General features: G+C 38.0%; 46 protein-coding genes (2 of these 46 cut by a window edge). 41 read left to right on the top strand and 5 right to left on the bottom strand.

Annotated features, from left to right (window positions below):
- Together IIB39_02930 and IIB39_02925 are read right to left on the bottom strand one after the other, a co-directional pair.
- On the bottom strand, positions 1-430 hold the 5' end (the start) of the coding sequence (locus IIB39_02930) for a hypothetical protein (protein MCH8927653.1). Its footprint begins 437 nt before the window's first position; 430 of the gene's 867 nt are visible here — the first part of the coding sequence; its start codon is at positions 428-430; the stop codon falls past the left edge of the window.
- Between the two features lie 2 nt (positions 431-432).
- Entirely contained in the window at positions 433-1,830 is a 1,398-nt protein-coding gene (locus tag IIB39_02925) for a PEGA domain-containing protein (protein MCH8927652.1), read from the bottom strand.
- Between the two features lie 191 nt (positions 1,831-2,021).
- Here IIB39_02925 and thpR point away from each other — a divergent pair, with 191 nt between their 5' ends.
- The 7 genes from thpR (at position 2,022) to IIB39_02890 (ending at position 11,381) form a co-directional block, all read left to right on the top strand.
- Positions 2,022-2,585, top strand: coding sequence for an RNA 2',3'-cyclic phosphodiesterase (thpR, locus tag IIB39_02920; GenBank protein MCH8927651.1), 564 nt, complete (start codon positions 2,022-2,024; stop codon positions 2,583-2,585).
- Positions 2,586-2,594: 9 nt separating this feature from the next.
- On the top strand, positions 2,595-3,665 hold the full coding sequence (gene recA / locus IIB39_02915; GenBank protein ID MCH8927650.1) for a recombinase RecA: 1,071 nt from the start codon (positions 2,595-2,597) through the stop codon (positions 3,663-3,665).
- On the top strand, positions 3,666-4,199 hold the full coding sequence (locus IIB39_02910; GenBank protein MCH8927649.1) for a regulatory protein RecX: 534 nt from the start codon (positions 3,666-3,668) through the stop codon (positions 4,197-4,199).
- Entirely contained in the window at positions 4,200-6,815 is a 2,616-nt protein-coding gene (gene alaS, locus IIB39_02905) for an alanine--tRNA ligase (GenBank protein ID MCH8927648.1), read from the top strand. It begins immediately after the preceding gene.
- 13 nt (positions 6,816-6,828) lie between these two features.
- On the top strand, positions 6,829-8,277 hold the full coding sequence (gene gcvPB, locus IIB39_02900; protein MCH8927647.1) for an aminomethyl-transferring glycine dehydrogenase subunit GcvPB: 1,449 nt from the start codon (positions 6,829-6,831) through the stop codon (positions 8,275-8,277).
- Between the two features lie 3 nt (positions 8,278-8,280).
- On the top strand, positions 8,281-8,706 hold the full coding sequence (locus IIB39_02895) for a DNA-binding protein (protein ID MCH8927646.1): 426 nt from the start codon (positions 8,281-8,283) through the stop codon (positions 8,704-8,706).
- 80 nt (positions 8,707-8,786) lie between these two features.
- Entirely contained in the window at positions 8,787-11,381 is a 2,595-nt protein-coding gene (locus IIB39_02890; protein MCH8927645.1) for an HD domain-containing protein, read from the top strand.
- Here IIB39_02890 and IIB39_02885 read toward each other — a convergent pair whose 3' ends face one another.
- Entirely contained in the window at positions 11,382-14,330 is a 2,949-nt protein-coding gene (locus tag IIB39_02885; GenBank protein MCH8927644.1) for a hypothetical protein, read from the bottom strand. It lies immediately after the preceding gene.
- 278 nt (positions 14,331-14,608) lie between these two features.
- Here IIB39_02885 and IIB39_02880 point away from each other — a divergent pair, with 278 nt between their 5' ends.
- The 11 genes from IIB39_02880 to guaB all read left to right on the top strand — a co-directional run bounded on the left by IIB39_02880 (position 14,609) and on the right by guaB (position 27,708).
- The gene (locus tag IIB39_02880) at positions 14,609-14,989 is read left to right on the top strand and encodes a RidA family protein (protein MCH8927643.1); all 381 of its coding nucleotides are present in this window, start codon (positions 14,609-14,611) and stop codon (positions 14,987-14,989) included.
- 12 nt (positions 14,990-15,001) lie between these two features.
- A complete protein-coding gene (locus IIB39_02875) occupies positions 15,002-15,874 on the top strand; it encodes a diacylglycerol kinase family lipid kinase (GenBank protein MCH8927642.1) in 873 nt (290 codons plus the stop codon).
- 5 nt (positions 15,875-15,879) lie between these two features.
- Positions 15,880-16,410: a hypothetical protein gene (locus IIB39_02870; GenBank protein ID MCH8927641.1), complete on the top strand. Its 531-nt coding sequence runs from the start codon at positions 15,880-15,882 to the stop codon at positions 16,408-16,410.
- A gap of 15 nt (positions 16,411-16,425) precedes the next feature.
- A complete protein-coding gene (locus IIB39_02865; GenBank protein ID MCH8927640.1) occupies positions 16,426-17,805 on the top strand; it encodes a sodium-dependent transporter in 1,380 nt (459 codons plus the stop codon).
- A 14-nt stretch (positions 17,806-17,819) separates the two neighbouring features.
- A complete protein-coding gene (locus IIB39_02860) occupies positions 17,820-18,878 on the top strand; it encodes a PHP domain-containing protein (protein MCH8927639.1) in 1,059 nt (352 codons plus the stop codon).
- Positions 18,868-20,265: an amidophosphoribosyltransferase gene (locus IIB39_02855; protein MCH8927638.1), complete on the top strand. Its 1,398-nt coding sequence runs from the start codon at positions 18,868-18,870 to the stop codon at positions 20,263-20,265. The genes IIB39_02860 and IIB39_02855 overlap by 11 nt, the downstream gene beginning before the upstream one ends.
- Positions 20,266-20,389: 124 nt before the next feature.
- Positions 20,390-20,581, top strand: a complete 192-nt coding sequence (locus IIB39_02850; GenBank protein ID MCH8927637.1) for a 4Fe-4S binding protein — start codon at positions 20,390-20,392, stop codon at positions 20,579-20,581.
- The gene (locus tag IIB39_02845) at positions 20,578-21,756 is read left to right on the top strand and encodes an NAD(P)/FAD-dependent oxidoreductase (GenBank protein MCH8927636.1); all 1,179 of its coding nucleotides are present in this window, start codon (positions 20,578-20,580) and stop codon (positions 21,754-21,756) included. The genes IIB39_02850 and IIB39_02845 overlap by 4 nt, the downstream gene beginning before the upstream one ends.
- Before the next feature lie 85 nt (positions 21,757-21,841).
- Positions 21,842-24,754: a DEAD/DEAH box helicase gene (locus IIB39_02840; GenBank protein ID MCH8927635.1), complete on the top strand. Its 2,913-nt coding sequence runs from the start codon at positions 21,842-21,844 to the stop codon at positions 24,752-24,754.
- A gap of 18 nt (positions 24,755-24,772) precedes the next feature.
- The gene (locus IIB39_02835; GenBank protein ID MCH8927634.1) at positions 24,773-26,146 is read left to right on the top strand and encodes a sodium:alanine symporter family protein; all 1,374 of its coding nucleotides are present in this window, start codon (positions 24,773-24,775) and stop codon (positions 26,144-26,146) included.
- 89 nt (positions 26,147-26,235) lie between these two features.
- A complete protein-coding gene (gene guaB / locus IIB39_02830) occupies positions 26,236-27,708 on the top strand; it encodes an IMP dehydrogenase (protein ID MCH8927633.1) in 1,473 nt (490 codons plus the stop codon).
- A gap of 55 nt (positions 27,709-27,763) precedes the next feature.
- Here guaB and rpsT read toward each other — a convergent pair whose 3' ends face one another.
- A complete protein-coding gene (gene rpsT / locus IIB39_02825) occupies positions 27,764-28,018 on the bottom strand; it encodes a 30S ribosomal protein S20 (protein MCH8927632.1) in 255 nt (84 codons plus the stop codon).
- 253 nt (positions 28,019-28,271) lie between these two features.
- Between rpsT and IIB39_02820 the strand changes: the two genes are divergently transcribed.
- The 6 genes from IIB39_02820 to IIB39_02795 all read left to right on the top strand — a co-directional run bounded on the left by IIB39_02820 (position 28,272) and on the right by IIB39_02795 (position 34,067).
- Positions 28,272-28,958 carry a Crp/Fnr family transcriptional regulator gene (locus IIB39_02820; GenBank protein ID MCH8927631.1) on the top strand — a complete coding sequence of 229 codons (687 nt, stop codon included), beginning with the start codon at positions 28,272-28,274 and terminating at the stop codon, positions 28,956-28,958.
- Between the two features lie 245 nt (positions 28,959-29,203).
- Positions 29,204-30,898, top strand: a complete 1,695-nt coding sequence (locus IIB39_02815; protein ID MCH8927630.1) for an ABC transporter ATP-binding protein — start codon at positions 29,204-29,206, stop codon at positions 30,896-30,898.
- Positions 30,898-31,959, top strand: coding sequence for a glycosyltransferase family 9 protein (locus IIB39_02810; GenBank protein MCH8927629.1), 1,062 nt, complete (start codon positions 30,898-30,900; stop codon positions 31,957-31,959). The genes IIB39_02815 and IIB39_02810 overlap by 1 nt, the downstream gene beginning before the upstream one ends.
- Positions 31,959-33,089, top strand: coding sequence for a glycosyltransferase family 4 protein (locus tag IIB39_02805; GenBank protein MCH8927628.1), 1,131 nt, complete (start codon positions 31,959-31,961; stop codon positions 33,087-33,089). Before IIB39_02810 ends, IIB39_02805 begins: the two co-directional genes overlap by 1 nt.
- Positions 33,055-33,906 (top strand): glycosyltransferase, encoded by an 852-nt coding sequence (locus IIB39_02800; GenBank protein ID MCH8927627.1) that lies wholly within the window; start codon positions 33,055-33,057, stop codon positions 33,904-33,906. Before IIB39_02805 ends, IIB39_02800 begins: the two co-directional genes overlap by 35 nt.
- On the top strand, positions 33,900-34,067 hold the full coding sequence (locus IIB39_02795; GenBank protein ID MCH8927626.1) for a hypothetical protein: 168 nt from the start codon (positions 33,900-33,902) through the stop codon (positions 34,065-34,067). Before IIB39_02800 ends, IIB39_02795 begins: the two co-directional genes overlap by 7 nt.
- 1 nt (position 34,068) lies before the next feature.
- On the opposite strand, the gene IIB39_02790 is transcribed toward IIB39_02795, so the two are convergent.
- The gene (locus IIB39_02790; protein MCH8927625.1) at positions 34,069-34,953 is read right to left on the bottom strand and encodes a glycosyltransferase; all 885 of its coding nucleotides are present in this window, start codon (positions 34,951-34,953) and stop codon (positions 34,069-34,071) included.
- 54 nt (positions 34,954-35,007) lie between these two features.
- Between IIB39_02790 and IIB39_02785 the strand changes: the two genes are divergently transcribed.
- The 17 genes from IIB39_02785 to uvrB form a co-directional block, all read left to right on the top strand.
- Positions 35,008-36,129 carry a glycosyltransferase family 4 protein gene (locus tag IIB39_02785; GenBank protein ID MCH8927624.1) on the top strand — a complete coding sequence of 374 codons (1,122 nt, stop codon included), beginning with the start codon at positions 35,008-35,010 and terminating at the stop codon, positions 36,127-36,129.
- A 461-nt stretch (positions 36,130-36,590) separates the two neighbouring features.
- A complete protein-coding gene (locus IIB39_02780; GenBank protein ID MCH8927623.1) occupies positions 36,591-38,726 on the top strand; it encodes a thioredoxin domain-containing protein in 2,136 nt (711 codons plus the stop codon).
- A 105-nt stretch (positions 38,727-38,831) separates the two neighbouring features.
- Entirely contained in the window at positions 38,832-39,761 is a 930-nt protein-coding gene (gene meaB / locus IIB39_02775; protein MCH8927622.1) for a methylmalonyl Co-A mutase-associated GTPase MeaB, read from the top strand.
- 66 nt (positions 39,762-39,827) lie between these two features.
- Positions 39,828-42,677, top strand: a complete 2,850-nt coding sequence (locus IIB39_02770) for a PD40 domain-containing protein (GenBank protein ID MCH8927621.1) — start codon at positions 39,828-39,830, stop codon at positions 42,675-42,677.
- A gap of 1 nt (position 42,678) precedes the next feature.
- Positions 42,679-43,827, top strand: a complete 1,149-nt coding sequence (locus tag IIB39_02765) for a PQQ-binding-like beta-propeller repeat protein (protein MCH8927620.1) — start codon at positions 42,679-42,681, stop codon at positions 43,825-43,827.
- Positions 43,820-44,614, top strand: a complete 795-nt coding sequence (locus IIB39_02760) for a PEGA domain-containing protein (GenBank protein ID MCH8927619.1) — start codon at positions 43,820-43,822, stop codon at positions 44,612-44,614. Before IIB39_02765 ends, IIB39_02760 begins: the two co-directional genes overlap by 8 nt.
- A gap of 22 nt (positions 44,615-44,636) precedes the next feature.
- On the top strand, positions 44,637-45,419 hold the full coding sequence (gene tatC / locus IIB39_02755; GenBank protein ID MCH8927618.1) for a twin-arginine translocase subunit TatC: 783 nt from the start codon (positions 44,637-44,639) through the stop codon (positions 45,417-45,419).
- Between the two features lie 229 nt (positions 45,420-45,648).
- Entirely contained in the window at positions 45,649-46,506 is an 858-nt protein-coding gene (locus tag IIB39_02750; protein ID MCH8927617.1) for a polyprenyl synthetase family protein, read from the top strand.
- Between the two features lie 45 nt (positions 46,507-46,551).
- Positions 46,552-47,562 (top strand): glycosyltransferase family 9 protein, encoded by a 1,011-nt coding sequence (locus IIB39_02745; GenBank protein MCH8927616.1) that lies wholly within the window; start codon positions 46,552-46,554, stop codon positions 47,560-47,562.
- An 11-nt stretch (positions 47,563-47,573) separates the two neighbouring features.
- Entirely contained in the window at positions 47,574-48,851 is a 1,278-nt protein-coding gene (locus tag IIB39_02740) for a hypothetical protein (protein ID MCH8927615.1), read from the top strand.
- Complete coding sequence (locus IIB39_02735) at positions 48,848-49,624, top strand: ATP-binding cassette domain-containing protein (GenBank protein ID MCH8927614.1); 777 nt, start codon at positions 48,848-48,850, stop codon at positions 49,622-49,624. The genes IIB39_02740 and IIB39_02735 overlap by 4 nt, the downstream gene beginning before the upstream one ends.
- Entirely contained in the window at positions 49,621-50,457 is an 837-nt protein-coding gene (locus IIB39_02730) for an ATP-binding cassette domain-containing protein (protein MCH8927613.1), read from the top strand. Before IIB39_02735 ends, IIB39_02730 begins: the two co-directional genes overlap by 4 nt.
- Positions 50,458-50,459: 2 nt before the next feature.
- Entirely contained in the window at positions 50,460-50,975 is a 516-nt protein-coding gene (locus tag IIB39_02725; GenBank protein MCH8927612.1) for a CDP-alcohol phosphatidyltransferase family protein, read from the top strand.
- A 15-nt stretch (positions 50,976-50,990) separates the two neighbouring features.
- The gene (gene ftsY / locus IIB39_02720) at positions 50,991-51,923 is read left to right on the top strand and encodes a signal recognition particle-docking protein FtsY (GenBank protein MCH8927611.1); all 933 of its coding nucleotides are present in this window, start codon (positions 50,991-50,993) and stop codon (positions 51,921-51,923) included.
- On the top strand, positions 51,916-53,217 hold the full coding sequence (gene rimO, locus IIB39_02715) for a 30S ribosomal protein S12 methylthiotransferase RimO (protein ID MCH8927610.1): 1,302 nt from the start codon (positions 51,916-51,918) through the stop codon (positions 53,215-53,217). The genes ftsY and rimO overlap by 8 nt, the downstream gene beginning before the upstream one ends.
- A gap of 53 nt (positions 53,218-53,270) precedes the next feature.
- Positions 53,271-55,943, top strand: a complete 2,673-nt coding sequence (locus IIB39_02710) for a carboxypeptidase regulatory-like domain-containing protein (GenBank protein MCH8927609.1) — start codon at positions 53,271-53,273, stop codon at positions 55,941-55,943.
- Between the two features lie 115 nt (positions 55,944-56,058).
- A protein-coding gene (uvrB, locus tag IIB39_02705; GenBank protein ID MCH8927608.1) for an excinuclease ABC subunit UvrB crosses the window boundary here: on the top strand, positions 56,059-57,671 show its 5' portion. The gene runs 391 nt beyond the window's last position; 1,613 of the gene's 2,004 nt are visible here — the first part of the coding sequence; the start codon lies at positions 56,059-56,061; its stop codon lies off the right edge, out of view.

Here is a 57,671-nt window from a genome sequence, read left to right as displayed (position 1 = left end):
AACCATCAATTTCATCTACTCGAAATTCATAAATTGTAGAAGGATTCTCGACTTCACCATTTGGATAATGGGTTTTAATCTCAAAGATATTAAGCGTATCAGTGAGAAAGGTAAACGTTGTTTCCCGGGAAGTAGATACGGCGCTGAACTCTTGGTTGTTTAATTTAAACGACCAGGCGATATTAACATATTCAGAGGTATCAATGGCAGTACCTTTCGGCGAGCCGGAACGGGTGGAGCTCCAGCTGAAAGTTGTGGTATGCTCATTTATTATCAATGCCGGTTTTTGGATAAACAGTGTTTTTGGCGGTTTATAGAATTGTGAACTTGGGTCCCAAACGTTTGCATAATCGGTAGCGTCAGGCGCATCTTCTACTAACGAACAACTGATAAACAATGCCATTAAAATGAAAATAATAGACTTTTTCATAACTAAAACCGAGCATCCCAAGATAATAATAACGCTTCGCTCTGTGGAGAATAACTTAATGAAGGAAATTTTGCCTTCTCGGATTCCCAAGGGTCTCTAATAGCGGGTGGAAAAGTAAGGAATGCGTCAGCGACACTAATAAACCATAACGCGCTTGTTACTCCCATCGCAATAAAACCAATTCTTCTTTTGTTGTTCGCATCATCGAGTGCTGCATCCATGCGTGTCCTGTTAATGTCAATTTGACTATCAACATTCAGTGATTCAATATACTTGTCTCTTCTGAACTCATATTTTTTAAGAGCGCCGGCATATAGGCGGTCCATATAGACGCTTGCTACAATTGCGGAAGATGTGGCTATAGGGAAAAATGCCGCTCTTTTCCAATGTTCGGAATATGTCTGACCCATACCGGGTATTACAAATGAGTAAAAGGCTGCGAGATATTTTGATTTACGCTCAAGCACTATTTCGATATGCATTGGATCATAACTGGCAACATCTGTTATGACAGTTTTATCATAGTAGCCGATATGACCGGCGGTAACATTATATTCGCCCCAAAATACTCTGGTATCCTTATAGGGAATCTCTCCAAGAGAAATATCGTTGATAGTCAAATGAGCGCCGTATGGTAAGCCGGAAATGTAAAGCTTGCCCAATTTAAATCTAAAATTAACAACTACTATAGCTTCGGGTTCGTTCAAAGTAATGTAGATTTTCTCAACTCTCTCCTTAAATTCTTTTCTGTTTACCACTCTGATTGAATGTCTGCCAAAGCTGATATTTGACGTGGAAAATGGAGTCTTGCCGACTAAAATACCGTCCACATAGACGGCAGAGCTGTCCGCATCACTTTTCACTGTAAGCGAGGCGGACTGTTGGTTTTTTGCTTCATCAAGCAGGTCATCGATCAGAGGAGGAATTTCATTATTTATTAAATGAGTTAAATCTCCTCTAATCGTTTTAGAAATCGAATTCATTTGTTTGGATTGACTCGAACTTACAAGAATCAAGTAAATACTTAAACCATTTGGGACGATCTTGATTTCTCCACCAATAGCAAAATCCACTTCGACGTTTTTTCCAAAATTAGCAAGACATTCAATATTCACACAAGTTGATTTGGTGTTTAGACCCTGACTTTGCAGTATTATCTTGACCTGATCGGGTCCCAGGACATAATAATTACTCCTCTTTCTAAGTATAGTTTGAAATTTAGTTCTGATTCGAGAACGGTTTCTCCGGCTGATTTCATCCATACTCAACGGATATACCGCCAATCGTTGAGTGCTCGATATTATTGTTACCTCTTGAGGATTACTACTTTTTTGTTGTGCGGTTAAATTCCCGGCTACAAGTGAAATGAGAATGACCGACATTGTAACGATTCTTAACATTATTTTAATCTGCTATCCAATCAATAGTGGTTTAGCGAAAAAGTTATTTTTGTCAACATGCAAAGTCAAGTCATCAAACGTTTATTCTGATTCCGGTGTTTTATATCTTACTATATAAAATAATAACTTTCTATCACCGTTTTCTTTTGCTTAACAGAACGATTTTATATAGATTAAAGGTTTGTATTGATATGAATATTAGGACATTTATAGCCCTTGAAATTTCGGATGTCATAAGGAACCAAATCACTATTATTCAAAAACAGCTTACAAATAAAGGTGCTGAACTGAACTGGATAAAAAATGAAAATATTCATCTTACTCTACGGTTCTTAGGTGAGATTGATGATAATAATCATAATAAAATATTTGAAGCGATGAATAAAGTAGCCGAGAATGCGCGTTGTCTCAATTTATCCCTGACAGAATTGGGGATGTTTTCTGATAAATATAATCCAACTGTTATTTGGGTCGGAATTGGTGGTGAAGTTGAAGAATTAAGACAGGTGGCTGAGAGATGTGATTATTACCTCACGGCCAGCGGGTTTGAGATTGAGAAAAGATATTTCAAACCGCATATTACTATTGGCCGCATAAAGAAATTGACAGATAAAAAACTATTTATTTCAGAAGTAAATGGAATAAAAATAGACCAAACAGCATTTAAGATAAAAAAACTGAATGTAGTAAAAAGTGATTTAAAGCCCACAGGGGCTAACTATACGAATTTACACACTGTCCATTTTTATAATTAGGAGATTTTAATGGCAAAATCAGATGAGGCTAAAGCGAAAGCAGTCGAGCTGGCAATGGCTCACATAGATAAACAATTTGGTAAAGGTTCTATAATGTTACTTGGTGATGATGCCGCAATGTTTAAAGTAGATTCTATTCCAACCGGAGCACTTTCTCTTGATGCCGCTTTGGGAATCGGCGGCGTACCTCGGGGAAGAGTCGTGGAAATATATGGACCGGAAGCATCGGGTAAAACTACGTTAAGCCTTCATATATTAGCGGAGTCACAAAAGTTGGGCGGTAAAGTAGCGTTTATTGATGCCGAACATGCATTAGACGCTCGTTATGCCCGAAAATTGGGTGTTGTAACCGATGAACTTTTGCTTTCACAGCCTGATTCGGGTGAACAGGCTTTGGAAATTACAGAAACGCTTGTTAGAAGCAACGCGATTGATACCATCGTCATAGACTCTGTGGCAGCGCTGGTTCCACGTGCCGAACTTGAGGGGGAAATGGGAATGTCTCATATGGGACTTCAAGCCCGCCTTATGTCTCAGGCACTGAGAAAACTGGCTGCCGTCATAAAAAAATCTAACACTTGTGTTATCTTTATCAACCAAATACGAGAGAAAATCGGTGTTATGTTCGGAAACCCGGAGACGACTACAGGCGGTCGTGCGTTAAAATTTTATGCTTCGGTAAGGATGGATATAAGGCGAATAGGCGCCATAAAAGAAGGCTCGGTTTCTGTAGGTAATAGAGTTAGAGTGAAAATCGTGAAGAATAAAATGGCGCCTCCATTCAGGGAGGTAGAGCTTGATATTATGTACGGCTTAGGAATTTCATATGAAGCGGATATTCTTGATTTGGCTTTAGAAGCCGGATTTATTAACAAAATGGGCAGCTGGTATTCATATGGTGACGAAAGACTCGGTCAGGGTAGAGAGAACACCAAAATATACTTACATGACAATAAAGATGTGATGAAAGAGTTAGAACAAAAAGTTAAAGTTCATCTTGGAATTATTCCTGGTGCTGAGCCGGATAAAAAAGATAATTCCAAAGAAGTTGACACGAAAGAAGATGCCGAGAAAGAATAATTGCCAACTAAGACCGGTGAATCGTACCAAACTGTGAAATATACAAATCAATCAAATCTGAATTTTAATCCTCTTGCTAAGGCGAAGGATAGTGCTTTGGTATTTCTAAGCCATCGCGACCGTTCTGTTAAAGAGATGATAGATAAATTGCACAAAAAAGGGTATGAGCCTGAAATTATTAAAAAGGTAATTCATATCCTTTTGCAATCAGATCTCTTGGACGATGAAAAATTCGCAATGCTTTTTTCGAGAAGTAAGGTAGAAGCAAGATCGTGGGGACCTGATAAATTACGGTATGAGCTTACTTTAAAGGGTATAGATAAAGAAATACTTGAGATAACTATTGACAAGATATATGAAAAATACAGTCAATATGACTTAATAAGGACTTTGCTCTCAAAGAGAATAAAAAGCGATTCTGAAGTGAACGCAAAAGAAACGAAAAAGCATGTCGATTTTCTGAAAAGACGGGGATACAGATGGGACGTTATTCGGGAAGCTATCGCAGATATTGAAACATTATCAATTGATTAGATGAAAACGGCAAACGAAATAAGAGAGGAATTTCTACAATATTTCAAAGATAAGGAACATGAAATTGTTCCTTCGACTCCTGTAGTACCGGCTGACGATCCGACATTATTGTTCATCAACGCGGGAATGAACCAGTTTAAAAATATCTTTATTGGTACGGAAAAATCCAAATATATTCGGGTAGTTGACACCCAAAAATGCATCAGGGTAAGCGGAAAGCATAACGACCTTGAAGATGTAGGAGTTGATACATCACATCATACTTTTTTTGAAATGCTCGGGAATTGGTCATTTGGTGACTACTATAAGAAGGAAGCGATCGAATGGGCTTGGGAACTCCTCACGAAGATTTGGGGATTGGATGGGGAGCGGATATGGGCAACAGTTCATGACAGTGATGATGAGGCAAAAAAATTATGGACTGAGGTTACTCCAATCAAAGCCGAAAAGGTTTTAATGTTTGGCGACAAGGATAATTTTTGGGAGATGGGAGATACCGGTCCGTGCGGACCTTGTTCGGAGATACACTACTATATTGGCGAGGATATCAATAATCAATCTGCCGATAAGATTAACTCTGATGATCCTGATTACCTGGAAATATGGAATTTGGTTTTTATTCAGTATAATCGGAATTCAAAAGGAGAAAAGAAGGAACTGCCCTCAAAACATGTTGATACCGGAATGGGTTTAGAACGCGTTGTATCTCTCATTCAGGGGAAGAAATCAAATTATGATACTGATATCTTTACCCCGATTATTAAAAAGATTGAATCGCTCACAGGCAAAAAATATGAGGGGGACGATCAAGTATCCTTTAGAGTCATAGCCGACCACTTACGTTCCTTAAGTTTTTCCATTGCCGACGGGGTTCTCCCTTCAAACGAAGGAAGAGGATATGTCCTCAGACGATTACTACGGAGAGCAGCACGGTTCGGCAGAAATCTCGATATGCACTCGCCGTTTATTTATAAATTAGTGTCAACTCTATCCGATATGATGGGAAATACATTTCCCGAGCTTCCTGAAAATCTTAAACACATTGAAAAGGTGATTCATTCTGAAGAAGAGAGTTTTGGTGAAACAGTGGACAGAGGAATCGAAATTTTCAATCAGACGCTAAAAAAAGCCAAAAAAGAAAATAAATCACTGATTTCCGGTGAAGATGCCTTTAAGTTGTATGACACGTATGGATTTCCATTAGACCTTACTGAACTAATGGCAAGGGAGAAAGGATTTAGCGTTGACATAAACGCCTTCGAGAAAGAGATGGATGTTCAGAGAAAAAGAAGCCGATCCGGGAAAAAATTTAGCGTGGACAGTCTCATTCCTGAAGGTGTAGAAATTAAAGTCGAAGCAACACAGTTTTTAGGTTATGAAACACTTGAAGCTGATAGTGAGATAACTCAGATTATTACCAATAAAAACAAAAGCATAAGTCTTTTACTTAAAGCAACACCTTACTATGCGGAATCAGGCGGTCAGATAGGCGATACCGGACTGCTTACCAATGATACTCTGGAAATTAGTGTTACGGATACACAAAAAATCGGAGGATCCCACTATCTTCATATAGGTAAAGTTATAAAAGGTAAACCCAAAGTAGGTATGAATATTAAGGCTTCCGTCACGAGTGAGCGTAGGAAAAACATCCTTCCGAATCATACTGCTACTCATCTTATGCATGCCGCATTAAGAGAGGTATTAGGAGATCACGTGCGGCAAGCCGGTTCTCTTGTTGATGCTGACAGATTAAGGTTTGATTATACACATTTTGAAAAACCGACTATAAAACAATTGAAGGAAATAGAAAAGATTGTCAATGATAAAATCAGAGAGAATATCAAATTGAATACGACCATCACAACATTTAATGAAGCAAAAAAAGCCGGTGCCATGGCACTGTTCGGTGAAAAATACGGTGATGAAGTTCGAATGGTTGAGGTGGGCGATTTTAGCAAAGAACTATGCGGAGGTACGCATGTTAACAGAACCGGCGATATCGGTCTATTTGCTATAACGCAGGAATCAAGTGTGTCATCAGGAGTCCGAAGATTAGAGGCAGTTACAGGTGAAGGAGCGATAAAGTATTTTCAGAATAATCAATCAGTTTTATCCGAAATTGAAGAACTTCTGTCAGTCAAAGGAGATTCGATACCTGCGAGAGTTAAAGTACTTTCCGATGCGAACAAAAAATTAGAGAAAAAACTGAAGACTTCCGCGGTTTCTTCTAAATCTCTTGAATTGGATGCATGGCTTAAGTCTGCCATAGAGGTAGACGGTATCAAACTTGTGGCAAAAATAATTAAATCATCCTCTATAGAAGAGATGAAACAGATCGCCGATAAACTAAGAGATAAAATGGATAGCGGAGTTGGGGTTCTCGGGGCAGAGATAAAAGGTAAAGCGCAGCTTGTGGTCATTGCCTCAAAAGATGTAATTAAGAAATATGGTGTGAGCGCAAATTCCATTGTAAAAGAACTTAGCTCAATGATAGAAGGCGGCGGGGGTGGAAGCGACCATATGGCAACCGCCGGTGGGAAACGACCTGAATTACTTGATAAATCTATAAAACAGGCTAAATTCGTGTTGGCTAAATTAATAAAGAAGAAGTAAAGGGAAATTAGTATTGGAGAAACTGTTAAATGAAATAAGCGTTCCGGGAAGAATAGGTTATTCTCTTCCCGGGTTAGATATAGAAGAGAGACATTTGAATGATCTAATTCCGGACAAGTACTTATCAGACACAAAACCTTCTCTTCCTGAAGTTAGCGAACCTGAAGTAGCGCGGCATTTTATAAATATAAGTGTGACAAATCACCACATCGATAAAGGGTTTTATCCACTTGGATCATGCACGATGAAGTATAATCCGAAGATAAATGAAGCGGTGGCAAGGTTATCTGGTTTTGCAAATATTCATCCTCATCAGCCTTTGTCCACTGTTCAGAGCGCGCTTCAAATGCTTTACGAACTCGAACAGATGTTATGTGGTTTTACAGGATTGGACTCGTTTACTCTTCAGCCCGCAGCCGGATCACAAGGCGAACTGACCGGAATAATGATGATGAGAAAATATCATACGGATAATGGAAATCCGAGAACAAAGGTATTAATACCTGATTCTGCGCATGGCACAAATCCGGCAAGCGTTGTAATTAGCGGATATGAATCTATGCCAGTAAAATCGGACGATAGGGGGCTTGTTGATGTAAATGATTTGAAATCCAAGCTTGATGAGAATGTAGCGGGGATGATGATTACTAATCCAAATACGCTTGGTTTGTTTGAAGAACGGATTCTTGAAATTTCAAGGATGATTCACGATGTCGGCGCTCTGCTTTATATTGATGGGGCAAATTTTAATGCGCTAATTTCTCAGATGAAACCTGCTGAAATGGGATTTGATATTATCCATCTTAATTTGCATAAAACTTTCAGTACTCCCCACGGCGGCGGCGGACCTGGTTCAGGTCCGGTGGGAGTAGTTTCAAAACTTGATAAGTACCTACCTATACCAAAGGTGCAAAAGAATACTGAAAGTTATACATTAAGTTATGATTATCCTGATAGCATTGGACGTATTCACGGATTTTATGGGAATTTCGGTGTTTTAGTCCGGGCTTTTACCTATATAAAGTTAATGGGTGTGGATGGATTCAAATCAGCGTCAACTAACGCAATTATCAATGCAAATTACTTAAAGTCACTTGTTAAAGACAAATATGATATTCCGTTTGCTCAGCATTGTATGCACGAATTTGTTGCAAGCGCTGAAGCTCAAAAGAAACGTGGAGTGAAAGCGGGAGATATAGCTAAAAGATTACTCGATTTCGGGGTACATGCGCCAACCGTGTATTTCCCACTGATAGTTAAAGAAGCATTGATGATAGAACCCACTGAATCAGAATCAAAAGCAACGCTTGAAGATTTTGCTTCCATACTCAAACAGATTGATGAAGAGATAGACTCCGATCCCCAAAAAGTTTTAGATGCACCTTTCGATACACCTGTTAGAAAATTGGATGAGGCGACGGCAGTTCGTCATTTACGCTTAACCTGGGATGCTGTAGAATAAAATATGGAATATCTCAAAACAGCATATGGTTATCAGGTTCGCATGGAAACGGGAGAGGAAATTCAAAGGACTCTTTCAGAATTAATGGATAATCTGAATTTACAAGGCGGTGTTGTAATGGGAATTGGAGCATTGTCCTCCTATTCACTCGGCTATTATGACATTCATAAAAAAGAATATATACGCAAAGATTATAATGAAAACGTAGAACTGTTATCTTGCATTGGGAATATGGCACATAAGGGCGAAAAGAAAATTGCTCATCTTCATGCAATAATATCAAATGTTAATATGGAAACTCGAGGTGGACATCTGTTTGAGGGGATTATTTCCGCAACCGGTGAATTTTCACTAATAGATTCAAAAGTAAGGATGAACAGACTCGACAGTGATGCGGCATTACCTCTGCTAAATCTCACCGATAAATAAGTGCATATCTAAAGTAATACATCAACTTCGCTCTTTACCTTTACTGAATATTCATATTATCTTTTTCGATAGATAATCTCATGACTAAACTTTCTGAATACACCTCTGATTCTGTAGCAAAAGCATTTGCCGATATACGAAAATCTCACGATGAAGGGAATTCCGGTCGAGATACATCATTAAAACTAACACAACTTGCAAATTCGGCCGTCATCTCAATATCAAAATCTTTGGGAATAAAAGGAGTGGCTATCTGCGCTATGGGCGGATTCGGAAGATGTCAATTATCACCATACTCTGATATTGATTTACTTACGGTTTATATAGAAGAGTCTAAGACAGAAAAAGAATCGATCGCTAAATTGGTTCGTACTTTATGGGATTTAGGATGGACTGTATCGCACAACTTTGTAAATATGATTGAATTAAAAGATCAAGCGTTGTCGGACTTGCATTTCTTTTCTTCTTTACTGGATCTTAGAATTATTCAATCAGAAACTGAAGTACTGGCAGCTCTAATAAATGTTTTGCAGAGTGAAATATTCCCTTCGCGTTTTAAGACTTTTCCATTTCTTAAACTAAAGGAAATCCATTCTCGCCATAAAAAATTTGGCTTGACGAGTAGAATGTTAGAGCCGAATATAAAGGAGAGCGCAGGCGGTCTCAGGGACGTGCATTCGCTCATATGGCTATATCTTACTTCCGATTTGCTTCACCCTCTTGAGGATGTTTCTCTTTATCCGCGGCATGATGAAATTATAAATAAGTTATCAAAAAAACATGGATGGCATAATGCTCTGACCGAGCGACTTTTAGAGGCAACAGACTTGATGCTGCGAGTGAGGCACGAAATCCACTATTTAAAAAAGAGTAATAACAACTATCTGACGTTTGATATTCGCGACCAAGTCGCAAATAATTTGTCGATAGCAAATGAAGATGTACAAACTTTTTTAAGAAATTATTACAGAGCTTCGCGAAATATTTCAAGAGCGTTAAGGCTTTCGGAGGAATATACAAATGATTCTTCCGCACCCGCATTATCACATAAAGAAAAGCACAAAGAAATATTTTCAAATATATTCTCTGATGGGAACCGACTCTATTTAACAAATTACGATTCTATCTTACTTGAAAATAAAATTGAAAAAATAATGGACTTGTTTCGATATTCTAAGATAAGCGACCTAAGATTATCCTCAGGACTTCTCTATAAAATAGAACATCAGATAATTGGCCAAAAATATTCTTCGGAGGATAAACAGAAATCCGCTGATATATTCTTTTCGCTGTTCAGCGATGTCTCCAATCTTGCCTCAATATTAAGACAGCTTTTTGAGTCAGGGCTGTTACAATTACTTATTCCCGAACTTGATGATATATACTGCTATGCTCCGAAGAGTAAATATCATTACTACACTACGGATGAGCATACAATGAGAGCCTTAGAGGTATTAGAGGAATTGGCTGATTTGCAGGGTTTTGGAGAACTGAATGAGTTGATGAGAAATATTGGGAATATGGAAGAATTGCTATTGGCTGTCCTGTTTCACGATATGGCAAAGCCCTTTGAAAAAACAGAAGCGCAACACGTAGTCGAAGGAGCGAATAAAACTGAATTAATCCTTATAAAGATGAATTTCAAGGGCGATGTTGAATTGGTAAAAACCTTAATTAAGAACCACCTGCTGATGGAGCACGTTGCATTTAGACGTGATTTGATGCTTCATGAGACAATTGAAAAATTTGTTAGTTTAATAAATAAGAAATCAATATTGGATTGTTTGTATCTATTGACGTATGCAGACCTATACGCTGTTAATCCCAACGTGTGGTCAGAATGGAAAAAATCATTGCTCAGTCAGCTCCATAGAAATACAGTGGATTATTATAGCGGATTGCGCCTGACAGATGTGCAAGAATTTGATGAAGCATTAATAAAAGAGCTGAGTGAAGTGTACAAAGTTGATAAGATACGAAAAATTCTTAAAATGCTTCCGGCATCATATCAAAGAGATTTCGACAGCCGCCAAATAATAGAACATTTTAAGATGGCTGATAATGTTGGAAACAAATCAGTATGCTTGGAGAGTAAAAGTTATTACAATTTCAGCGGAGTTACGGTAGTTACAGGTGATAGGCCATTTCTGTTATCCGATATTTGCGGAGTATTTGCTGTAAATGATGTGAGCGTATTTGAAGCAAAAATATATACGAGGGAGGATGGAATCATTATCGATAATTTCCATGTAGTATCCTCTGAACATGGCGGTCCCTTGGAAAGTGAACTAATAGTAAAGCTTGAACAAGAGATGATAAAGGTACTGAATAATCAGATAAGTACAGATGACTTGTTTAAGAATCACATGAAACGTTGGAAATGGAAAAAAACTGAAAAAGTCAGAATTCCAATTCGCATAGAATTTGAAGAAACAAAGAAGTTTTCTATTATCGATATTACCGGTGGTGATAAACCAGGGTTACTTTATTCTTTTACAAGAGCTCTATCAAAAATGGGACTAATAATCTATTCCGCTAAAATCTCCACAAAGGTAGATGGTTTAATAGATTCCTTTTATTTACTTGATGAAAAGGGCAACAAAGTAGGGATAAATGTAAGCGAAGACGAAATCAGAGAAGCTATAATTAGTGAAATAGAGAAAGATGTTTTATGATCAATTTTCCAAAGCCTGATTTAACCTCTCTACTATCTCTTTAACTAAATCAGCATATTCTTTCAGCATTTCAGTTAAATTATTGCTCTGAGTTAAACCAATTACTTCAGAAAGATATTGTATATCAGCCGATTTATCAGGTAATATTCCATTGGATTTATTCAGCGACATATATAAATGTTGATCTACAAAGCGGTAAAATTTATATGCTGTAGAAAGTTCATTACTATCATTTGAATTTATAACTCCGGCAATCTCTAGCTGCTCCAGTAAACCGATTGTCGAATGGTATGATGTAAGAATATGATATTTAGAGCTATAGCGTAATTGATATAACCACACTATATTTTGAATATCATGCATACCTCCTTCATTCCATTTCAAATTGAATTCTCCTGAGATATGTTTTTCTTTTCGGGTTTTTTGTGTTAGATCTTGCAGCGATTTCTTATCGTTTTTAATTAAACCCCGTTGGTGAACGGCGGCCCTAATCAATCCACCGACATTATCATTGGCATTATGACTGTTCCAGATACTACGCGTATTCATGTACGCTAATATTTCCCATGGAGCAGCACGATCGTCCAGGTAATGTAATAGATCAGGTAAAGTAGCTATAAGCATAGCATTCCTACCTTCAGGGCGCATCCGATAATCTATTTTATAAAGCGTGGGAGAGCCATTACTTCCGGAAATCAGGTCACTAAATAGCTGCGCGAATTTAGTACCGGTTTCAATATCTCTTGTGTTTACCTTTTGATTATCCTGTGGAGCTAAAACGAATATCAAATCAACATCGCTTGCAAAGCCGATTTCTTTCCTTCCCAAATTACCTAAGGTGAGAAGGGATAACGGAATATTCAATCCATTAGTGGAGTATATTAGTTCAATTGATTCTTTAAGAATCAGATCTGCTATATTGGTCAAAGCATTTTCAATTGATTCTAATGAGCGATTCCCGAGTAAATACCAAAGATAGACTACTATTTGCTGCTTGATCATAAAGGAATAAGATGAATTAGCGAAATCTGAAAAGTTTTTCTTATTTCTTGTTTCAAATATAAAAGATTTTCGTAGGTTTGATTGATTTAATAAATCACCGGGTTGGAATATAGAATCAAAAATTTCAGGTTTTGAAGCTAACTGATCTACTAATTTTGATGAACTACCGGTTAAAAATATCAAAAGCTTAAGGAAATCGGGTCTTTCTATAAAAAGATCGTATAAAGCGCCCGGTGCAGCATAAGAGTGAACGATTTTTTCAAGGTTATTAAGAGCAATATCCATATTTGCGGATCTGTATAAATTATGATACAATAAATTCCAAACCTTCCTGAACTTCAGTTGAACAGATTCAGGGAAGATATTGGGAGGGTGACCCTTGGAAAGAAATCTAAGATTCCTCAATGAAGACTTTCTGTCGTTAAATCCCATAGTTGCCACTACATCAAGCGCCACTTCATCTGTGTCTTCGGAGTTAAAAATCAAATCGGTATTGATCTCTTCGGATTCTGTTTTGAAGATATCATTGAAGATTGCTCTAACGTTTTTTCGTGTCCTGCTGATTTCCTTTTCTAAGTCTTCCCATTTATTAAGTGACATTCTCTTTGCAAGGCTATGTTTGCTATTAGTATCCGACGGCAATGAATGTGTTTGACGGTTATGAGGATATTGTAACGAATGTTCAAGATTGCGAAAAAACACATATGAATCATATAATAATTGAGATTCGCTTGAAGATAGTTTACCTTTACTTTTCAAAAGTTTTATGGACTCGATAGTTCCATTCCCGCGTAGTGATTTGTCAATTCCACCGTATAAATGCTGCAATGTTTGGCAAATAGATTCTATATCTCTAATTCCGCCCGAAAAAAGTTTAATATTGTTTGATGCATTTGGGATCCTTTCTGATCTGACTTTTATTTTATATATATCTTTAATATAGTTGATTTCGGGAGACCGAGCGTATACCCATGGTTTAATCATCTGCAAAAAGTGTTCACCGGTATCGGCATTCCCGGCGCTGATCCTTGCCTTGATAAGCATTTGTCGTTCCCAAGTTTGTCCGCTCTGCTCATAATATCGAAGATAGCTTGAAATATCCCGGACTATTGGGCCGGCTTCTCCGTGGGGGCGAAGTCTTAAATCGACTCGATACATCTGTAAGTCATCAGTTTTATCTGTTAAATATAGTGAGAGAAGGGATGCTAACTCAGAACAGTAAGAGTAAACTTCTGTCTTATCGAACGAATCAGAATTTGAATAATCATCCTGGTATAGATATAACAAATCTATATCCGAGCTATAATTTAACTCTTGTCCACCTAATTTTCCGACGCTGATAATACAAAACGAATTATTATCAATTTCGTATTTCTTACTTAACGAAAATTCTGCAAGAATCAATGAATTTTGGATTACAAAGTCTGCGAGAAGTGAAAGATTTGCAATAGTCGTTTCAAGGTTAGTCAATTTGATAATGTTACGTACACCTATATGAAAATAGGCCTTTTCCTTATATAAACGTAATTGGTGCAAGGCATCAGTTAAAGTAACAGCTGAGGTAGGCAGAAAATATTCGCTTTTGGGAAGAATCAGAAATTCATCATGAATATTATTTTTTAATATAAAATCAGAAAACATATCCGAACGGCGAATTATCACATCTGCGTAATACTCGCTATAACCAAATAATTTAATTAAGAGACTTATATTTGTGATGGAGTCAATACTTTTACCGATATCCGAGTAACAGCCTGCATCAATAAAACGTAAAAGAATATTTAATGCTTGATCAGGATTGGGATTATCAATAAACATATTCCGCAGATTTTCAAAAGATGCGTTATTTTTTAAATGGCCTGCGAGTGCGGTCAGGTTCTTTACGGCAGATTTTCGGTCTCTGAAGGGTGATAAGAACTCTTCAGATGGTTCCTTTTTATACGACATAGTTAAAGTTACAAATAATTATTATTCTGAAGGAAAAAGAATTTGACATTTTATACAATCTGAATTAATATGAATGAACTAATTATATGATTCAGAAGCCGAAACAACAAAGAATATAAACTGAAAAATTCTATTCTATCAGGCAATATTTATTTGCTGAAAATATGCCTTTTATTAACTTCTCCAATAGCAATTTAATGTGTTTAAAAATCCCCTATTATATTTGTATGGAAAAATCTGAAATTAAATCTAACGATGTTATTAACTAAGGCCCAATAATGACTAAAATTGTTATAAGTACGCAAAATGCGCCCGCCCCTGTTGGGGCATATAATCAGGCTATAGTCACAGGTAATCTGATTTTTGTATCTGGTCAAATCCCTTTGGACCCTGATACCGGTGAATTGATCGACGGAGATTTTAAGGCGCGCTGTAATAGGGTATTAGAGAATCTGAAAGCGATCGTAGAATCTGCCGGATCAAGTATTGATAAAATTGTAAAGACTAATGTTTATCTAACTGATCTATCTAATTTTTCGGAGGTAAACGAAACGTATGCTGAATTTTTCAAATACGATCCTCCTGCTCGAGCGGCGGTAGAAGTATCAAAATTACCGTTAGGCGTTGATATAGAAATTGAATGTATTGCAGAACTATAAAATATTTATATTATGAGTATCAAGTTAATTGTTAACCCGGCTGCGGGAAAGGGTTCGGCGTTAAAGAAAAGTAAAAAGGTAATAGCGGAGCTAAATCGCCGAGATGTTAAATTTGACGTCGAATATACCAACTATCCGCGCCACGGTGTCAGCATCGCAAAAGAGGCATCAAAATCATTCGAAAAAGTGATAGCGCTTGGAGGTGACGGGACAGTGAACGAAGTAGGAGAGGGCGTCGTAGGAACTGAAGCTATTTTAGGTCTGATACCGTTAGGTTCGGGAAATGATTTTGCAAAAATGCTGAATATTTCTTCTAATATACACGAATCAATTGATACAATTATAAATGGCAAAGTTCGTAATATTGACGTTATACGAGTAAACGACCGAATTAGTTTAAATACAGCAGGGGTAGGTTTCAACGGGGTGGTAAGCGATGTGACCGGAAAGGTCAAATTCCTTAGAGGACTACCGTTATATATTTACAGTGTTGTAAAAACCGCCATTCGTTATAAAGCCATTCCCTTAAAAATAACTGTTGATGATAAGGTAGTTGAAGATATTATATTCATGGTGTCAGTATGCAATTCGAAAAGTGAAGGCGGCGGCTTTATTGTAGCGCCTGATGCGGAAATTGACGATGGAATATTGGATGTTACTATCATGCGCGACGCTTCTTTGTTTAAGTTGCTGCTGAACATTAGGAGTGCAATGAATGGTAATCTAAATAAATTGGATGAAGTTGATACTATTCGAGGTGAAAATATAACAATAGAAAGTGATTTTCCTATGCCATTGCATGTGGATGGCGAGGTTGTATCAAACTCCTCCGGTAAAATTTCTGCTTCAATACTTAAAGCAGCGCTTAAAGTCCTATCCAATTGAAATAAATGCGACTATATCATCCCCTCATATTTTTTGTTTTATTCTTCAGTATACCTGAAATCAATAACGCTCAAATCACAACCAGGAATTTCGCAATTTCAGATGATGCTGATCTCAACGATAGCTATACTTCGAAATCGCCAAAAGGCGCTTTGATACGCTCTCTGATTTTACCGGGTTGGGGACAGGTATATAACAGGAAGTTTATTAAAGCACTCGTATTTCTTGGAGGAGAATTTTACTTTATGTCCCGCTATTTGAAATTAGACGATGAATTGAAAACTCTTGAAGATACTTATAATGCCGGCTTGGCGAGCAACACTATCACAGGTATAAGTGCTTTAGATATTGAGGACAAAGAACAGGGAAGAAATGGCTGGGGATGGTTATTTGGTGCCGGATATTTGCTTGCAATGGGTGATGCATTTGTAGATGCCCATTTAGACGGAATATCCATTGATGATGAATTCTCAGTTAAACTAATAAGTAACAACCGTAAGAGTGATCTATCAATGCAATTACAGTTTAATTTCTAAACTATAGGAACAAGAATGAATTCTAACACAGCAGAAAGGGAAAAATGGGGATCTAAAATCGGTTTTATTTTAGCGGCAGCAGGTTCTGCGATTGGATTAGGGAATATATGGAAATTTCCTTATATGACCTATACCAATGATGGCGGAGCATTTGTGCTGATGTATCTTATTTCTATCCTTTTGATTGGATTGCCGATAATGATAGCTGAAATTATTATTGGAAGAAGAACTCAGCTGAGTCCTGTGGGAGCGATGGCTGCATTAGGTGGGAAAAATTGGACTTGGCTTGGTTGGCTTGGCGTTGCAACGGGCTTCATAATTCTTTCTTACTATAGTGTGGTCGCAGGCTGGACCTTGGAATATGTTGTGAAATCTGTTTCCGGTGCGTTTAATAACCAAACAACAGACCAGGTTACTCAACAGTTTGTAGATTTTGTTTCTGACCCATACAGACAGATATTTTGGCATGCGTTATTCATGGGAATTACGGTATTTGTGGTAACAGGTGGAGTAAGTCGCGGAATCGAGCGATCTGCCCGAATACTTATGCCTATATTGTTTATTATAATTTTAATATTGGTAGGTCTTGCGCTGACCACCGAAGGCGCCGGAAGAGCGATTAGGTTTCTTTTTCGCCCTAACTTCTCAGAATTATCAGGCGCAGGATTTTTAGAAGCTTTAGGTCATGCATTTTTCTCTTTAAGCTTAGGAATGGGCGCAATGATTACATACGGCTCATATATGGATAAGAAAAGCTCTATTCCGAAAGCCGCTCTTATTGTAACCGGACTTGACACGATGATAGCTATACTTGCTTGTTTAATGATATTTCCTATCATAATGACTTTTGATCTGGTACCGACGAAAAGCGCCGGAATATTATTTACTACCCTACCAGTTGTCTTTATGAAGTTGCCGGGTGGTAATATATTTTCGATTTTATTTTTCACACTTGTTGCATTCGCTGCGCTCACATCCGCGATTTCACTATTAGAAGTAGTTGCATCGTATCTTATTGACCAGTTAAGATGGACACGGAAAAAGGCAACAATAATCACCGGCTCTGCAATCTTTACATTTGGTATATTTTCCGCCTTGTCAAACGGTGCGGTGGGGTGGCTTTCAAACTTCAATATAATCGGCAGAGAAAATACAGCTGGATTTTTCAACACGTTTGATTATCTCGCATCTAATTTCTTATTGCCGATAGGTGGATTTTTCATAGCAGTGTTTACCGGATGGATATTATCCAAGACTATTAAAAAAGAAGAATTCGGGCTCCAGTCGAGCAGGTTCTTCAGTTATCCGCTATGGGATAAAGCTATTAAATACTTAGCTCCGCTGGCAGTTGGTTCCATAATAATTGCAGTTTTACTTGGCAAAGAATTTCAATAAACAGCATGATTAACATGTACGAGAAAGTAGGCTGCATCCATATGCATTCGGTTTACTCCGACGGTTCCGGTACGTTTGAAGAGATTATCAAAGCAGGTCAATCCGCAAAATTAGACTATTTAATGTTTACGGATCATTTCACTCTACAACCGATTAAAGACGGTTACGAGGGATGGAATAATGATTTATTGACTGTAATCGGATATGAGCATAACGACGTAAATGATGAAAATCATTATATGTTATTTGGCATAGATGAAGTAATGCCGAATGATCTCTCGGCTAAAGAGTATGTGGAACTCGCCTCTCAAAAAGGGGCCCTCGGTATCATAGCGCATCCTGACGAGATTCGCCGTCATCTTGAATCCTACCCTCCTTATCCATGGACTCATTGGGAACTCGATGGATTTGATTCGATTGAAATTTGGAATCAAATGTCTCATTGGATTGAGGGTTTAACTAAATGGAATAAGATCTGGAGATGGCTGCATCCCCGCTCTTCGATGGTAACTCCCACGGACAGAATACTTGAAATGTGGGATTCTCTGAGTCTGAAAAGAAGGATAAGCGGAATTGGAGGAGTTGATGCCCATCAGCATATGCACCGACTTCCGATTGGAATAAAAGTAAAGATATTTCCTTATAAAGTTTTGTTTAATACCATTCGAACTCACTTGCTTTTTTATGAACCGATAAAATCAGGAGACCATGTAGTTGATACAAAGAATCGGTTTATAAATGCCATTAGAAGCGCAAGATGTTTCATCAGCAATTACAAACTTGGTGATGCGCGCGGATTCAGATTTTGGGCAGAGTATAATGGGAAAGATTATAATATGGGTCAGGAAATTGACCTGGTCGAAGGAGAAGTAATCCTGAATGTCGCTATTCCGGAAAAGGCGGCGATTCGATTTGTTCACAACGGTAAAAGGGCAGGTCGAATATTTAGCGAAGAGGCCACCAGAATAGTTGGTGAAGCAGGTGTATACAGAGTAGAAGTCTATCAGGGCGGAAAGGGATGGATTTACTCAAATCATATCAGAATTAGAAAGCTAGGAAATAATGCAGCGTAAAAAAAGTATAAATGAAAAATGCGGAGTATTCGGAATATACGGACACGACGAAGCGTCCACAATCACATACCACGGGCTATTTGCCTTGCAACATCGTGGTCAGGAATCGTCCGGAATCGTTTCAACTGACGGCAAGTTGTCGTATAAACATCTTGGAATGGGTCTTGTCGCGGATATTTTTTCGGAACCAAAAGTATTAGAAGAGCTTAAAGGACATATTGCGATCGGGCATAACAGATATTCCACTACAGGAGCATCCAAGATTGCGAATATCCAGCCATTGGTCTTCAACTTGTTTGATTACCAGATAGCCATATCACATAATGGTAATTTAGTGAACACGGCGTCTCTTCGAAAAAAACTTATGGAAGAAGGGACTATTTTTCAAACAACTACAGATACCGAACTGATTATTCACCTCATGGCAAAGAGCAAATCCAATAAAATTGAAGATAAAATTAGAGACGCTCTAAACATTGTTACGGGAGCATATTCAATGGTCCTTATGACAGAAAAATATCTAATTGCGGTTAGAGATCCGCACGGATTCAGACCGTTATGTGTAGGCAAGCTGGGTGATTGTTATGTATTTGCCTCTGAATCTTGTGCATTTGATCTGATTGAGGCGGAATACATCCGTGATGTGAAACCGGGCGAAATTATCATCATTGACGAAGATGGACTTCATTCATTCGAAGGTGAATGCACTCCAAAATACTGTATTTTTGAATATGTTTATTTCTCTCGCCCGGACAGTCGCGTATTTGGAGAATTTGTTGATAAGACACGGAGACAATTAGGTAGAAATCTTGCTGATGAAGCGGATGTGGAAGATGCGGACATAGTTATATCAGTGCCTGATAGCAGTAACACCACGGCATTAGGTTATGCATCAAGATCCGGCAAAAAGTTTGAAATCGGATTGATAAGAAACCATTATGTCGGAAGAACTTTTATTAATCCAAGACAGGACCAAAGAGACTTTGGAGTAAAAATAAAGTTTAACACTGTTGGAGGCGTGCTGAAAGATAAGAAAGTTATTGTTGTGGATGATTCAATCGTCAGGGGCACGACTTTAAAGAAATTAACGAAATTACTAAAGAATGCAGGCTGTAAAGAAATTCATGTGCGAATCTCCAGCCCTCCAATTAAGCATCCATGCTATTATGGTCTTGATTTCCCATCCACAGAAGAGTTAATTGCGGGAAAAATGAGTGTGGATGAAATAAAAGAATATTTAGGAGTAGATTCTCTTCATTATCTATCCACGGAAAATATGCTCGGCGCCACAAGTAAGGACCCTTCCGAATTTTGCAGCGCCTGTTTTACCGGCGAGTATCCAATAAAAGTAAATGAAAAACAGGATAAAGAGATATTTGAAAATTAGTTTTTCGTACATCCTTTGGATAAAGTAAATATTTCATCAGTGCAGATTGTTAAATCTAAACGTATTCATTATATTGCATCACACAAAGAGCAGTAATAATTATTTACCATGAAATGAGATAACATTGATCAGTGTTGAAGAAAATAAATGCGATTTTTGCGGGACGTGTGTTGCTGTTTGTCCTGTTGATGCTATTGAATTATTTGAAGCAAATATCGTCATTTTGCATGATAGATGCATAGATTGCGATCTGTGCGTTTGGATTTGTCCGATTGAAGTGCTCCATACGGATAAAACAGAAATGATCAGCGCATGAAAGATGAATTTGATGTAATAGTTGTTGGTGGCGGACCTGCCGGAAGCACAGCCGCCCGATTCGCTGCCGAAGGCGGAGCATCAGTTCTTATGCTCGAAAAAGATAGAGATATCGGGATGCCTGTCCGATGCGGTGAGGCTGTTGGCGCTGAAGGGCTTAAAAACTTTATAGAACCTAATCCGAAATGGATTGCCTCCACGATTGATGCATTCCGTCTTGTTGCGCCTTCCGGGAAGTATGTTGATATAGAAAATCTTGCAGAGGCGGGATATGTATTAGACAGAAGGATGTTTGATTATGAATTGGCGCTCTTAGCGGGTAACACGGGAGTCGCTATCCTTACAAAAGCGTACGTATATGATCTCGTGAAAAATGGCGACGAGATCATAGGAGTAAAAGCTACCCACCTTTCGGAAGAAATCGAGTTCAGAGCTAAAATAATCATTGCCGCGGATGGAGTTGAATCCCGGGTTGGCAGATGGGCTGGATTGAAAACAACTATAAAAATCAAAGATATTGAAGCAGCTGTTCAAATGTCGGTTTCCAATATTAGTTGCGTAAGTAACCGCCTGGACTTTTATTTAGGAGCGAATAAAGCTCCCGGCGGTTATCTTTGGGTTTTTCCAAAAGGTGATAAATTCGCTAATATCGGAATTGGGGTGGGGGGTATTCATAATAAGAAAAAATCTGCGAGAAAATATTTGGAAGAATTTATGGAAAGTTATTATCCTGATGCCGCTATTTTAACTACCGTGGTTGGAGGCGTTCCTTGCGCCCACACGCTCCCAAATATTGCCACAGACAACCTTATGATTTGCGGAGATGCAGCTCACATGGTAAATCCTGTAACTGGAGGCGGCATAATATCGGGAATGCAGGGAGGGAAATTAGCGGGTATAATAGCAGCGGAAGCGGTGATTGCCGGGAATTACTCCTACAGTTTTTTGAAGAAGTACGAAAAGGACTGGCATAAACTTTTAGGGAAAAATTATGAAAGGATGTATAAGATAAAATCAGCAGTGGTCAAATTAACAGATGATGACCTGAATAGAACCGCTGATATTATCGGCGGGCTTTCACCGTCCGAGAGGAGTCTTAAAAAGGTCTTTACAACTGCATTATTAAGGCATCCAAAGCTATTAATAAGTGTTGCCAGAGCATTTGCGGGAATTTAAAATTCAAATTAGAATATTTCTTTCAATATGTTATTTTTCAGCTATCCATTCTAATCTTAATATGAAATAGATATGGTGTTTCTGTATGCCAGATAAAGAAACACTCAATAAATTAAACCTGTCTGAGTTCATCGCTCTTGATTTGGAGACAACAGGTCTTAGCTCTTCTACGGAATTTATCATAGAGATAGGAGCTATGAAATTTATAGACGGTAAACCTGTTGAAAGTTATGAATCATTAGTTAAGCCTCCCATTAGCATACCAAAATTTATTACAGGTCTGACCGGTATATCTAACGACGACGTAAGCGATTCACCTGATATTGATAAAGTATTACCTGAGTTTATGGATTACTGTGGCGACTATCCCTTAGTCGCTCATAATTCTCCTTTTGATATGGGTTTTCTTCGGGCTTGGGCTGCTAAAATAGATGCCTCTTCATCGGAGTCGTCAAAAACCCCGGATTCATATTTCACCAACGATGTATATGATACTGCGCTGCTTTCAAGAATCTTTTTCTGGTGGATTACAAATCATAAATTGGTGACTCTTGCAGATTACTTTGACTTTGACCCGGCGAACGCACATCGCGCTTATGCTGATGCAGAACGTGCGGGTCAGGTATTTTTAAAGGTTATTGACCGATTGTTGGAATCTAAATACCAAACAATCAGCACTCTTTCGAATCTTTTTGAAGGAACTAAGAACTCATCAAAGAAATTATTCAGTCGTTTTTCAGAATTGATACAATCAGGTGAAATAGCTGAAGGGGAAGAATTGCTGCCACCAAATGTCAAAATCCCCCAAAATAACGTCATTGGCAGATCAGCATCCGTTCAGATAGAAGCAGCGCCTCTTCTGAATTTAATTGATCCGAAGGAAGTTAAAGCAAAATTTGAGACAGGGGGAGAATTATCCTTTAGATTAGAAGGATATGAGGAAAGACCTCAACAAGAAAATATGGCGTTCGCAGTGGCGGAAGCTCTAAATAAGGGAGAAATGTTAGCGGTAGAGGCCGGAACGGGTGTGGGAAAAACACTCGCGTATTTGGTTCCCAGTATATTATGGTCTTATAATAATCGGTCGGCAGCTCAAAGAGTTGTAATTTCCACAAGAACGAAAAATTTGCAGGATCAGCTGTTTTACAAAGATCTGCCATTCTTACACCAATCGCTGGAACTGCCGTTTAAAGCGGTCCTGTTAAAAGGAAGAAATAATTATATCTGTCTTACCAGGTATCATCAATCTTTGATTGAACCGAATAAATGGCTTACGGCAGAGGAAAGAATACAGCTAGCTCCGATTGTTCCTTGGATTATGCATACAAATACCGGCGATATAGAAGAAAATTATGGTTTTAACCGAAACCGCGCATATACACTCTGGGGGAAATTATCCGCTGAATCGGGAAAATGCAGTCGGATTCGATGTAAGCAGTATAATGGCTGTTATTTGGGTAAAGTGCGGGAAGCCGCCGGCAGTGCAGATTTGATAGTGGTAAATCATTCACTCTTACTGGCTGATGCGGCATCAAATAATCAAGTTTTGAACGACTATCAGAACCTCGTAATAGATGAAGCACATAATCTTGAAAAAGATGCCTGGCAATTTCTTGGCGAAGAACTTTCAATATGGAAAATCAGGAAAACTCTTTCTACACTTCACGAAAAGGATTCGCTTAACGGGGGCGCTCTTGAAAAATTTGCCTCTGTATTGCATCTCATAAAAAACAGTTCAGAGTCGGAGACTATATCAAGATTGTTGGAAACAGCGATTGGGAGAGCATCGGAAAGTGGGGTCTTAGCCACAGAATTATTTTCTGATCTAAATAACAGCTCCGAATGGGTACCTAAAGAGAGAAGTAATTATACCTCCAAAATTCGTTATAAAGACGGAGACGATTTTTTTAAGGATGTATCCGGAAGAACTGATAAATTTTTTCAATCTCTCTATTCACTTAAAAAAATTATGAGAGAGTTGTTAGAAATCGTTCGGGATATTCCATTCGGCGGTATGGTTAAAGCAGAAGAAGCGTTAGTTGATCTTTTAAATGGAGCAGAAGGCATAAACGATCTTATTTTAACAGCTGAGAATTTGTTCTCCGCTCCGGAAGAGGATAAGGTTTATTGGGTAGAACTACCCAAAAAATCCGATAGCCTCGATGTAAGGCTGTTTTCAGTTCCGATAAATATGGCAGAGACACTTAATGAATATCTTTATGCGAATTTAAGATGTGGTATTTTTACATCCGCAACATTGACGACCACTGGCACTTTTGATTACTTTCTCGAAAGGAGCGGCGTAGGGTTAAATGATTACGATAGGCTGGTAACCCTCGAAGTCGGCTCTCCGTTTGATTATGAAAATCAATCCAGGATAGGAATTGCCTCATTTCTACCTCTCCCGAATGACAACGATTTTAATGAAAAGGCTGTCAATTTGATTTCTGAGGTAAACAGAAAGTTCCGAATGGGAACTTTGATGCTATTTACGTCCTACAGTATGATGAACAAGTTTTATGATGATTTAGAACCAATATATAAAGATATGGGACTTTTGCTGCTTGGACAGGGAAAGGACGGTTCAAGATATGCTTTGCAGGAAAAGTTAAAAAACGACGGAAATGGGACGTTGCTTGGCACTGATTCATTTTGGGAGGGGATCGATGTTCAGGGCAGCGCCCTCGAATTTTTAGTTATAACCAAGCTTCCGTTTGTAGTACCAACAGAACCTATTGTGTTAGCCATTGAAGACAAACTGAAATCTGAAGGAAAAAACGCTTTTGTAAGTTATTCGCTGCCGGAATCAATTATAAAATTCAGGCAGGGTGTCGGTAGGCTTATTAGATCCAAGACGGACAAAGGAATAGTCTTGATCCTGGATAACCGTGTGGCTAAAAAACAATATGGTAATTTATTCGTAAAATCCCTTCCGACAAATGTCTCGGTCCTTAATTCAGTTGACGAGGTCATATCGTGGATGGAAGAATTTAAATAACAGTACTCCGGCAACCTTATGGTAGATTTTATAAAACTTATCGGCACAATTGTATGGGGTCCTCATATGTTGATATTTCTTCTGGGGATAGGAATATATTTTACAATAAGATTGAAATTTATTCAGCTGTTTGGATTCACAGACGCATTAAAGTTTCTCCTTAGCAAATATAGGTTAAGTAGTACCAGCGAAAAGGAGAAAGGGGATTTGACCTCCTATGAAGCTTTAATGACTTCATTGGGAGGAGTAGTAGGAAACGGAAATATTGCCGGTGTCGCTACAGCGATTGCAATTGGAGGACCCGGAGCAATATTCTGGATGTGGATATCCGCTCTGCTCGGAATGGCAAATTCTTTTGCCGAATCGTCCCTTGGAGTTTATTACAGGCGCGTTAGAAAAGATGGTAGTATTTTGGCCGGCCCAATGTATTACATTAAATATGGATTAGGGTGGAAATGGCTTGCTTTTATTTTTGCATTTTTTATGGGTCTCAGGACTCTTATTACCACTTCTACGATTCAAATAAACTCAATGACGTTGGTCATCAATAAATTGCTTGGCATTCCAATGCTGCTCAGCGGAATTGTTATCGCAATACTTATCTGGTTAGTTATAATAAAAGGAATCAAGGGTATCGCCGCAGTTGCGATAAAATTGACACCGTTTATGGTTATAGCATATTTAGGAGTGGGAATTTTCATAATCCTGCTCAACATAGCGGAAATTCCATCATTGTTATCTCTTATAGTCCATTCTGCATTTACTCCGCAAAGTGCGACGGGTGGTTTTGCTGGCGCTTCTGTAATGATGGCGATGCGATACGGTGTGGCGAGAGGAACGTTTTCAAGCGAAGCCGGAGCAGGCGTCGCTCCTGTAATACACGGGGTGGCAAAGGTGAGCTCACCTCGCTCGCAAGGTAGAGTGAGTATGATAGGCGTGTTTATTGATACTATAGTCATTAATACCATTACAGCTCTTGTGATTCTGTCAGCTGCGTTATGGACTACCGGTAATACAAGCACAGTGCTTGTTGCGAGTTCATTTGAAATTGGAATTGGAACAATTGGCGGTTGGGTTGTAGGAGCTGCTTCAGTTCTATTCGGATTTTCAACTCTGATCGCATGGCCCTATTATGGTGAACAAGGCTTCGCATATTTATTCGGTGATAAAATCAGAATACCATTCAGGTGGTTATTTTGCTTTGCCCTGCTTGCGGGCACGGTGAACGAAGTTGAAGCTATCTGGATATTAGCAGATGTAATGAACGGTATGATGGTAGTACCAAATTTAATTGCATTAGTTGCGCTTGGCGGGGTTGTAGTGAGATTAGCTACCGGTAATGATAAGCGTGAAGAGAAAGATTTCGTTTACGAAGACGAAGATGGAAAATAGAATTATCAATCTAATTTTGTATTCGGTATATTCTTAGTTGCACTCTAACTAACAACTTAGATAGACTAATTGAAATTTAAATTAACAATATGACAGATAAAATAGAATACGAAGCGCTGACATTCGACGACGTATTATTAATTCCCGCTCACTCAAAGGTTTTACCGAGAGATGTTAATCTGAATACTCAATTAACAAAAAAACTTGCACTCTCGGCGCCACTTGTATCCGCAGCAATGGATACTGTAACCGGTTCGAAAATGGCAATTGAGATGGCAATAATAGGCGGCATTGGTATTTTACACAGAAATCAAGCAATAAAAGAACAGTCTGAAGCGGTGGACAGAGTCAAAAGAGCGGAGAGCACAATTATTCAAGACCCTGTAACTATTTCATTAAATAGTAATGTGGGTGACGCACTAAAACTTTTAAAATTGAGATCTATTTCAGGATTTCCTGTGGTTGAGGACGGATTTATTCGGGGTATTGTTACGCATCGGGACATATGGAATGTAACCGATTTCTCTACTCCTATTTCAGAAGTTATGACTTCCGGAGACAAATTAATCACCGCGCCATATGACACATCATTCGAAGACGCTTTAAAAATCTTAGCTGATAACAGAATAGAAAAATTACCTTTAGTTAATGACGCTGAGAAGCTTACAGGACTATTAACCGTCAAGGATATTGAGAAATCACGCAAATTCCCGGACGCTTCAAAGGATTCGAAGGGTAGATTGAGAGTAGGTGCAGCAATCGGGGTTGCAAAAGATTCATTAGATAGAGCAGAGCAATTAATTAATTCTCAAGTTGATGTGTTGGTTATTGATTCTGCCCACGGACACTCCGAAGGGGTGTTAAAACTCGTGGAGAAAATAAAATCACTTTATCCCGAACAAGAAATTATTGCGGGTAATGTTGTAACGGAAGAAGGAACAGCGGCTCTTATTAAGAGTGGTGCTGATGCGGTGAAGGTTGGTATAGGACCCGGAGCTTCTTGCACGACGCGTGTGGTTACGGGTGTTGGAATGCCTCAGCTTACGGCTGTTATGAATTGTTATAAAGCGGCAAAAGATCATAATATCCCCATAATTGCGGATGGCGGAATCAGATATTCCGGAGATATAGCAAAAGCGCTTGCTTCAGGAGCATCATCTGTGATGATGGGCAGCGTTCTCGCAGGAATGGAAGAAAGTCCCGGAGAAATGATACTTCTTGACGGTAGGTGGTTTAAGACTTATAGAGGAATGGGGTCAATAGGAGCGATGCAAAAGGGAGGGAGCGACAGGTATTTTCAGGAAGACGAAGAGTCATCTAAGCTAGTACCGGAGGGAATTGAAGGAAGAGTTCCTTACCGCGGGCATGTGAGAGATTCTGTGCATCAATTTTTAGGAGGAGTGCGTGCCGCTATGGGCTACTGTGGCGCTCCGGATATTGAATCTTTTAGGAATAACGCAAAATTTTCAAGGGTTACCTCATCGGGTATTAGGGAAAGTCATCCTCACGACCTTATAATATCAAGAGAAGCGCCTAACTATCAGTCAAGCGGACAGGTATAACTTACTTAGAAGTTGAGAGAACTGAATCTCTGTTTGAAAAGGGTAGAGCTGTTATTTATCCGAGCGAATTGACATAAGTAGCGAGTCTTGATTTGTAAGAACTTGCTCTATTAGCATGAATTATTTTCTTAGCTGCTATCTTATCTATAATTTTCATGGTTTTTCTAAATAGAACTTCCGCTTGTTCTTTATCAGTAGTGCTCAGGACGTTTTTAATATGAGTTTTCATCATAGATTTATGACTATTATTTCTAAGGCGACGCTTTGCATCGGTCTTGATTCTTTTTATTGTCGATTTATGGTTTGCCATTGGTTTTTTTATATCTCCTCTTTCAAGCGACGTAATATATATTTCTTATCATAGGATGTCAAACCTTTTTTAATATTATGGGAAAAGGTAATACTGAATCTCTGTTTGCTGCGTCAGAACCATTCTTCCAGGTTTATACAGTCACATATTCCTTACAAAATACTTGCAATTAACAGTTAAACCCAAATAACTTAAAGCTTATGAAAAATACATCCTTTAGAGTTGATATCAATATTTTTGCGGAGCCTGTTAAATGAGTTATCAACTTCTTAGTAATCTGCCTTTATTTGGTGAATTAGAAGAGAATGAGATGAAAGCAATATGGGGGCATGTTCACACTCGCTCCTATAAAAAGGGTAATATCATACTTTTTGAGGAAGATCCCGGTGATTCACTGTTTATAATTAATGAAGGTAAGGTAAAAATCACGAGATTAAGTGAAGAAGGCAAAGAAGTAATATTATCAATATTGGCAGAAGGTGAATTTTTCGGGGAGATGTCACTTTTGGATGGAGAGGCTCGTTCCGCAAATGTAATTGCTCTCTCGGATTCAGAAGTGTTTATACTAAAAAGAGAAGATTTTCTAACGATATTGAAAGATAACCCGCAAATTGCTATTTCTTTGTTGGAGGAACTGGCTCGTAGAATCAGAAAGTCCGATCAACAAATTGAATTTCTTTCATTGTCAGATGCTGAAAATCGAGTCGCTCTGACATTACTCCGAATTGCAGAAGAGTCCGGTACGTTCAAAATGGGGCAAGTGACTATAGAAGAGCTTCCGATGCAGCAGGATATGGCAAATATGTCCGGTACTTCAAGAGAAACAATATCAAGGATGCTGAGTGATTTCAAAGACAGGAAATATATCGACAGACAAGGGAAAAAATTAATTATCCTTGATTATGACAAGTTTCGCTTAGAGTTTACCAAGAGAATTTAATTACATTCATTTTGCAGTAATGATCGCTCTCAATTGATTGCTTCTTACCTAAATACTATAATCGTACCGCATAGTTTGTCATAAAAACCGACATGCATCTATACATCAGATTACTATCTTACCTAAAGCCATATATTCGTAATTTAGGCGTCTCAGTAGCTGCTCTGATAGTTTTTGCATTATTCAGCAGCGCATCAATATGGATGATAGGCCCTTTATTTAACATAATATTTTATCCTGATAAAATGACTGAAGTAACTACTTCTTCGAAATTAGGGGAACTCGCTGATTTTTCCGAGATAGATATGACAAAAGGATTAAAAACTCAAGTAACCGATCTTGTAAACGGATTTATCATACAGGATACAAAACTTGAAACTCTTGCGACTATCTGTATAGCGATTATAGTGGTTTTTCTTATCAAGAATATCGCGTTTTACATAAATCTCTATATGGCTTCGCTCATCGAACTGGGTGTTATCAGAGACATAAGAAATATTCTTTATAGTCATATGGTAAATCTATCATTTGACTACTTTAATAAATCAAAAGTAGGAACGCTAATATCCCGTCTGACCAATGATGTTCAAGTAGTAAATACCGCCATTGTGGCTACATTCTTGAATATGATTCGAGACTTACTTCTATTAGTCTTATATCTGGCAATCGTATTAATGATTTCCTGGAAACTCACCGTTATTGCTTTGTCTGTTACATCAGTATCTGTAATACTGATGTATTTTATCGGAAAAATGTTAAGAAGTCAGGCTCTTCTATCTCAAAAGTTAATGGCAAATATAATTTCTATTATTCAGGAGACACTGTCAGGTATGCGGTTGGTTAAGGCATTTGGAATGGAGAAATTTGAGGTTGATAAGTTCTCCCGCAAGTCGAAGGAGTACCACGACGTAATGAGAAAAGTGTTTGTTTGGAGGAAAACTTCCTCTCCTGTTTCTGAAATTGTCGGTATCGCTGCAATTACAGTGGTGCTTTGGTTCGGAGGAAAACAAGTTATATTTGCCAAATCAATTGAAGCCAATGATTTTATAGTTTACCTATTCGCACTATTCAGTATGATGCAGCCGTTAAAAGCGATTGGAACTCATTATATTCGCATACAGGAAGGACTTTCTGCCGGAGAACGGTTATTTGAAATCATAGATATAGTACCAAAAATTGTGAATCCTCCAAATCCTATCGGGATTACAGGCATCGAACAATCCATAGATTTTAAAAGCGTAAATTTTAATTACGGGGATGGTGCTATATTAAAGGATATTAATATCAGCATTAAATCAGGAGAAATACTCGCGATAGTCGGTCCAAGCGGTGCCGGGAAATCGACTTTCGCCAATTTAATACCCCGGTTTTATGATACCACATCCGGCGAAATCACCATTGACGGCATAAATCTAAAAGACATTAACTTGGAAGACCTGAGAAAATTAACAGGCTATGTAACGCAGGAAGTAATACTTTTTAACGATACTGTGAGAAACAATATTGCGTATGGAAGAGAGGACAAGAGTAAAGAGGCGATAATCCAGGCAGCTAAAACTGCTAATGCTCACGACTTCATCACTAATCTTCCGGATGGCTATAGCACATTCTTGGGTGATAGAGGAACAAGATTATCGGGAGGGCAGCAGCAAAGAGTCGCAATTGCCAGAGCGATTTTAAATGATCCACCAATTTTAATATTTGATGAAGCAACTTCTTCACTCGACTTGGAATCGGAAATGAAAGTCCAGCAAGCAATCGAAAATTTAATGGCAAACCGAACCGTTATAATGATAGCGCATCGCCTTTCTACAGTGAAGAAAGCGGACAAGATCATCGTACTCGATAACGGGTCATTAGTTCAAGAGGGAACTCATAAAGAATTAATCGAAGAAGATGGTCTCTACGCCAAGCTGTACAATCTTCAATTCCAGGTATAGTGTTTTTTAAATTTCTCGAAAGGAAAATTAAAAGAGGTATTATTAAAATCCTCTCGGCTTTTTCAAGCCCAACCAAAATTAGCCTCCAGGATTTCAGAAAATTAAATATCAAAAAAATTGCAGTAGTTCGACAGGATAATCGAATTGGAAACCTAATTTTTATAATTCCACTGATAAAAGCTTTGAAAGAGGACTATCCTGATTGTGAGTTACATCTGATAACAGGTTATAAATATGGAGAAATACTATCACATATTAAAGAAGTAGATGAGATAATTCCATTTTACCAAAAGCGGGCTGCTAAAAATCCATTTTACTATTTTAAGTTCAGGAAACGGCTAAAAAAAGCAGAATATGATCTTGTAATTGATGCAGGTAGTATGACATCATTGTCTGTAAACAATATTCTTTTAGGCGCATCTGCCCGTTCCAAAGCGTTTGTAGGATATGACCGGAAAGAATCATCATCATTTCTAAATCTATCCGTACCGATAATGGATGAAAACTCGCACGAATCCCGGAAATTCTTATATCTTGCGGATTATCTATCAGAAAAAAAACGTGTTAATTACCCTTCACTCACTCCAACTACCGGGGAAATAGCAGAAGCGCAAGAAATGATTCAAAAACTCGGGATACATCAGGAAGATAAAATAATAGGCATAAATATCGGTGGACGATACGATAAAAGGTGGGACATTGAAAATTATTTGAAACTAATATCCCATCTACAGAATAAAGGAATGAAAATCTTTATATTCAGCGGCCCTGACGAGGTTGATTTGGTTGAAAAAATCTATAAAATCCGCACTAAAAATATATTCAACTTCGATTCACCGCCGATGGGACTGCTTATCGGTTTAATATCAAAATGCACACTTTTTATCACAGGGGATACAGGTCCTCTTCATCTAGCTGCGGCTATGAATATTCCGTGTGTACAGCTCTTTAAAGTTGATAATTATAACAGATACGGTTATACCAATTCTCCTCATAAGGTTGTGGAGCCGTTAAACCCGTCTTATGAAAACGTAATATCCGCGTTAAAAATGCTCATTTAATGCCAAGCAATCTAAAATTAAAGAACGTAATGTTCATCAGCTCAATCGCTAAGAATAAATGGGGTGGGGTTGAAAAATGGATGTTCGAGGTGGGGAATGGACTATCTGATAATGGTTATAAGGTGATTTACTGCGGAAGACCCGGTAGCAAATTCATTGAAATGAGTAATATTAAATCCTTTAAATATTATACTGTCAAATTCACTTCGGATTTTAACCCTTTTGTAAGTTATAAATTGAGAAATATCGCAACTAAGGAGAAGATAGATCTGATATGCGTAGGTAGAGAAAAGGATCTTCGACTCCTGTCATTAGCATATATTATTGGACAAAGACCTACTGTCATAATGAGAAAAGGACTGGCTCTTATTAAGAATAGATGGAGGTTTAAAATTGTTTATGAGCATTTCGTTGATCTGATTATTACTCCATCCTCCGCATTGAAAAATCATTTACTCGGTCTTTTGCCCTGGCTTAATGGTGATAGAATACATGTAATAAATAATGGCGTTGCCATTCCAGACAAAATTGAAAAGGGATTGTTCCGGAAAGAATTGTCTATTTCTGATAAAACGTTCCTGGCTGTTATTATAGGAAGGTTATCAGACCAAAAGGGGCAAAACTTTTTCCTCAAAGCTTTGTCTCTCGTTAAAGATGAGTTAAATAATACACAGGTTGTGATTATTGGTGATGGTGAAGAAGAAAATGAATTACGAAATGAAGTGAAAAATTTAGGTTTATCTGAAATAGTCAAGTTTATCAGTCATCGGTGGGACGTACCTAATATCCTAACTGACGCGGATTTATTGGTTCATCCATCATTGTATGAAGGAATGCCCAATTTGATTCTTGAAGCGCTGGCACAAGGAACCCCTGTACTTGCGACCGATATTCCGGGTGTCGATGAGATTGCAAAGGAAGGAGATGATGTCATTGAACTTGTGCCGCTGAACGATGTAAGCGCTTTAGCTAAGAAGTTTATAGAACTAAAATCTGATTTAAACAAAAGAGAATCTCTTTCTGTTCGGGGGAAAGAACACGCGGAAAATAACTTTTCTCTTGATAAAATGCTAAGAAGGACAGAGGAAGCATTTATTGAAACGTATAATCAAAGATCATCACTCAGATGAAGAGAGATGGCGCAAGCACTCGATATCGCGCATGCAATGGGTGAATTATTTAAATGACAACGGATGGAAAGCAGAATGGATTTATGCGAGACACATTCGATTTAAAAAATTCGTTTCTATATTGAAAAAAGTTCTTTCTGTAAAAATTGTGCATATACAAAAAAAATTATTCTCAAGACCGTTTCTATTTATGATTAAAAGTCTGAATAAAAACATTATTTACGATTTTAATGATGCGCTTTACGCCAGAGATTCGTTTTCAAAGAAATTATCTGCGATTGGCAATGGCTCTCCTAAAACCGTAAGGCGACTAAAATATGTACTTAGATCCGCGAAAACAGTGATAGCCGGTAATGAACATTTCGCAAAATTCGCAACAAAATTTAACAATAATGTCAGAGTGGTTCCAACAACAGTAAAATTTTCAGATTACGATTATCAAAGAAAAAACGATAAAGAAGTTATTACTATCGGCTGGATAGGTCAATCGAATAACCAGGTATATTTAGAGGAATTGCAAAAAGTATTCATTGAAATATCTACAAATAGCCCCGAAGTAATACTTAAAGTAATATCAGATAAACCTTATGAAACAAAGGGAATTAATATAGTCAATATAAAGTGGGATATTAATGACTATAAGAGTCATCTCTATCAGATGGATATAGGAATAATGCCGTTGAAAGATGACGAATGGAGCAAAGGGAAATGTGCTATTAAGATAATTCAATATATGGCAGCGGGATTACCTGTTATTGCTTCCGACGTGGGGCTAATGCTTCTGTTATTACAAACGCAGAGAATGGGTATTTGGTAAAGTCTGATAAAGAATGGATCGAAAAATTAAATACTTTAATCGGCTCTGCTAATCTCCGCAAAAAGATGGGTAATACTGCTCGAATAAAGATAAAAGAATATTATTCGGTAGAAAGTTGGGGAGATAGAGTTGAAAGGATTTATTTAGATAGATTAGGCTAAGTTACTTATTACTAAGCAAAATATAGTTCTTATATTCACCAATCCTATAATGCAATACCCTGTCCTCAAGAAAAGTCCGCGCTCTATCAAATATTTTTTCGTGAGGATGTCCGGCTTTATTGCCGCTGTTAAAATCCCAGTTATAAAGCGCAATTCGTTCTTCCATAATTTTCGGATGCGAGTCAGTAAAGCGTGTTAAATACCTGGGATCACCATAGTCAAATGATGTTGCGGTTCCTTCGTGTTTCTTTTTTACCCATTCTTTATCGTGGTGGACTGAATCAAGCGCTATTTGCTTATCTTTCATCACTTTTGGCGGTCTAACCCATCCGTAATGGTACACAGAGGCGTTTGAGTGTGCCACGCGGAGTTTTTCCCCGTTTAAACGAAAACTCTGAGCGCTTTTCCATGATTCAATGCCAATATTATTGCGGATCACTCTGACTTCCCGGCGATACCATCTACGGGATTTTTGGAAATAATCGAATGAACCCCAAAAATGAAGATAATCGAACAATAATCCCTGAACGTCATCGTTATCCAAAAGATTCTTCATCCGTTCCATTACTATGGGCAAATACTTTTCGTGAATAACTTCATCTGCCTGAACATAAAAGCACCAATCGCCTTCGCATTCATTAAGCGCAATATTCGATTGCACGGCATTGACCTTACCATGAACAAAATGTTTTTCATCCCAATCCGTTTCTATGATTTTAATCCGGGAATCTTGAATGGATTGCACCTGTTCCAACGTATCATCCTCAGATTTACCGATGGCGATTACGAATTCATCACAAATTGGTAGAATGGATGCTATCGCTTCTTTTATCGGGTATCCAAGTTTAATTCCATTTCTAACAAATGAAAAACCACTTACTTGCATAATTTGAGTCTCTACTGTATCATTTCACTTGCGGCATAATTTATAGGCTTTGAAATGATGATACAAGAAGATAAAATATCTGTTTTGAACATCGTGGACAATCGATGGTGGAGTGGTAGCGCCCATTTTGCTGTATATACTACAAAAGCATTGAAAGAGAGAGGCTACCGCACAGCAATCGTTGGCGATTTAGATAAACCGGCGATGAAGATTGCCTCAAAAGAGGGCTTGGATGCTGTAGGAGGATTTAGTCCGAAGCCTTCGAATCCTATAAAGTATCTGACTGAACTAAAATCCTTACTTGAGATAATTAAGAAAGGCGATTATAAATGTATAATACCCCATGGAGCGCAATCACATTATTGGGCAAGCAGAGTAAAAAAGAAATTGGGTGCATCGATTCGTATCATAAGAGCTCTGAGCGATGACAGAAAACCCAAAGTGAACTTTATTAGCAAAAAGATTTACTCAAAATGGACTGACGGTTTTATAGCATCGAGCACCGCTTTAATAAAGCTATACTCAGAAGCATTTAAACTGCCCGGTAATAAATTTGCGTTGGCAATCGGTCCTTTCGATCTGAACGCATTTAATCTTCATTTTGAAAATGAAGCTGAAAAGGGAAATGATAATGTTATTACTTTTGGGTTGATTGCCAGATTATCGCCGGTGAAGGGGCATACTATTTTTTTAAAAGCCGCTGCAATGGCTCTGAGTAAAAATAGCGACCTTAAATTTCTCATTTCCGGAGAGGATTCTCAGGTTAAGAGAACGGATCTAATTTCACTCGCCAATGAGTTAGGAATTTCTGACAATGTTATATTTAAAAGTATTTATTCGCATCCGTCAATCCCCATTACAATGATAGATGTGGGAGTTATAAGCTCAACTTCATCGGAAGTGATATGCAGAATCGCAATGGAGTATATGGCGGCAGGTAAACCTGTTATTTCAACCGATATAAATGTACTACCTGAGTTAGTCAGCAATAATGTTACCGGAATTATCGTTCCCGCCGGTGATGCTTATTCACTTTCCGTTGCGATGTTAGAATTAGCGGATAATGAAGGTTTACGCAAACAATATGGAGCCGAAGGTAAGAAAAAAGCTAATGATTCATTTACGTATGAGGCATTCGTAAAAAGCATAGAGAGAATGATAAGCGGAGATAAGTAATAATAGTTTAGATATAAACTATATGAATGAAAATGTTGATAACTATTATATTATTAAATTATGAAGATATTCAAAAAAACATTATTTTTAAAAACAGCTTATAGTCGTTGCGAAATATGCGCTGATGATATAGTCGTAAATTAACAATGTTAGTTTATATATAAACTAACATTTATTAAAATATCTCAATAACAGTTCCACTGAATTGACATTAACATATCTTCAATATAGATTATAGACTTAAATTAGCCGGTTAGGAAGGTGGAAATAAAACCCGCGTGAGAAAAAATCTCTTATCAGTTTATATTTTATTATCATTTCAACTAATTAGTTGTTCAGGCGAAACAGGAAACAATTTCAGTGAGAAAGGACAGGGTTTTATGTCGGTCAAAAACATTCCAGTAAATTTATCGGTGGATAAAGAGGATTATGAGGGAAACATAAAAACGTTCATTAAGCGAATGTTGGATGAAGGACATACACCTAACAGACTGATAAATGAAAAAAGTCCATATCTGCTTCAACATGCGTTCAATCCTGTTGATTGGTATCCTTGGGGTGACGAGGCATTTGAAAAAGCGCGAAAAGAAAACAAACCGATATTTCTGTCAATCGGATATTCTACCTGCTATTGGTGCCACGTTATGGAGAGAGAAGTTTTTGAAGTTGATGATATTGCTGCCATTATGAATGATATGTTTATTTCGATAAAAGTTGATCGTGAAGAGCGTCCTGATGTTGATAGAATATATATGCAGGCATTACAGATGATGACAGGGAGTGGAGGCTGGCCTATGTCAATATTTATGACGCCTGACCTCAAACCGTTTTGGGGCGGGACTTATTTACCGCCGGAATCGCAATATGGTCGTCCTGGTTTCATTGACATCATGACAAGAATCAATGACCTTTGGAATGAAGACAGGGGACAATTAACGCGAAGCGCAGATAAACTTTTTGAGATTTTGTCAAAAAGAGCTTCAACTGATAAATCTTCAACTCAGCCATACCACATTTTCCTTGACGCCGCATTCGATATTTTTAAGAACTCCTATGATGCTCAATACGGGGGATTCGGGCAAGCGCCAAAATTCCCACGGACATCGACATTTAGTTTTATGTTCAGATACGCTGAAAGAACAGGGAATGAATCTGCAAAAGATATGACGTTGCATACTCTTAGGAAAATATCGGAGGGTGGAATTCATGATCACCTGGGAGGAGGTTTTCATCGCTATTCTACTGATGAACGCTGGCACGTTCCGCATTTCGAAAAAATGCTATACGATCAAGGTCAGTTAATAATTTCTTATTTAGAAGCCTATCAGCTGACAGGAGACGATGTTTATTCATCTGTGGCAAAAGAGGCGATTAATTATGTTCTTAGAAGTATGACCGACACCAACGGAGGGTTTTATTCGGCGGAAGACGCTGAAAGCGCTCCTGATGCGGCTCATCCTGAAGAAAAAGTGGAAGGCGCATTTTATGCTTGGACTTCCGTTGATATAAATGAGGTTTTAGGCGAAGAGGATGCCGAATTATTTTCCTATCATTACAATGTAAAGGTGGATGGTAATGTCCTTCAAGACCCACATGGAGACTTTGAAAATAAGAACGTTTTATTCGTTTCCCATAATTTTATTGAAACTGCGGATAATTTCGGACTTTCCCTCAAAAGCACAATCAACAGGCTAACAGAATCCCGCCAAAAGCTCTTCCTCGCAAGAGAGGAGAGAGTAAACCCTCATCTGGACGATAAAATACTCGTCTCGTGGAATGGATATATGATTTCCGCTTTAGCCAAAGCATATCAGATATATGGGGAAGAAACGTATCTGACTGCTGCGGAAAATGCTGCTAATTTTATTATTGATAATATGTATGACCAAAAGACAAAAAACTTATTGAGACGTTATCGAGACGGTGAGGCGGGGATAGAGGGGAATTTGTCCGACTATGCGTTGTTGACTGCCGCCCTAATTGATTTATATGAAGCATCATTCAATATCAAGTGGTTAGAGTTAGCATCAGAACTGAATGACAGGACAATTGACCTTTTTTACGATTCAAAGGATGGAGCGTTTTTTGATACTCCTGAAGGAAGTCAAAATCTCATTGTGCGAATGAGAGATGATTATGACGGCGCGGAACCAACAGGAAATTCAATTGCGGTGATGAACCTACTTCGTCTCTCGCAGATGCTTGATAAAAAGGAACTACGCGAGAAAGCAGATAAAACCTTCGAATACTTTTCTTCAACGCTTGAGCGGGCTCCGCATGCATTGCCTCAAATGTTGTCTGCCATCGAATTCAGTTTGGTTAAACCAAAACAGATTATAATTGCCGGTGAAGCAGAAGGAGATGATACGAAAAAACTCTTAGGAAGACTTCACTCTATGTTTATCCCTAATAAAGTCGTGTTATTGGCTGATTCCAGGAACAGTGACAATTTCCTTAGCGATAATTTGGAAATCATAAAGTCTATGCGGCCAATCGGCGGCATTGCGACGGCTTATGTCTGCGAAAATTATGCCTGTAAATTACCCACCAACGATATTGAAATTTTTGTCTCATTACTGATGGATAACTCGAAATAGTAATCACAAAAATTATTTATCCTAATAATGGCGAACGTATATAGGAAATATTGTATTGAATTCGGCTTGCGTCGCATTCTCATACAGAGTATTTTTATACTTACTATGCTGCTTAAAGTAAAAGAGATATATAACGGAGATAACAGAGCAATTGCGAGGGCTATATCTATTGTTGAAAATGACAATGATGAAGCTGATTCGTTACTTGCAGAGCTGTATTCGCATACCGGAGGCGCTTATCGTTTGGGCATCACAGGTCCTCCGGGAGCGGGAAAGAGCACTCTTGTCGATAACTTAACAAGATTGTTCCGGGAAGATGGCAAAAGTGTAGGGGTGGTTGCAGTGGACCCCACAAGTCCATTTACCGGCGGTGCGCTTTTAGGCGATAGGCTGAGACTTCAGGAGTTAAGTCTAAATAAAGAAGTCTTTTTCAGAAGTGTGGCAAGCCGTGGAAGTACCGGAGGCATTTCAAAAACTACTAATGAAGTTGTTGATATTCTCGATTCATCAGGTAAAGAAGTAATTATGATTGAAACAGTGGGTGTAGGACAATCTGAACTGGATGTGGCTGAAGCTTCGGATACTACTTTAGTTGTCATAGTCCCGGATTCAGGAGATGAAATTCAGGCTATGAAAGCTGGATTGATGGAAATCGCGGATATTTTTGTTTTGAACAAGTCAGACCATTATGGGGCAGATATAGCATATTCAGGTCTTCAAGCGATGCTTCAACTTAGAGAAGAAAATGCATGGACACCGTTAATTATTAAGACAAGCGCTCTTAAGAATGAAGGAATAGATGATTTAATGAAAGCAATTCATGAGCATGAAGATTGGTTGAAATCGGAGAACAGACTTTCGGAAAGAAGAAAACATAGGCTCAATGAACGGGTAAAAGATATTATTGCAGATGATTTGGATAAGAAATTTTGGACCAAAGATAAATTAAAATTCCTTTATAATAAAATAAATGAATCAGAAAATGGAACTATTACCCCCTATACTTTAGTTGAAGAATTAAAGAATTTAAAATAATCCGAATGAATTAATTTGATATTTCACTTTAATAAGATAAATTTGGTCATCGTTCTTTGCGTTTTAATGCTGAGCAGTGCAACCGCTTTTGCTCAATACCATTCATTCGGCAGAAACAAAATACAATATACCGAATTTGATTGGCAGGTAATGTCAACAGATCATTTCGATATTTATTATAATGCGGAAATGGAGGATCTTGCTCTCATAGGAGCGCAGTATGCTGAAGAATCTTACGATGTCCTGAAGAATAGGTATAATCATTCTCTTAATTATAAAGTGCCGCTAATATTTTACAGCTCTCATCTATATTTCCAGCAAACTAATGTAATCCCGAACTTACTGCCTGAAGGAGTGGGAGGGTTTTTCGAATTTTTCAAGGGACGGGTTGTTATTCCGAGCGATGGCTCTATCAGTCAATTCAAAAGGGTAATTCGCCACGAGCTTAATCATGTATTTATGCATGGAAAGGTCAATCGCGTTAATAAAAATCATAAGATATTCAATCCACGTTTTCCTCCATTATGGTTTTCAGAGGGTTTAGCAGAATATTGGTCCGGTGACTCGGATACTCAGGCTGAAATGGTTATCAGGGATGCCGTGCTTAACAATTATATCGTTCCTGTTGAAAGGCTTTATACTATAGCCGGAAGTTATTTGATGTACAAAGAGGGTGAGAATTTACTTTCGTTTATCGCAGAAAGATACGGCGATGAGAAAATCTTACTTATATTGGAAAATATATGGGTATATCCCAGGTTTTCACAAGTAGCTGAATACGTATTGGGCGTGAGCTATACGGAACTGAGTAAGCAGTGGCTATATTCTCTTAAGAAAAAGTATTATCCCCTATTAGAGGATAAAGACAAACCCCAGATGGCATCTTCGATCGTCGATCAGAAAGGCTTTAATTCTAAACCCGCCGTATATACAGACAAAGACGGAAGAAAAAACATAATTTATGTAAGTAATAAGAAAGGTTATTCAGGGATTTATCAGAAACCGTTTGATAGTAAAGCAAAAATGGAATCTGAAGAGATACTCGTTGGAGAAAAAACCAGTGATTTCGAAACATTTCACCTTTTCAGATCTTCAATTGATGTCAATGATAATAGGATTCTCACATTTGTTACCAAAAGCGGCGAGACAGACGTTATTCATAGGCTGAACTTGGACAATAAAGAACTTCTGCCGACTATATCCTTCAAAGAATTGGTTACTATTTCCTCGCCTTCCTGGTCTCCGGACGGAGAGAGAATAGCATTTACCGGCCTTTCACGGATGGGATTTAATGATATATATGTATATGACACAACTACTGAAAATCTTCTGAAATTGACAAATGATGTTTATGATGATAGGGATCCCTCGTGGTCTCCTGATAGTAAATATATCGCATTTTCGTCTGACAGAACAATGACGGGTGACCACGGAAAGTATAATCTATTTAAGATTGAGATTCAAACTCTGAATGTACGATATCTGACATATGGTAATTTTAACGATCGCGCGCCCAAATATTCTAATGACGGCAAAATTGTTTTCTTTTCTGATCGTGGCGGAATGAATAATATCTGGCTACTAAAAGAAACGAAGAGTAATGATAATTATGACCTGACTAACGTTTCTCTGAAAAGTGTAGATAATACTTATGAATCAAAAAATAATTTAAAGGATTATCAGGCAGTTCGGGTAACAAACTTTACTACTTCCGCGATGGATCCGGTCTGGTCAGATGAAAATTCGTTAGTCTTTGCGGCATTTGAAGATTTCAGTTTCAAAATTATGAAAATTGCTAATTTCTCAACATTTCCCACATCGATTGATAAACAAAATATGAAATTCAGTCGAGTCAATTTGTGGAATCATCATAAAATTGAAAAAGATATAACAAAGATATCCAAAAAATATAAAAGCGGTTATTCTTTAGACATCGCTCAAAGTCAGGTATCGCAGGATCCAATATTTGGGACAAGCGGCGGAGCAGCTCTTGCGTTTTCGGATATCTTGGGAAATAACCAGTATTACATAGTTATATATAATAATGCTCGTACATCGAGTGATTTCCTAAACAGCTTCAATGTTGCCATTACAAAAATATCATTAGCAGGAAGAACAAATATTGCTTACGGAGGTTTCAACCTCAACAACAGGCTATTTAATTTACATGAAGGGTTTTTTGATGAAAAGCGTATAGGCGGCTTTCTATCAGTATCTTACCCGCTTTCATTCTTTCAAAGAATAGAGGCTTCCACAAGCTTAAGTTATTCCTTAAAAGACAGGTTCGACGGTGACAGCAGAGAGGCTTGGTTAGCGGTGAATTCTGTCAGATACGTTAAGGATAATTCGCTTTGGGGACCTTCCGGTCCATTGGACGGCCAGAGAATTAGCCTGTCAATTGCGTACACAAATGATGTAAGATTCAGTAACCTGAACTATTACTCTTTGGTGGCAGATTATAGGAAATATTATCGATTGTCAAATAGCACTTCTTTTGCTGTTCGATTCATGTATATGCACAGCGAAGGAAATCCTGACAGAGAAATACGACGATTTTATATTGGAGGTTCATGGACTCTCCGTCTTTATCCACGGTTCAGGATTTGGGGTACCCGTGCATATGTGATAAACAATGAATATCGCTTTCCGTTTATTGATCAGATGGCAGTAAAGTTTCCGTTCGGCACTATTGGATTTAGAGGAATTAGAGGAGCGCTGTTCTTTGATGTTGGGAATGTTTATAACGGTGAATTATTTAGAAAAGAATGGGAAGAAACAAAAGGAAGTTATGGAATCGGATTTAGAATGAGAATAGGCGGCTTTCTCGTTCTCCGCTACGATATAGGAAGAAGAACCAGTTTTAGAAAATGGCCTGATACTATCTATAAACAATTTTTCTTTGGTTGGGATTTCTAAATTGTATCGTAAATTTATAATCTTCTTACTACTGTCGTTGGTCATAATATTTAGCTGTTCCGGAAATATTAAGATTTTTGATGTTTCTTCAAAATTTAAGAAATCTGAATGGACTCAACTTGGAGGTAATGCTCAGCACAATCAAAACGCTATCAAGGAAGTGACACCTCCGTTAAAACAATTGTGGAAGACCGGTGTTGAGAGAACGCCTACCGGCTATATGACAGCCGCAATGGGGAATATATTCGTTACAACAATGGCAGGTAAAATCATTGTGCTTAACTATTCTACGGGAATTAAAATAAGTTCTATTAAATTAGACCATTCCATTGGATACGGAATGGCATTAGACGGCAATAACGGATATTTCGGCAGCATTTCAAACGATAATTCGATCTTTGGTTATCAATTGGATAAAGGGAGATATGCCTGGAAAAAAAATATCGGTCCTGTGGAATCTATGCCGTTGGTTTCAGGGGGCTTGCTTTATGTCACTTCTGTTAATGGAAATCTATATTGCCTTGATTTGGAAACAGGCACCGAGAAGTGGAGATTCAGAAGTAACAGGCCGTTTCGCGGCACGCCTGTAAGATGGGAGGGACTCATAATCGCCGCAAATGACTCCGGCAATGTGTATGGACTCTCAGCTTCCACAGGGGAACTCAAATGGAAATATGAAACAGGCAAAGCCATTATGTCAACACCGGTAGTTTATAATGGTAATGTTTATGTTGGTAATTTGCTCGGACAATTTTTCTCGATTAATGCAGAATCCGGTAAATTAAATTGGTCATTTTCCGGAAAAGGAAGTTTTTATGCTACTGCGTCGGTTGATGATGATGCGGTATATTCCGCAACAGCTAGCGGTATGCTTTATAAGATTTCAATTACTGATGGAGTCGGAATTTGGGAGCAAGATTTATTGGACCCTCTAAGTATAGGAATGCTTGTGTCAGGGCAATATATCTATATCGGGTCTCTGAATCGAAAATTTTACTCTATAAATAAAGATACCGGCGAAGTAATATGGTCCGTATTGCTTGACGGAAGAATCAGAACATCACCGTTAGAATATAATGGTAATATATTCATCGGAACGGAAGATAAATTCGTATATGCGTTTTCAGAAGCAGGTGCAATAAGTGAATAAATATTTCCTGCTACTATTTATTTTTGTTGTAAGCCAGAGCTATTTATATGCAAATCCCCCCGAAAGCGCAGCTATAGGGTTTTCAACTCTGATATTCAAATCTAAATCATCTGACATTTTATTTTATATTGATGATTCATTATACAGCCGGCAGCGCGTCGATACTCTATCTGTTACGGCAGGATATCACTCATTGAGAGCATCGAATTCTGAATCTGACTTATGGTCGGCGGTAGATTGGACTTGGAAAGGAGAGTTGGCAGCTGACTCTACCTACTATTTTGAGGTTACACCTACGCGATTCGTAATATTAAATAGTGTTCCGTATGGTGCGGATGTTATCATCAACGGTGAATTTATGGGGACTACACCCTACGTTCTTCAATCAACCGACAAAGCTGTGGAATTAATTAAGAGAAATTATATGCCGGTACGAATCGAACCTGAAGAGATGAATCAAAAAACATTGATAAGTGTTAATTTGGTTGTTGAATCTCCAGTAATAGAAACTGAAATTACTCCGAATTTCGCTAAAATGGGGTACGATAGAGATAAATTGATTAGCCGGTCAACTTATGCCCTTACCGCTATATCGGGAGTTGCGGCGGTTTATTTTAAATTCGAAGCCGACAAAGCTTTCAATAACCTATCAGATGCTGTTGATCCGGCAGATATACAATATCTTACTGATCGAATCGATAAATTCGATAACCTGGCAGGAATATCTTTTGCAACTTTTCAGGCGGGATTCTTATATTCCATTTATCGAGTTATACGTCACAGATAAAGAATCGGGAATATAAACACAAATGTCCGAAGCTGTTTCCAACAACGGAGATAAAGATGATAAGGATATCTCTTCAAGTGAAATGGGATTTCTTGATCATCTTGAGGAGTTAAGATGGAGAATCCTCAAATCGCTGGTAGCAGTCGTAATATTTTCGGTGTTCTCTTTTGCATTTTCTGATTATTTTGTAAATTTTCTGATTAAACCAACACTTTCTATAGATCCTCCTTTGACCCTACAGGTACTAAGGGTGCAAGGTATGCTTATTGTAAAAATGTGGATCGCTTTTGTCGGCGGATTAATTCTTGGATTGCCATTCATCGTTTATCATATATGGCACTTTATTGCCCCCGGTTTATATGTAAATGAAAAGAAAAATCTTCCGATTCTGATAGTAGTTACATTTTTTTCTTTTTTAGGTGGAGCCAGTTTTGCCTATTATATTATCATACCATTAATAATTCCAACTCTTCTCTCATTTGGCGTTCCGGGAGTCGAGAATAATATATCCATAAATTATTACTTCAGTTTCGTAATTCAGATGATACTTGCAAGTGGCATAGTTTTCGAAATGCCTATCTTAGCATATTTTTTGGGAAGAATCGGACTACTTACGCCGGCATTTATGAGGCATTACAGAAAACATGCCTTAGTTGGTATTATCATAACCTCTGCGATATTGACTCCGCCCGATCCACTCAGTCAATTATTGTTGTCGGTTCCATTATTTATTTTATATGAAATAAGTATTTTCATTTCCGGCATAGCCTCAAAAAAACGAACAATAGGCACAAATGATTCTTAAGATTTACTTTAATTCTTGACCTTCCTCCGCAATAATAGTATGTTAATCGCTTGAAAAATAGAGCTATGAAGTGCTGAAAACATTAAAATTATCCCTACCGTTTAGTTCATATAATGCCGATTTAAATCGTATTACCGCGCCAATTGATACAGAATTTAAAGATTTCAAAAAAGCTTATAAAAATTCTATGAGGACAAATGTGTTCTTGATTAACAGGATATCAGGTTATATGACATCCCGATATGGCAAGATGTTTCGTCCTAAGCTTGTCTTGCTTTCCGCAAAACTATTCGGGCCTATAAATGAGCAAACTATCGCATCCGCGGTTCTAATTGAACTGCTTCATATTGCAACTCTTATGCATGACGATGTAGTGGACAGAGCCGAACATAGAAGAGGGATTCCCTCTATTCACTCCATTTGGAAGAATAAAACTGCCGTGCTAATGGGTGATTTTTTATTCAGCAGGGCATTAATAAACCTTGTTGGCCTCAGAAATTTTGACTCGTTAGATGTGCTGTCAATGGCTGCCGAAAGAATGAGTAAAGGAGAATTACTGCAACTTGAAAAAAACAGGTCGAATGGATTAGATGAGGAAACTTATTTTCGTATGATAAGCGATAAAACAGCAAGTCTTTTTTCCGCTGCGAGTGAAATGGGTGCGTTGACCACTACAGACTCGGTTGATAAAAGGAAAGCACTTTCTCTTTATGGAGAGCATCTTGGAATCGCGTTTCAGCTGAAAGATGACCTTTTTGATTATGTCGGTAAAAAGGCTAATACAGGTAAACCTGTGGGAAGAGATGTTAAGGAGAATTTAATTACTCTGCCGGTAATCCATTCACTTGGAAAAGATTCAAAACGCTCAGCCAGAAAAATAATTAAAAATTTACGAAATAAGAATGGGAAATCAGACTTTCAGATGGCTGTTAATTATGTAAAAGAACACGGAGGCTTGGAATACACTGAGCAGAAACTCAACTTTCACAGCCAAAAAGCAATTGATTCTCTTTCAGAATTAGAGGATTCGGATTCTAAGGACGCCTTAATTAAATTTGTTCGGTTCAACATTGATCGAACAAGATAACTCCTGCTCTGAAAGAGCATTTGATCTTTTCTCTTAACATTTATAGTGCAAAAACGTTTTCTTATCATACGATTAAGTTCTATTGGAGATATACTTCTTACAACTCCCTTTGTTAGGGCGCTCCGAAAGAAGTATCCGGATTCTCTAATTAATTATCTTACGAAGAGTGAGTATGTGGAACTGATGCTGAATAATCCTAACATAAATAACGTATATGCGTTTGACACAAAAAACGGATTCGGTGAGATATTAAATTGGAGATACCAGATAAAATCAAATCGCTATAACGCTATATTTGACCTGCACCGTAATATTAGAACTTTGTTAATGACAAGGTTTATTGGCGGGATGAATTCCGGAAAATATAACAAAAGGTACTTTAAGCGATATATGTTGGTTAATTTCGGATTAAATCTCTATAAAAATGTGACTTCTATATCTGACCGCTACCTCGAAGTCGGTTCTAAATATAATTTAGCTGATGATGGGTTTGGATTAGATCTTTATACAAGTAGTGATAGCCCTTTAAAGGAAAGACTGAAAGTTGATTCTAAACTTAATCTTGTGATTGCGCCGGGGGCAGGATATCATACAAAACGATGGCCAAGCGATAATTATGCGAAGCTTGCTGACTTATTGGTTAAAGAGATTGATGCAAAGATCATATTGGTAGGGTCTAAAGATGATTTGCCTATTTCCGAAGCTGTAATATCTCAAATGAATGAACCTGCTACTGATGCTACCGGTGAATTTACTTTGCTGGAAACAGCGGCAATAATCAAGCAGTCAGATGCCGTGCTGACGAATGACAGTGGACTGATGCATATTGCAGTATCTCAGAAAAAACCGGTTCTCGCATTTTTCGGCTCAACTACGGAGGAATTAGGATTTTTCCCGTATAGCGATAATTTCAGAGTTTTGGAGGTATCTAATCTCAATTGCAGGCCATGTTCTCATGTAGGACGAGATAATTGTCCAAAGAAACACTTTAAATGTATGGTGGATATAACTCCGGAACTGGCATTTAAAGCAACGACGGACTTACTTGAATTATAAAGGATCAATTGTTGTCTAAAGTATTATTTATTATTTATTCTTACATTGCTATTCCATTGCTGATATTAATTCTGAAAGTTATATCCCCGTTTAACAAAAAAATAAATCAAGGGCTTAGAGGAAGAAAAGAAACTTGGTCCATTTTGGAAAAAGCAAATTTATCAGAAAGTAGAGTAATTCTGATTCATTGTGCTTCTCTTGGAGAATATGAACAGATAAAACCACTTATCAATAAGTTGAAAAATGAAAATAGTGAGCATCGGATAATTCTATCGTTTTTTTCTCCATCCGGTTATAACAGGGCAAAGGATAAGCTTGTGGATATTAAAATTTACCTTCCATTTGATTTACCACATAGTATGAAAAGGTTTTTCAAGAGTATTAATGCCGATGTTTTTATATTGGCGGGCTATGATGTTTGGCCAAATGCGATTAAATGGGCAAATAAGTTAAATGTCCCTTTGATAATAGTGTCCGCGCGACTTCGCGCAGGCTCTCATCGTCTTAAACCAATGTTTTCTCTAATGCACAGAGCAGTTTACTGTATGTTTGATAAGGTACTCACAGTTTCTGAAGGAGATTCAGATCGTTTTAAAAAATTGGGAGTTAAAGAGAGAGCGTTAGAGGTGCTTGGTAACTCACGGTATGATCAGGTGATTCAACGAAAAGGAGAAGCAGTTCCAAATGAAGATAATATATCCAGTATTCTTAGCGGAAAAATTGTTCTTGTGCTCGGTAGTGTGTGGCGTACGGATATTTCGCTGATACTGGACCTGATTATAAGTAGGATGAAGGGATCTGCAAATTTTTCAATTATTATCGCACCTCACGAGCCGGAAGATAAAATTCTTAACCTCATCGAATCCAAATTTACGGAAGCAAACGTCGGATTTGTAAGATCTTCCAACTTAACTTTAGATAAAGGTAACATAAACGCTATCGTTATTGATGAGATTGGATATTTAGCGGGACTGTATAAATTTGCTCATATAGCCTATATGGGCGGCGGATTTGGCCCTGGAGTTCATAATGTAATGGAACCGGCGGTATATGGTGTGCCTGTTATCCACGGACCAAATTTAAAAAGTTCCGAGACAGCAGAATTTCTTGATGAATCAGGAGGCGGTTATCTTATAGAGACCGAGGAACAATTCGATACAATTATACACAAACTTATTGAGGATGAAGAATTTCGTAAGAAATCGGGTTTGGCTGCAGAGAAAGTGGTTATCAAAAGAGCGGGAGCCACTGAAAAGACTGTGAAGGTTATCCAGAGCTATTTGAAATGATAGAACTAAAAAATATCTCGTATAAATATCAAAGCGTAAATAATGAAGGGTTATTAGCTCTGAATGATGTTTCACTCGCTCTTAAAAGTGGTGATTTCATTTCTTTAATAGGATCAAATGGCTCCGGCAAATCAACACTTGCTATGGTCATGTCTGGAATATTTAAACCGTTTAGCGGTACCGTCAAATGTGATGGATTAGAGTTAGACGATTTAAATTTAAAAGAATCGTCGAAGAAAAAAATCGCAGTATTGTTCCAAAACCCGTTAGAGCATCTCGTCTCAGGAAGCGTGGAGTCTGATATCGCATTTTCACTTGAGAATTATGGCATACCGGCTGAAATAATTAGGCAGCGGGTAGATGAGTCAATGAGACTATTTGATCTATACGATGTTAGGGAAAGCCATCCAAGAGAGCTATCCGGGGGTGAACAGCAGAAGGTGGCATTTGCCGGAGTTTGGGCGCTTAAGCCGGATTATATTATTTGTGATGAGTTGACTACTTTTTTGGATTATGAGTCGAGAAAATTACTGCTAAGTATGCTGAATAAATTTAGCGATGATGGTGGCGGTGTACTTTTGATAACGCAATATCCATCTGAAGCAATAAACTCGGACCAATTATATATAATGGAAAAGGGTAAATTAATCGAGAACGGCAAACCATCCGAAATATTAGGTAACCAGGAAATATTACTTAAAGCGGGGCATTATGCTCCACAAACAGCAGAACTTGAAAATCGATACAATGATATAATCAGTATGAAAATATGATTCTTCAAGAAATTAAAGAACTGATAGTTACACTTGATAATCCGCTTATATCAAAATCTTTCGAGCTACGGATACCGAGTTTGCAAATAAATTCAAACGAACTTATCGGTGTATTAGGCAGATCCGGAGCGGGAAAGACGACATTTGCGCGTCTGTTAGCTGGTTTATTGAAACCCTCATCAGGAACGATTATTAACTATCCCGATAATTTAGCGGTCGGGCTATCTTTTCAATTTCCGGAAAATCAATTTTTTATGAACACCATCCTTGAGGATATAATGCTTGGCGCAATAGAAAAAGGATTGTCGGACACTGAAGCTCATAAATCCGCATATGAAGCATTAGAATTAGTGAATTTAGATCCGGGTTTATATGGTGCTCGCAACCATATGGCATTGAGTAGTGGAGAAAGAAGAAGAGCTGCCCTCGCCACTATTATAGCGCTAAAACCTGATTTATATATATTTGATGAACCGACCGCGGCGCTTGACGGAATTGAAATAAAAAATCTGACGGATATAATAGAAAATATTTCGAAGCAGGGTAAAACTGTCCTTATAGTATCTCAGGACTCGGCGTTTATAGCGGAGAGTTGCAATAGACTTATAGTATTTGATAAAGGTTTACCTGTTTATGATGGCCCGCCTCCGGACTTCTTTTTAAATAGTGAATTAACAAATAAATATGGAATAGAGCAGCCGCCTGTGGCTGAATTCGTGAATGGCATTATCGCAAACGGAATGAAAATTATTCCTAAAAGTTTGAAAACTTCGGATTTATTCTCGTTATTAGATTCGCAGCTCAATTCAACGAATGCTGAAAGTCTGGTATAATAATGATGAATTTGCCGAATATGATTTCTCTATTCAGAGTAATTTTAATTATTCCATGTCTTTTTTACTTTAACGCCGGTCAGAATTATTTGGGATTAAGTATTTTGATTTTGATGATTATTACGGACTTCGCTGATGGCATAGTTGCACGAAAATATAAAAACGTGTCCGATTTCGGAAACGCAATTGATCCAATTTGCGATAAAATAGTAATTATCGCATTATTTATGTATTTGGTATTTAACAAAGATTTTCCTTTGTGGTTTTTTATTATATTGATTTCGAGAGATATTGTGTTATTGTATTTGGGAGTACTTATCAAGCGTCAAAGCGGTATTATGCCGCAAGCTAATGTGCCCGGAAAAATTATGATGAATACCATCGCTTTGTTGGTGATTGGATTATTTATGGACTTGGATATCCTTGCGCAGTTCGGATTATTGTCAAGCGTTGTATTTTTTGTTTATTCAACAGTTGTTTATCTTTCCGATTACAAAAAAATATTACTGAAGGCATGAATCGCTGAAAAAGATATGAAAACCATTTTCCAGAAATTTAGATCAGGTTTATCTAAAACCAGATCTCATTTGAAATCTGCATTAGAATCTGCTGTTAAAAGAAAATCTTCTTTTGATGATGAAATGTACGAAGAAATCGAAGCCGCGCTGATACAAACTGATATGGGTTTAGAAATGGCGGAAGAAATAATGGAAGCATTGAAATCAAAAATAAAAAATCCGATTTCTTCAGAAGAGATATATTCATTTTTGGCAAGTGAGGTTCAAAAGAGGTTATCCAAGTCTGACTGGGTAAACGATATTGATGTATCACTTTCAGCCAAGCCGTATGTCATTATGGTGGTGGGTGTAAACGGATCAGGTAAAACTACTACAATAGGTAAATTAGCCCATATACATAGAGGATTGGGCAGAAAGGTTCTTGTCGCAGCCGGGGATACTTACAGAGCTGCTGCGGTGGAACAATTAGAGGTTTGGTCTAAACGGGCTGATGCTGAGATTGTAAAAAGCGCTCCGGGAGCAGATCCCGCTTCTGTTGCACACGATGCGATGAAAGCCGCTATTTCACGGGATATAGATGTTTTAATTATTGATACTGCAGGAAGGCTTCATACGAGTATCAATCTAATGGAAGAGTTGAAAAAAATAAAAAGAGTAATTGCCAGTATCTGTGAAAGCGCGCCTCATGAGGTATTGCTTTCATTGGATGCAAATAACGGAAGAAATGCGCTGATTCAGGCAAAAGAATTTCAAGAAGCTGTGGGCGTCAACGGGATAGTCCTTAATAAATTAGACGGAACAGCTAAGGGAGGCATAGCTTTGTCTATTAACCATGAACTTAATATACCTGTTAAGTATATTGGTGTAGGAGAAGATTTGGAAGATTTGGAGCCATTTGAAGCGGAGGCATTTGCTTCATCATTATTTTTCGGGGAAGGTAGTGAGTAAAAATATAAAAATCGTAACTCTTGGGTGTCCGAAGAACGAAGTGGACTCGGAGGTAATGAGTAAAGGAATTGAGCGAGCCGGTTTTAACTTAGTCAACGACGAAAGCGACGCTGATGTCATAATAGTGAACACCTGTGGTTTTATTGAAAGCGCTCGAGAAAATTCCATAGAAACGATTCTTGATGCGACAAGGTTGAAAGAATCTGGTAAGACAACAGAAGTTCTTGTAGCAGGATGCCTTTCACAACGATACGAATTTGAATTAAGGAGAGATCTTCCCGAAGTTGACGCCTTTTTCGGTGTAGAAGATTTCCGAAAAATACTTACCCATCTCGGTGGAAGCGAAGCCGCTCATTATGCCCGTCCCGGAAGGAGATTACTCAACGATAAGAAATTTTACGCCTATTTGAAAATTGCCGAGGGTTGTGACAATGAATGCAGTTTTTGTGCCATTCCGATGATGAGAGGATTGCAAAAAAGTAGAAGCCTTGAATCTCTGTTAGAAGAGACTGAAAAATTAGTGGAAAACGGTATAAAAGAAATAATTTTAATTTCACAAGACCTAACGACCTATGGCTGGGATAATCAAAATAACGGCAGTGAAGGAGTTAAAATTCATGACCTTGTTCGGGAGCTCAGTAAAGTTAGCGGGGTCGAGTGGATAAGACTGATGTATGCTCACCCATCTCATATCAGTGAAGAGTTAACAAGTGTCGTGCATTCTATTGAGAATGTATGTAATTATATTGATATGCCAATTCAACATATTAATAACAGAATATTGAAATCCATGCGTAGAGGAGCTGACGGCGTAAAAATAAGAAAGCTGTTGAAAGATATCCGAAAAATAATTAAGGACATCTCCCTTAGAACGTCTATAATAGTCGGTTATCCGGGGGAAAGTGAAGAAGAATTTCAGGAACTTTATGACTTTATTGAAGAAGCTGAATTTGACAGGCTGGGTGTATTTACGTATTCACACGAAGAAAATACTCCTGCTGTCTTTCTTAATGATGATGTCTCCAAAGACCTTAAGACGGAGAGAATGGATAAGATAATGCTATTGCAGCAGGAGATCTCTCATCGTAAAAATGAGGATATGATCGGAAAAAGCTATAAAGTGTTGATCGATGAATACAAGGAGGATGAAGGCTTGTCAATCGGCAGATCTTATAAGGACGCTCCTGAGATAGATAACATTGTCGTATTAAATGAAAAGTTGGTTGCCGGCTCATTTGTAAACGCTCGCATAATTTCGGCATCAGCATACGACGTGCGGGCAAAATTGGATTAGTTGTTATTAAATTTAGAATTTCGGTAGAATCCTACCACAAACGGAGCACTATTTTGAAAACATTCGTATTAGTTCTTCTATCATTAATATTCGCTCCATCTTTATCCGGACAAGATACCGGATTTAAGACTTTTATACTTTCATTGGAATCTGATGACATATCCAGAGACTATGCAGGATATTTCAGAGAGAACCGTTCTAATCTTGATGTCACAGGTATTACAGTATTACGCGCAATGCGGGAAAAATCCACTTTAAGTCAACGAAGTTTGCTTCCTGTCTTGAAGAGATTTCAGGATAAGGGCGAGATATCAAGTTATAAACCTCTTTGGCTCATTGATGCGGTTGTTGTTACTACTACAGATAGCATCATAAATATTTTGTCAAAGAATAATATTATTTCAGAAATATATAGCGACTATAACTTATTCAATAGAAACATCGAACCTCTCCCCGTAGATACTTCTCTTTTCCATCTGCTACAGGCGCAGGTTGGTAATATGAAATTATCCAGCGAAAAATCTAAATTTAAAAGCGGAGAGGGTAGGAGAATCAGCTTCATCGGCGGAAATCTTCCAACGTATTATCCGTACAGCCCTGATAACATAGAAGTAATTCAAATTGATGAAAGTTTAATCAATGACGAAAATACCGCTAATTGGGATTGGCTGACTGTCTCTGCTTTCGGATGGCGGGATAGTTGGGATAACATGGGAATAGCGTATAAATCTATGATAAAATACGTTCCCCTGTTCAACCACGCATCCGGCACACCACTTTCCGATATTCTATTGGCTTTGGATAAACTTATGAATATTAACGATAACACTAAGAAGCCTGATATTATTGCGATGACCTGGGACTTGAAGTTTGGAGAAGAACTTGAACCGCTCTGGAACGTGATTAGAGCCATTGAGGCATCACAAACTGCTTTTCTAATGATGTATCCCGAAAACTCATCAGCCATCGTTCGAGATCTTCCCGGATTATTTATACAAGGTTATTCCGAATATTCAAAAGCGCCTTATGATGTGGTGAAAGCTCCGCAACTTTTACACACTTCAGATGGGTCGGTTTATTTTAGCGATCTTGTGTCTTTGGGATATGTAGCCGCCACACTTTCGCTGTTAAGGAACGATAACGAAAAAGCGCTGCTGAATAAACGATATGATGCGTTAAAATATGTTTCAACCGGTACGAATTATCCTGATTATAATATTAATGTAGCGAGTTCCGCACTTAATATGGGTACTGCTGAAGTACATGGGATTGTCACATTGGCCGGTACAAGATCCCCTGAACCATTAATAAGCGTAGAAATCAGAACAGAATCTGAGACCAAAACTGTTGAAACCGATGAAATGGGAAGGTATTCGGCCATAGTAATATCTGAGAATGCTGTAATCAAAATTGATGAAATTAAATTCTATTCGGATTCACTAATTGTAAATTTACAAGGGAAGAATTCTTACGAAGGAAATTTTTCTTTGGTTCCGAAAAAAAGAGTTGATGTTTCAGGTAAACTAATAAACAGTTCAGGTTCCCCTGTAGGAGGGAAAGTCCATTATTTCATGGAGGGAGAGCTGTTCACAACAGCTACCTCAACAGATGACGGCATTTATAATGTAGAATTAGTTCCAGGCAGATTCGATTTGAAAGTTTATCCTGAATTTCCGTATGCAATTGCAGAAATGATTCAGAGAGTGACTGTGGACGCCGGAACGTTTCAACCTATTTCCGTCAGTATAGCCGATGTCGGTATTATATCGCTCGATAATGATGATAAACTGTTGCCATTTTATGCCTCTGCGCTTGACAGCCTCGAACTTACTTATTCATTCCATCAATGGGACAAAGATAGAGATAAAAAATATTTCTTCGAATTATTGGGATATAAAACTGTAATAATATATTCCGGAGATGTCACTCCTTTTGTGTCCGTGACGTCACTTCTGAAAGAGTTAGATGAGTTTTTAAGAAATGGGGGGCACGTTATCTATACAGGACAAAAGATATTAGAATTTATGGATGAGTATGAACCTTTTAAATCTGATGGATTAAAATTCGCCGGAAACAGAAACGAGCTTCTTCTTTATAATTCAACCGTTTCAGGAATGCCGATTTATACTTCAATATCCGGAGTGATAGGAGCGGATAATCAATTAGACCCCGATGCAATCGATTTCGCCGAAAACTCATTGCCGTTTATATTCTATGATTCAAAAGAGAAAACTGCCGGGGGAGTAATAGTGAACAAGGAGTTAGAAGGAAGTTATGCTCTGCTTGGATTCGGATTGGAATCAGTTTATAAACCTTATGGAAGTTCTTCATTTGCCAGCAGCTCACAAATATTTGATTATATCTTTAAAATATTGTGGGGGAATGCTGATAAGAAAATAAAAGTTAAGCGATATGAATTTCCTAATTCAGAAAATATAAGCAGTATAAGATTGATTAAAAGCACACCCGTACCTTTCACATCAGAAAGCCGTATCAAATTTTATATCCCTCAGCCGGCTCAAGTTAAAATGGAATTATATAGTACCGATGGTAATTTAGTCGCTACAATTCTCAATGATTCAAGAGATATGGGTGGCTATGAAGTTAACTGGATACCTTTAAAATCAAATATAGATCTTTCACCGGGAATTTATATTTTAATCTTACGGGTACAGGGGAATACTGGATTGGCGCATACCCTTATGAGTAAGATGCTTCATTTGTGATTTAACGATATTTCTTCAGTTCTTCCCGTTTAATTAATAATAATATGACAATCTTTCTTGCTACAAATCCAATAACTGTTTATATTACTACCTTAATAAATAATAATATGTCAAAATGGCACAATTTAATTTAACAACAAATTTAATTCCAAGCGGAGACCAGCCTCAAGCCATTGAGGAACTCACGAATGCCCTGAAAAACGGGAGGCAACATAATACACTCCTTGGAGTTACGGGTAGCGGTAAAACATTTACAATGGCAAATGTGATACAGAATATCGGCAGGCCGACCTTGATTATGTCCCATAATAAGACTTTAGCGGCACAGCTTTATGGAGAATTTAAATCATTGTTTCCCGATAACGCGGTAGAATTTTTCATCTCTTATTATGATTACTATCAGCCGGAAGCATATCTGCCTATTACAGATACTTTTATTGAAAAAGATTCTTCTGTGAATGAAGAGATTGACAAACTCAGACTGAGAACAACCAGCGCATTACTTGAAAGAGAGGACGTAATTGTCGTATCGTCTGTATCCTGTATTTATGGTATAGGTTCGCCGGCTGATTTTAAAGGGATGTGTATAATAATCGAAAAGGGCGATGAAGTAGTCAGAAGAGAAATGTTGCTAAATCTGGTTAATATACATTATCTAAGAAATGATATGGTTTTAGAGAGAGGCACCTTTCGAGTGAGAGGCGATGTCATAGAGGTATTCCCCGCATACGATGATTATGCCATCCGGTTTGAGCTATTTGGTGATGAGGTGGAGAATATTTCCGTTGTTGATTCTCTAACAGGAGAAATTGTCGGAGAAAAAAATAGAGCGGTAATCTATCCCGCGAAACATTTTGTTACCCCCGAAGAGAAGATGAAAGCAGCTGTTATTAAAATAGAAGAAGAACTTGAACTTCGGCTTGAAGAACTCAGGAATCAAAATAAACTATTAGAAGTTCAGCGATTAGAGCAGAGAACTAAATATGACCTTGAAATGATTCAAGAATTAGGATATTGTTCAGGGATAGAAAATTATTCACGATTGATCGCCGACAGGAAAGCGGGTGAACCGCCTGATACTCTAATAGACTATTTCCCGGATGATTTTATTACAATTGTGGATGAATCCCACGTTACGCTGCCTCAAATTAGGGCAATGTATAACGGTGACAGAGCAAGAAAAACTGTTCTGGTAGATTACGGTTTTAGATTACCGTCCGCACTCGATAACCGCCCACTGACATTTGAAGAATACACTTCTAAAATAGGCAGGATGATTTATGTTTCAGCTACTCCCGCTGTTTACGAGCTTGAAAAATGCGAGGGAATTATTGTCGAACAACTGGTTCGACCGACAGGATTGCTGGATCCGGAGATTGAGGTTATTCCATCTAAAAATCAGATAGATGATTTAGTCACAAAAATCAAAAGCAACGTCGAGTCAGGTGAAAAAATTCTTGTCACTACGCTTACGAAGAGAATGGCGGAAGACCTAACTGATTACCTGAACGGTTTAAAAATTGATGTGAGATATATGCACTCTGAAATCGGCGCTTTGGAGCGGGTTCAAATTTTAAGGGATTTACGATTAAATAAATTTGATGTTCTTGTGGGAATAAATCTTTTGCGGGAGGGATTAGACCTTCCTGAAGTAGCGCTTGTAGCGATTCTTGATGCCGATAAAGAAGGATTTTTAAGATCAGAGGTTTCCTTGATGCAAACAGCAGG

The organism is Candidatus Neomarinimicrobiota bacterium (assembly GCA_022573815.1).
In the GTDB taxonomy this organism is placed as follows: Bacteria; Fidelibacterota; SORT01; order SORT01; family SORT01; genus JACZTG01.
The sequence above is the reverse complement of the archived record's forward strand: the minus strand, read 5'-3'. Positions and strand labels throughout refer to the sequence as shown.

What these genes read in the sequence shown, in the direction of transcription:
- IIB39_02770 (MCH8927621.1), top strand. Translation starts at nt 39,828, where the DNA reads ATGCTGAGCAGTGCAACCGCTTTTGCTCAATACCATTCATTCGGCAGA.
- IIB39_02820 (MCH8927631.1), top strand. Translation starts at nt 28,272, where the DNA reads ATGAGTTATCAACTTCTTAGTAATCTGCCTTTATTTGGTGAATTAGAA.
- IIB39_02805 (MCH8927628.1), top strand. Translation starts at nt 31,959, where the DNA reads ATGCCAAGCAATCTAAAATTAAAGAACGTAATGTTCATCAGCTCAATC.
- IIB39_02860 (MCH8927639.1), top strand. Translation starts at nt 17,820, where the DNA reads ATGTACGAGAAAGTAGGCTGCATCCATATGCATTCGGTTTACTCCGAC.
- IIB39_02815 (MCH8927630.1), top strand. Translation starts at nt 29,204, where the DNA reads ATGACTGAAGTAACTACTTCTTCGAAATTAGGGGAACTCGCTGATTTT.
- IIB39_02790 (MCH8927625.1), bottom strand. Translation starts at nt 34,953, where the DNA reads ATGCAAGTAAGTGGTTTTTCATTTGTTAGAAATGGAATTAAACTTGGA.
- thpR (MCH8927651.1), top strand. Translation starts at nt 2,022, where the DNA reads ATGAATATTAGGACATTTATAGCCCTTGAAATTTCGGATGTCATAAGG.
- rpsT (MCH8927632.1), bottom strand. Translation starts at nt 28,018, where the DNA reads ATGGCAAACCATAAATCGACAATAAAAAGAATCAAGACCGATGCAAAG.
- IIB39_02840 (MCH8927635.1), top strand. Translation starts at nt 21,842, where the DNA reads ATGCCAGATAAAGAAACACTCAATAAATTAAACCTGTCTGAGTTCATC.
- IIB39_02780 (MCH8927623.1), top strand. Translation starts at nt 36,591, where the DNA reads ATGTTGGATGAAGGACATACACCTAACAGACTGATAAATGAAAAAAGT.
- IIB39_02735 (MCH8927614.1), top strand. Translation starts at nt 48,848, where the DNA reads ATGATAGAACTAAAAAATATCTCGTATAAATATCAAAGCGTAAATAAT.
- IIB39_02730 (MCH8927613.1), top strand. Translation starts at nt 49,621, where the DNA reads ATGATTCTTCAAGAAATTAAAGAACTGATAGTTACACTTGATAATCCG.
- IIB39_02870 (MCH8927641.1), top strand. Translation starts at nt 15,880, where the DNA reads ATGCGACTATATCATCCCCTCATATTTTTTGTTTTATTCTTCAGTATA.
- recA (MCH8927650.1), top strand. Translation starts at nt 2,595, where the DNA reads ATGGCAAAATCAGATGAGGCTAAAGCGAAAGCAGTCGAGCTGGCAATG.
- IIB39_02725 (MCH8927612.1), top strand. Translation starts at nt 50,460, where the DNA reads ATGATGAATTTGCCGAATATGATTTCTCTATTCAGAGTAATTTTAATT.
- ftsY (MCH8927611.1), top strand. Translation starts at nt 50,991, where the DNA reads ATGAAAACCATTTTCCAGAAATTTAGATCAGGTTTATCTAAAACCAGA.
- IIB39_02785 (MCH8927624.1), top strand. Translation starts at nt 35,008, where the DNA reads ATGATGATACAAGAAGATAAAATATCTGTTTTGAACATCGTGGACAAT.
- IIB39_02880 (MCH8927643.1), top strand. Translation starts at nt 14,609, where the DNA reads ATGACTAAAATTGTTATAAGTACGCAAAATGCGCCCGCCCCTGTTGGG.
- IIB39_02875 (MCH8927642.1), top strand. Translation starts at nt 15,002, where the DNA reads ATGAGTATCAAGTTAATTGTTAACCCGGCTGCGGGAAAGGGTTCGGCG.
- IIB39_02750 (MCH8927617.1), top strand. Translation starts at nt 45,649, where the DNA reads ATGACATCCCGATATGGCAAGATGTTTCGTCCTAAGCTTGTCTTGCTT.
- IIB39_02865 (MCH8927640.1), top strand. Translation starts at nt 16,426, where the DNA reads ATGAATTCTAACACAGCAGAAAGGGAAAAATGGGGATCTAAAATCGGT.
- tatC (MCH8927618.1), top strand. Translation starts at nt 44,637, where the DNA reads ATGTCCGAAGCTGTTTCCAACAACGGAGATAAAGATGATAAGGATATC.
- guaB (MCH8927633.1), top strand. Translation starts at nt 26,236, where the DNA reads ATGACAGATAAAATAGAATACGAAGCGCTGACATTCGACGACGTATTA.
- IIB39_02925 (MCH8927652.1), bottom strand. Translation starts at nt 1,830, where the DNA reads ATGTTAAGAATCGTTACAATGTCGGTCATTCTCATTTCACTTGTAGCC.
- IIB39_02855 (MCH8927638.1), top strand. Translation starts at nt 18,868, where the DNA reads ATGCAGCGTAAAAAAAGTATAAATGAAAAATGCGGAGTATTCGGAATA.
- alaS (MCH8927648.1), top strand. Translation starts at nt 4,200, where the DNA reads ATGAAAACGGCAAACGAAATAAGAGAGGAATTTCTACAATATTTCAAA.
- IIB39_02885 (MCH8927644.1), bottom strand. Translation starts at nt 14,330, where the DNA reads ATGTCGTATAAAAAGGAACCATCTGAAGAGTTCTTATCACCCTTCAGA.
- IIB39_02835 (MCH8927634.1), top strand. Translation starts at nt 24,773, where the DNA reads ATGGTAGATTTTATAAAACTTATCGGCACAATTGTATGGGGTCCTCAT.
- meaB (MCH8927622.1), top strand. Translation starts at nt 38,832, where the DNA reads ATGCTGCTTAAAGTAAAAGAGATATATAACGGAGATAACAGAGCAATT.
- IIB39_02845 (MCH8927636.1), top strand. Translation starts at nt 20,578, where the DNA reads ATGAAAGATGAATTTGATGTAATAGTTGTTGGTGGCGGACCTGCCGGA.
- IIB39_02890 (MCH8927645.1), top strand. Translation starts at nt 8,787, where the DNA reads ATGACTAAACTTTCTGAATACACCTCTGATTCTGTAGCAAAAGCATTT.
- IIB39_02895 (MCH8927646.1), top strand. Translation starts at nt 8,281, where the DNA reads ATGGAATATCTCAAAACAGCATATGGTTATCAGGTTCGCATGGAAACG.